This window comes from Chrysosporum bergii ANA360D (assembly GCF_029891735.1).
Taxonomy (GTDB): domain Bacteria; phylum Cyanobacteriota; class Cyanobacteriia; order Cyanobacteriales; family Nostocaceae; genus Umezakia; species Umezakia bergii.
Genome location: NZ_JANQDH010000033.1, coordinates 1 through 57,671, shown reverse-complemented (window position 1 = coordinate 57,671; position 57,671 = coordinate 1). Strand labels below are relative to the sequence as shown.

Sequence of the window (57,671 nt, the reverse complement as noted above, 5' to 3'; positions counted from 1 at the left end):
CAATCACTAAAAGTTTGAAGATAAATTATCAAGAATTTAGACGATTCCTGGAACCTTATTTATTCAAGGCAATTGAGGATAGGCTTTCTATTGTTGCCACCGCTGCTAATGCACAGATTGTTGGTTTTGTCATCTCAAAACATTTGATGGCAATACCTCTTTATATTCAGGAAATTAGTCATAAGTTTGAACCAATTCACAAGTTTCTAGAGAGGTTAGAATATAGTTATTTTGCTAAATACCAATATTGGGAAGCATGGCAAACATTGCATATTTTGTTACTAGGGGTTAAAGAGGAATACAAAAATCAAAAAATTGCTACCAATCTTCTCAAAGAGAATTTAAGGTTAGCCAGGCTAAATTATTTTTCTGTGGCGATTTCTGAAGCAACTGGAATTACATCTCAAAATGTATTTCGCAAGGTAGGCTTTCAGGAAGAAGTAACATTACCCTATGATTCATATATATTCCAAGGTAAGAAGATATTTTCATCTATTCAAGAATCACCAAGTTGTAAACTGATGTCATATAGGCTACGGTAAAAAGGAGTTGCAGTAAAGTTTTAAGGAGATAATCGGATGAAAACCGCCTTAGTCTTAGTTGATATTCAGCGTGATTATTTCCCAGGGGGAAATGGGAACTTGTGGGTATGGATATGGCGGCGCTAAATGCTGCTAGGTTGCTGAGTGCTTTTCGTAGCCAAAATTGGCCGGTTTTCCATGTTCAACATATAGCCAAAAATCCTCAAGCACCGTTTTTCGTGGTTGGTACTCGTGGTGCTGAGATACACGAATCTGTTAAACCCCAAGCAGACGAAAAGATTATTATAAAAGAGTTCGCCAATAGTTTTCGACAGACTAATCTTTTGGAAGGTTTACATAGTGCTGGGGTGGAAAAATTGGTAATTTGTGGAGCCATGAGCAATATGTGTATAGATGCAACAACTCGTGCAGCTTATGATTTGGGGTTTGACTGTATTGTTGCTCATGATGCCTGTGCGGCTAGTAATCTTGAATTTTACGGTCATTTTACATCAGCTTTAGAGGTTCACTGTTCTTTTATGGCGGCCTTGGCTTTCGGATATGCTAAAGTGATACCCACTCAGGAGGCTGTGGCGTTGACAGCGTAAATGCTGCTATACTTACACAGGTATGGGTTTATGACTTGAAAGTTTTGGGAGTGGTTAACGGGCAAATCACAGGCAAAATTCCCACTTTGCGATCGCTTTGGCAGCGAGAAGCTACAATTGGGTGTGGTGCTGCTTGGTCTAACCATGAGAGGCGGCAAGCTTTGCATGATCGCTATGCAGGCACTTTCATAGTTTCGTCGCGTCGGGGCTACTCGCTGGATCTAAAAATTAAGCGATTAGTTGAAAAATTGCGCCGAAGTGTGAGATAATAATAATTTGTGTTAATTCCCCGCAGGCTGGATTGTTTGCAAAATTATGGCTAAGAATAAAGGTGTCCGCATAACGATTACGCTCGAATGTACTGAGTGTCGTACTAACGCTGAAAAGCGATCGCCTGGTGTTTCTAGATATACCAGCACTAAAAACCGTCGGAATACAACAAACCGCTTAGAACTAAAAAAGTTCTGCCCCCACTGCAATAAACATACTGTTCACAAGGAAATTAAGTAAACATGAGCTATTTTCGTCGTCGCCTGTCTCCCATAAAGCCAGGAGAACCAATTGATTACAAAGATGTAGACCTGTTGCGGAAATTCATTACCGAACGGGGAAAAATATTACCACGTCGGATTACAGGGCTGACCTGTCAGCAGCAGCGAGAATTGACATTAGCAATAAAACGGGCGCGGATTTTGGCTTTATTGCCATTTGTCAATGCAGAAGCGTAAGCAGAAGTCATGAGTTATGAGTGATGAGCAAAGAATCAAAACTCCTAACTCAAAACTGTGAAATGTTTAGTAAAATGTTCAATAAATAAAAGCGAGAGTTGTGGAGAAGGGTACGCTGGTTGAATTTAGGGTTCAAGGCGATCGCCGTCTGGGAGTAGTAGAACGTCCGGACGGTAAAACCCGTTGGTTTGTGGTAGATGAACGTGGTCAATCTCACAGCCTCGCCCCTAGACAAATAAGTTATACAGTTAATGGGCAAACCTACAAGCTCTCGGATATTGCCGATTTTCAGGGGCAGGTTGAACCATATATAGATCCCTCTAGTTTGGAGGTGGCTTGGGAATTACTGGTGGAGGACGGAGAAACAGTCACACCAGCTGAAATGGCAAGTTTGCTGTTTTCTGCATCAGATCCCGCAGCTTGTTATGCTGCTCACTGCTTGTTATCAGAAGACAAACTTTATTTCAAGCAAAAGGGAGAAGCCTATGAACCAAGAACTGCCTCCCAGGTAGCAGAACTCAAACACCAGATAGAAGTAAAAGCACTTAAAGCTAAGGGACAAGAGGAATTTTTAGCCCGGGTAGAACAAGCCCTCCAAGGTGAAGCAGTGGAATGGCAACGCCAGGACCGCCAGCGATTAGAAGCGGTGGAAAAATACGCAGCGCTGCTGGCAGATGTGGTGCGAATGGGAGTAAATTACGACGGTTTAGCTCGTGCCTATCCTCCCCCGTCCCCGGTGTTAGAAACAATGAATATGCTGGGTCGTCCGGCAACTCCCCCAGGGGCTTTTCAGTTATTGGTAGAGTTGGGTTGGTGGGATGCCCATGAAAACTTGTTTCTGCGTCGTTCCTCCATTACGATTCAGTTTCCTAACAAGGTATTAGAAGTGGTGCAAGAGCGGTTAGATTTCCCCCCCACAGACGTAGATACAAATCGCCTGGATTTGTCTCATTTAAAAGTCTACACAATAGATGATGAAAGCACTACAGAAATAGATGATGGTTTAAGTTGGGAGTTACTACCAGATGGGCGAGAACGGTTGTGGGTGCATATTGCCGACCCCACCCGGTGGTTAGTACCAGAAGATGAGTTAGACCTGGAAGCAAGAAAACGGGGCAGTACAGTTTATTTGCCCACGGGGATGATTCCTATGTTCCCGGAGTTATTGGCAACAGGTCCCATGAGTTTGGTACAGGGAAGAATGTCTTGTGCTTTGAGCTTTGGGGTGGTGTTAGATGAATCCGGGTCGGTGGGCGATTATACTATTCATCCCAGTTTGATTAAGCCGACTTATCGCCTCACCTATGAAGATGTGGATGAAATGCTGGAATTAGGTGTGGAAGCAGAACCAGAAATTGAGGCGATCGCTAACTGGTCTCAGAAGCGCAGGTCTTGGCGGTACAATCAGGGAGCCATTAGTATCAATATGCCGGAGGCGATGATCAAGGTCAAAAACGATGAGATCAACATTGATATTTTAGATGATTCCTTATCCCGGCAGTTGGTGGCAGAAATGATGATTTTAGCTGGTGAAGTAGCTGCTAGTTACGGTCAAACTCACAAGATACCTCTGCCTTTTCGTGGTCAACCACAACCAGAATTACCTCCACCGGAGGAATTGATGTTACTACCAGCAGGATTTGTCCGGGCTTGCGCCATGCGTCGTTGTATGCCTAAGAGCGAAATGAGCATTACGCCGCTACGTCATGCGGGTTTGGGTTTAAATACCTACACTCAAGCCACTTCACCCATTCGCCGCTATAGTGACTTACTGACTCACTTTCAATTAAAAGCTCACTTACGGGGTGAGGTATTGCCTTTTTCAGCAGAACAATTGCGAGAAGTGATGATGACAGTTGCTACCACCACTCAAGAAGTGACCATGGTAGAACGGCAAACTAATAGATATTGGGCTTTAGAATATTTGCGTCGTCATCCAGACCAGGTTTGGGATGTGACGGTTTTGATGTGGCTACGGGAAGACAGCAACTTGGCACTAATTTTATTAGAAGATTTGGGTTTACAGTTGCCAATGTTTTTTAAACGTTCGGTGGCCTTAGGAGAACAATTAGTAGTCAAGGTTAGCCACGCTGACCCCCAAAGAGATTTGATTCAGTTTCAGGAAATCATGTATCAAGAAAGCCACTGATATAATCACCGACCTTTGAGATCGGCGATTATTGACGGTTTACCGCAACTTGCTAGGGATGTACCTCACTTGGGCAAAATTCGCCATAATTAACTAACTAGCCAGTGCTTCGGTTTTATTTTCAGCTGTTTTCACCTCTAGGGGTAGATAAGGTTTTTCTACACCTTGGGCTAAATATTCTGCTAGTTGACTTTCTATTTGATCGCGGACAATTTGGCGATATTCTATAAAGTGTTCATTGTGAGCGCAGGCGGCAAGATAATGTTCTACAACGTCTGGGTTACGTTTGAGGATGCTAAATAAGTGATGCCAGAATTTCCAGCGTGTTTCCCGTTTGACACCTTGCCGCCAAATGACGATCAGTAGGGCTTTGACAATTGTCCATTCTGGCATTTTAGCCGGTGCTTTCCATGTTGGTTTACCCATGATTAAAAAACAGCGATAAGTCCGGTCTAAATACTTCACTGGGTCATATAAAGTACAGAAGGCTTCAATATATTCTCTGGCAATATCTTCCAGAGGACGGGTGGGGAGAAAGTTCATTAAGGTGGTTTGGTTAATGTTACCGTCTTGGTTTTCCCGCAGTCGTCCTTCTTTTTGCAGACGATGCCACAAGGCTGTATTTGGTAGTGCTTGTAACATGGCAAAGGTAGTAGAAGGAATAGCTGCTTGTTCGGCAAATCTGACAATGCGATCGCCCGCCCCTGGCTTTTCGTTGTCAAAGCCGATAATAAACCCAGCCATGGGGCGCAGTCCGGCTTTGATGATGGCTTGCACAGCATCAGTTAGGGAACTGCGAGTATTTTGGAATTTTTTGGTTAATTGCAGACTATCCTCATCGGGGGTTTCAATGCCTAGGAACACCGCAGCAAAACCAGACTCTACCATTAATTCCATTAGTTCCTGGTCTTGTGCTAAATCTACAGAAGCTTCCGTATCAAAGCGGAAGGGGTATTGATGTTCTGCCATCCACACTTTTAACTCTTGGAGTAACAATTTGACATTGCGCTTGTTACCGATAAAGTTGTCATCCACCATAAACACCCCACGCCGCCAGCCTAATTCATAAAGGTAGTCCAACTCTGCTAATAGTTGGGACGGGGTTTTAGTGCGGGGCTTGCGTCCATAGAGAACTATAATGTCACAAAATTCGCATTGGAAGGGACACCCACGGGAAAACTGCACCGACATCATGTCGTAAGCATCAAGTTCTAATAAGTCAAAACGGGGAATGGGCGTATTTGTTACATCTGGTTTTTCTGTGGCGCGGAAAGTTCCGGAGGTTTCTCCCCTTTCAACTGCTTGAATAAACATGGGTAAGGTGATTTCCCCTTCGTCCAGGATCAGAAAATCTGCACCGGCTTTTTGCACTTCCTGGGGTACAGAGGTGGGATATGGTCCCCCCACTGCTACTAATTTACCACGTTGTTTTGCTGCTTGAATTTGTGCCAGTAGGTCTTGTTTTTGGACAATCATCGCCGATAATATGACTATATCTGCCCAGTCCCATTCTGCTTCTGTGACCGGGCGAATGTTGCGATCGACTAGCTTAAACTCCCATTGTTGGGGTAGGATTGCTGCTACTGTCACTAACCCTAAAGGCGGTAACAAAACTTTGCGATCAACTAAGTCAAGAATTTTCTCGTATGACCAAAAGGTTTTGGGAAAGATTGGGTATACCAGTAAGATTCGCATATAATCATCCTCACACTTTGATTGATTGTTATCCCAACTATGAACTAATTATTGACTTTTTATTAATTTTTTTTACTAATGGTGATGTTTTTTAACTTAGTAATTATATCATGCCGACGAACAGGCGGTGTTTTATGTTCCCGGAATAAATTCGCTATGTCGCGATCTGGTTTCATTGCCATGTCTTTAAATTTCGAGGCGTTGGTTATGGCGGTAAATAATGTTATATATAATTTTGTATAAATTATATTAGTGGGGACTGTATGATTTTTCAATCTAGTCCGTTGAAGTTCAGTATTACGGCGGCTTTGAGTGTTTTGTTATTGACTGGTTGTGGAGGCGGCAATTCAGGAGATAATGGGGGTTTAAAGGTTAAACTATTAGTGGGCAGTGCTTTGGAAGATTTTTGTAATCAAGCTGCAACTAAGTTTAATGCTACAAAACCTAAACTGGAAAATGGACAGGGTTTTCAGGTGCTGTGCGAGGCCTTGGGTAGCGGTGATGTAGTCACTCGGTTAGTTTCTCAAGCAAGTCAATTCAAGCAAGGAACTTTACCGGCTGATGCACCAGATTTTCCCACTGTGGTGTCTGTGGATGGTGAAATTTATCAAAGTCAGTTAATTTACCAAATCAGTCAACTGTTTCCCGGACAAAAATACATCCCGGAAATTATAGAGTCACCACTTATAGCTAGTACACCAATGGTGTTTATGGCACAGCAGGATATTGCCCAGGGGTTGCGAAAAGTCCCTGATTTGCACAAAACCTTAGTTAAGGTGACAAATCATCGTGACATTGACCCGGATGCGCCCCTTTTGACGGTTAACTATGTCCACACTGCGCCAACTCGCTCTAATTCTGGATTGCAAACTCTGGTAGCTCAATTTGTCAGTGTGTCGGGTAAGCGCCCAGAGGATTTAACGGTTAATGATGTGCAAAGGTTTCAAGGACAAGTTCAGCAAATCCAAAACAAAATTACCCGTTATGGTATTTCTACGGACTCATTAGCCAAAGCAATGGCGAAAAATGGGGCTTTTTGGGCTTCCGTTGCTTCAGTATATGAGTCTAGTGTGATTGCGGCTAATGCTAATTTACAACTGGGAGAACAGGGTTATGAAGCAATTTATCCCCAGAGGACTTTTAGCTCTAATATGCGGGCAATTGTTCCTAATGCTCCCTGGGTGAGTGGTGATGAAAAAGCAGCAGCAGAAAAGTTTATCGCTTACTTGCGATCGCCTGAAACTCAGAATATCGCCACTAACTTGGGTTTACGTCCGGGTATACCGGGTATTCCTCTAGGGTCAAAATTTAGCCGTCAATTTGGAGTTGATCCACAAGCACAATACGATTCTTTACGGCCTCCAAAACCAGAAGTTGTAGCCGCCATGCTCAAATCTTGGCAAGAATACGCTAAAAAACCCTCACAGGTGGTGGTGGTGGTGGATTCTTCTGGTTCAATGACAGGCACAAAGTTGGCAAATGTGCAAAAGACTATATCAAATTATATCAATAGTTTGGGACCAAAGGAAAAAATAGCTTTAATTGATTTTGACTCAGAAATTCGACCACCAGTTTTAGTGGATAGTACATCAACAGGACGCGATCGCGGTTTACAGTTTGTTAGTGGACTCAGGGCTGATGGTGCTACAGCTTTATATGATGCTATCATTACTGCCCAAAAATGGTTACAACAAAATCTCCGCCCCAATGCTATTAATGCAGTGGTAGTATTAACCGATGGAGAAGATGCCGGCTCTAAAGTTTCTCTTTTTCAGCTAGAAAAGGAATTACAGAAAACTGGTTTTAATACTGACCAAAGAATATCGTTTTTTACGGTAGGTTACGGTAATGAAGGTGAGTTTAATCCCTATGCTCTGCAAAAAATTGCTGAGTTAAATGGGGGTTATTATTCTCAGAGTGACCCAGATAATATTGCTAAATTGATGGCGAATTTACAAGTAGAGTTTTAAGTCAAAACACGCTGTAAAAAATATGAAACTGACCAATCCTTTATATTATCCTATGGCTGTGTTAGCTGGGGGAGTTTGCTTGATTGTCGGTGTCCGTTTGGTGAATTTACCTAGTATGATTATCCTACCTATGGCGGCTGGTGTGGCTGCGGTTGCTGCTAGTTATTTGCACTATAGAGAACCAGAATCATTTAACTTAAATAACCCAGAGTTAGAACAGGAATTACAAACTGTGAAAGCTTCGGCTTTAGCTTTGGTGAATCAAGCAAATAAGTTAAAATTGGCAGCACAACGATTGTTAACTGATGCTTTTCATGTAGAATTGTTGGCAGCAATAGAAATAAGTTGCGATCGCGCTGTGCAAGTTCCAGAAAAAATTGACCATCTCGCCCAGGGTTTACAAGCCAGTAATACCCAACTTTCAGTAAGTGAGCTACAACAACAATTAACTCAAGTACAAGATAAGCTGTCATCTAGTTCCGGTGTGGCGCAGCAACATTTACAGCAACTAGCAGCTAGTTTGCAACGTAATATTAAACTAGCTGAAGAAGGCCAAGATATTCGCCTAGCTCAAATTGTTAGTCTTTCTACTCAGGTTCAAGATTATGCTGGAGTATTACAGCGATTGCAAACTAAATTGTATAGTTCTGATTTAACTGATGCAGAACAAATTAATCAATTGCAATTACTCAGTGAAGAAATGGTGAGTTTACAAGAAAGTGTTTACTTCTTAGTACAGAAATAATTGGTGAGGGGATTTTATGAATAAAACAGCTAAATCTGGAAAAATAATCACTTCTGTGGCAATTATGTTATCTGCATTAGGATTAACCTATACCCCCATACCTGGATCGGAACAAACTTTAGTAGTTGTTAGCGGTACGGAATTAAAGGAACCTTTGCAAAAATTACAAGCAAAATTTGCACAAGCTAACCGGAATATTAAATTAGAATTAAAGTTTCAAGGTTCTCAAGAAATCGTTAACAATTACATTGATAACAAAAATGATTTTCAGCCAGCGGTGTTAATTCCTGCTAATGGAGAAATTTTAACAGAATTAGGCGATCGCTTCAAAGCAATCAATAATACTGAACCGTTTTATGACTCTCCTAAACCAGTAGCTAAAACAATGTTAGTGGCTATTGCTTGGCCTGAACGTGGTCAAGTGTTATTTGCTAATGGAGGCTTTCAATGGGAGAGAATAGAACAAGCAATGACAGCCGGTAGTTGGGAAAAAATAGGCGGTGCTAAGAATTGGGGTAGTTTTGATTTTGTAACTACAGATCCAACTCGTTCTAATAGTGGTCAATTAACTTTAAATCTTTGGATTCAAGCGAAAATTGGTACAAATATTACAAATATTAATAGTGCCAGTTTAAATGATCCGTCTGTGCGATCGCTATTTAGTTTGATCAAAAAATCAGTTTACCAGCCACCCCGGTCTACAGACACTCTGCTACAAGAATTTATTGCTAAGGGTCCTAATGATGCTGATGTGGCTACAGTTTATGAAAGTATTGCTCTTTATCGTTGGCAACAATCCAAAACAAACCAATCCAAATCATACAAAATCTATTATTTAGATCCCTCCATTGAAACTACTGCTACTGCTGTAATTGTTCGTCGTAATATTAATAATGCTACTGCCAATGCGGCCAGAAAATTTCTCGATTTTCTCATTCAACCAGAACAACAAGCCGTGCTGGTTGAGTATGGTTTCCGTCCGGTGAATAATGCTGTAGATATCAAAACAGTGCCTAATAGTCCCTGGAATCAGAATATACCAGGTGCAGAAATAACACCAAATATTAACACCCTACCACCATCCCCTGGTCAAATCACTAGAGAAATTCAACGCCTATGGGAAAGAGCAAATTAGTAATTTAGCAGCGAGCAGGATACTCGCACTACAAGACGATGATTTACATTAAAAACTGAGCATAGCGATGGTATTTTTCCCCTTGCTCATCTAATTCTTGTTCTTGTAACAATTTAGCTAAAGCTTGATAAGTTGCTGGAGAGGAGCGATCAATAGATAGAGATTGCAAATAAGCGGAGATAGCCTTTTCCACATCATCAATTTCTTGATAAGCTAAACCCAAATGATAGTAGGCTTGGGCATCATCAGGATGTTCTTTGAGGTACTCCTGGTAATAGTTAATTGCCGCAGTATAATCTAAATCTCCTGGGAAAACAGCGGGACGTGGGGGGTGTTCTTCGGTAGCGGCTGATGGCTGTTGTAGATAAATTTGCCACATTTGTTCATAACTTGCTTCTAAAGTTCTAGTCATCTCCTGTACATCCAACAAAGGAGACTGCTGCACTCTTTGGCGCATGGTTGAACGTAAATCTTGGAGAATATCTGGACTTTTAACCAATTCCACCGCCCTTTGCACATACTCTTCCACGCTGTGGGTGATAAATTCATCCAAACCGACGCTATGAAGAATAGTAGCACTCATGCGCTCCATTTTCCGCTTCCCTGCTAGGGTAAGTGTGGGTACTCCCATCCACAAAGCCTCACAAGTTGTAGTACATCCTGTGTAGGGGATACTATCTAAATGCAGATCAACTTGATTATAAAGATTGAGGTGGTCTTCATCGGCTGCATAACCACCGTATAAGTAGATGCGTTTCAGGTCAATACCTTGTTCTGCAAAGGGAATTTTTATTTTTTCATTAATTAGGGGGCTGAAAACGTTAGAACTAGAACATTTGATCACTAGGCGAGAATGGGGAACGGCTTTGAGAATTTCAGTCCACAGAGCAAAGGTTTCTGGTGTGAGTTTGCGTAAAGTATTAAAAGATGAAAAGGTGAAGATTCCTGTTTTTTGGTAGGGTAGTTGATGAGTGATATCAGGAGCATTTTTTAAAGGTTCATAACCCACATAGCAACGAGGTAAACGCCAAATAGTTTCGCTGGTTTTTTCCTCTGTATTATGGGGATGGAGGATTTGATCAGTTATCCAATAGTCGATGGTGGGTAGTCCTGTAGTGGCAAAATAGCCTAAGTAAGTGGCTTGAATGGGGGCTGGTTTCATACCTAACACAACTATACGGTTATTGACGGTATGTCCTGCCAAATCTACTAAAATATCTATGCGGTCTGCTTTAATTAATTCAGCTACTTCTAAATCAGAAAGACCCAGTGTACAGTGCCAAACATCGCATATATCTTTAATTTCTTCTGTCACCACATCAGGTTTACCCACTTCCCCATAACAGAAAACTTCTACACGGCTGCGATCGTGGTGTTGAATAATAGGTTTAATAAATCCACTCACTGAATGTCTACGGAAATCAGGAGAAATATAGCCAATGCGTAAACGGCGTTGGGGGGTTTTATGGTTGGGGTGGTTGGTGAGGGTGGGTAGCCATTGTTTGACTATTTGCTGCTGATACCACAGTTGACTTGAGTCTAATATTTGTTGGGGGGTAAAACTGGTGAGGGAACTGATATTAAACAAAAAGGCAGAATGTAACTGAGGATTATTCGGGTCGATTTTTAATGCCTCATTAAGCAAATTGATAGATTCTAATATTTTGCCCTGGTTATTGGCAAAATACCCTAAAATGTAGTAGTTTCTGCCATTGTTACCATCTAATTCCAGGGCTTTTTGGATACATTCTTGAGCTAAGTCAGGCTGTCCATTTTGATAGTAGACATAACTTAAGTTTTGCAGAGCGCTGATGTATTCTGGATTGAGTTTTAAGGCTTGCTTGTAGTAGTATATTGCTTCTAGATAATAATTTTCATTTTGGAAGATACAACCTAAATTATAGTAACCTAGGTGATGATCCGGGTGTATTTCTATGACAAATTGAAAGTATTTTTGAGCTTCTCTTAACTTACCTTCATCAACTAAGTCTGTCCCAGCATTGTTAATTTGTTTGCTGAGTTTTGGCAATGATTCTAATTCAGTTTTCTCCAGATTCAAAATATTTTCAATTTCTACTACACTTTCTCCCTGTTCCCAAATTAATGCTAGGTTAAATTTTGCCCCCTGATGGTTTGCATCTAGTGTTAACACTTGGGAAAATTTCTCTATAGCTGGGGTGAATTGTTGTTGTCGCCGGAAAATTACGCCTAAACGGTAGTGGGCTTTGGTGTAATTGGTATTAATGTTAATGGCTTGTTTGTAGTGGTTGGCGGCTTTTTCCCAGTCTTCCTGTTGTTCAGAAATCAGTCCTAAATTATAGTGAGATTTGCCTAAAAGAGGTTGGATGCTTAAAGCGTGTAAGTACCATTTTTCTGCTAATTTCAATTCATGTTGGGAGTTGAGGATATTGCCGAGTGAATGGCAGATTTCGGCTGCGATTTCTGACCTACCCATCGCTGTTAAGGTGGTGATGAGATGTTGTTCTACAGATTCATAAAACTGCTCTCTTAGTTGCTCTTTAAAAGAGGTACTTGGCTTAAAGATTGGTTCAATTTCCCCCAGGAGGTTATCTAATTGAATGGATGTTAAATGTTGCTCTAATTCCTGAGATAAGTTAGACTCTTCTACATAATTAAAATGCAGCAGTAATGGTTTAAGTAATGTTGCAATGATTAAGCACTGTTCAGGGGTGAGAATTTCTCGCCAGGATGTTGTTATTTCCGGCGTGATGGCATACTGGTTGATTAATAGTTGAATAACTGTATCGGTGGGTTGTAGTTCTAAATACGTTGCTAATTGACTAATTGTTAACTGTGGTTGTGATAGCAGTTTTTCTCTGGGGATAAATAAGGTAAGTTGATGATTTTCATGGTGGTGAGGAAACCATTTTTCTTGATATTGTTGCCAGAGGTTCAATACAATTAAGTCAAATGTGACCTTTTTTTCAGGAGCAGCTAGGACAGCAGCTATAATTTCCCGCGGGTCTTGGTGTAGATAAATGCTTTTGGCTTCACCTTGGTGAATTTTCTCTAGAGCTAGTTCTGAGAGGATGCGATATCGGATGACTGTTGGTACTGAGGAGGGGGTGATGAGTTGAAAATAAGCGTCAATTTCCGGTGCAGTGTTACAAGCTATGGTTTGCGGGTTTTGATGACCGGTTTGAGTAAGTAGGGATTGGCAAAGGTTGTCAGATAGTTTTCTTAAATCGTCGCTGATTCCACTGCAAAAAATAATCATAGATAGTACACCATTTCCTTGATAGATATTTACCCTTGTTTAGACTTGTTTAGACTTGTTTAGGCTTGTTTAGGCTTGTCGCTGGTTTCTATCCCCATGGTAAATAAGATTTTGGTAAGATTTTACCATGATTAATACTGTGTGATTTTAGTTGCTTGGTATTGGGATTTCTGTAACTGTTGGCACGTCTTCTATAAGTACTTGTGCTATGGTTTCTTGGTCTTCATGAGTTAAAATCATCCTAGCAGTTAACCGAGGTAACAAAGCTTGCCACTGCATGGGGGATAACTGACCTACTAAAGAAATTTGTAAACCTTCTTCTTCTTGACATAGGTTATCTGTAAAGGACTGGGTGAGATGGCTGGGAAACTTGCTGGCGTTGATAAGTAAGGTGATGTTTTCACAGTCCGGGTGTTCTTCTAAGCTGGTAATGACATTTACTAAGTCTTGATAAATAGAGGCTTCTCCCTGGCTGGGGTCGGGGAAGATGATATAGTTGGTTGGTCTGAGCCGGAGAGATTTTTGCAGATGGTCTGTTAGTATAATGGCTAATTGCTGCTCCAGGTTTTCCAACTCCAGAGATGGTAGCTGATTTACTGGCAGTTGTGCTATGGTTTGTTGATCTTCCTGGGTTAAAATAAGTCTGGCAGTTAGTTGGGGTAATAAAGCCTGCCACTGCATGGGGGATGATTCACCTACTAGGGAAATTTGTAAACTTTCTTCTTCTTCTTGACATAGGTTATCTGTAAAGGACTGGGTGAGATGGCTGGGAAACCTACTGGCGTTGATGAGTAAGGTGATGTTTTTACAGTGGGGATGCTCCTCTAAAGCGGTAATCACATTGATTAAGTCTTGATAAATTACCTGTTCTGCTTGGCTGGTGTCTGGGAAGATGATTAAGTTAATTTCCCTCAGTTTTAAACTAGATACCAACTGAGAAGTTGAGAGTTTTTCTAACCTTGCTCTCATCTGTTGGGCTGGGGTGAAATAGGGGACAACTTGACTCAGCTGATGTAAAGCTGATTGCAGTACAGAAGTTTTACCAAGACGTTCTGCTACTTGGGCTAAGTACCAAAACACTCGCCAATGATTACAGCCCAAGTTAATGGCTTTAACAAAACTGCTCAGGGCGTATTCAGTTTTTCCTTGATTGTCGCCAACTAACCCAGACCACAATTGTAAATAACCATCTTGGGGATAAAACATAGCATATTGAACTACTCCCCCTTCTCCTAAACCTAACAAAGTAGAAGAATGGGCTATTTGATCATCGGCAGCAAACAATTGCTGAATATTTTCAGCAGTTAAACTGGTAATAAATTGAGGCGCTGTATCTCCTAAAGATTCAATGAATTTTTTTGCACCGGTAAACTGGGGGGGAATATCAACCACATCTAATAATGATAGGGGTTCATCTAACAAATTGCCATCTACAGGGATACTCCACTTTCTACAGCGCTTAGGCTGTGACATCAAGCGATAATAAAGGGGATTTAGCTGTTTAGCGGCGTTTGCTGCCCCAAATATTTGTTGGGCGTATTGTTGGGCATTTTTCCCTAGTCTTAATCTTTCCTGGGGATGGTGATAAAGATACTCTAAAGCTTGGGTATACTCTAACTCACTCTGAACAACTAAACCAGTATAATTATCAATAACTAATTTTTTAATTCCCCCATAGGGAAACACCACCGGCGGAACTCCGGCATACATGACTTCTTGTAAATTTAGTTCTGCGGCTGCGTAGGTATCTTCACACACTGGATAACCATAAATATCGAATTCAGCAATGGCTGAGGCGATATCCTCCACAAAACCACGAAAATCAAATTTAGCCAAAGAATCTAATTCTAAAGCTTGTTGTTGCAGCAGTTGAACATCACCACCGCCACATAAAATAAATTTAACGTCCGGAATATCTGCTTTAGCACTCATAGCAATATAACTAGAGTGCATTTTGCTAAAAGATAACAATCCCATATAACCCACGTTAAAAGTATGGTGGGGGCGGGATTGAAGAGATTGGATATTATTCAACCTGGCAAAGTCTGCCGCATCGTAAACCATACCCACTTTTTTTTGTCTGATTTCTGGCGCTAATTGTTGCACTACAGGTAGTTCGTAGGAATGGGGATTACAGGGAATGGCAAAGTCAGCATAATTAATTAAATCCCTGGTAATTACTTGGGGGGCGCTATCCCCTGAAACATGAAACCAGATCATTAACCGTGTGGCTGGTAGTTGTGAATGCAGAAATGAAAACATCTGGGGATGATTCCAATAGTGAATCTGCACTATATCCGCTTCTGTCATTAATTGGTAACGGGCAATTTCATCAACTGGATCAATGAATTCCATTCCCCCTGATTGTGCTAATTGCACTGCTTGGGTTTCTGCGGGTTTGAGAGAAATAACTTGATGTTGTAGTTGATCATCTAACTGCCGAGAATATTTAGCGATCGCCATCATAGAGCGAGCCGCACCACCAAGACATAAAAAGTCAATAATATGTAAGATTTTCATGGTCATTAATTTTGGTTTGGTTGTGTTTGGTGTTTCTGCTTCTCCTTACGATAAATTCTTAAAGAAGAAAACACACCGGGGATAATGGGTAAATGGGCTTGAGTTTGTGTAGGATCATCAGGATATAACAAAGGTACGTTGATGACTTGGCAGTTATAAGTATCTTCCATTAATTCTTGACAAGCTTGTCTAATTCCTGGCTCTTTTCCTCCGTGATGAAACAAAATTGATGAGCTATTTTCCTGATCTAGGGGTGGTAAATAATCATGAAAAATCATTAACCCACCAGGAGCAAGTAAGGGATAGTAGTTGAGAATATCCTGTTTAACACCTTGATAAGAATGATCGCCATCCACAAAAATATAAACTGGATAGTTACCATCAGCTGCAAAAATTTCTTGCAATTGAGCTAAGGCATCATGGGAAAACATTTTGAGATGAATAATTTGCGGGGGTAATTTATCCAGTACAGTTTTTAGTTGTGGATGTAATCCCGGGTCAATTGCCCAGCCCTGTATGTTACTGTGATTACGGGCTAGGGCTTGATAGTTAAGAAATAAGGAACTACCAGCAAACGAGCCTATTTCCACAAACCGCAGGGGAGAAGCAGCAACAGGTAACAAGTGACCCAGGGCATAATATAGTTGAAACCGTTCATTTTGGGACATCTGACTTTGAATACCATGTTGAACCGGATCATCTTGATTAAATTGAGCAATCAATGAACTGTCCAACGCTGAGTTAATGGCGAATTTATCATCACAACTAAACCAAACCCCTGTACCATCTATGGGATGCAGGTCAAACCTCAGATCATTCTCTGCTTCAAATTCATGTATTGCTTGACGACAACCATCCCAGAAACCATAATCATCTACTTGAACAAATCCATGTTGAGAAATGCGCTGGTATAAATGACTAATAACAGTTTTGGTGGATTCATACCACTCTCCATCCATATGCAACAGGGCGATCATCCCCACTGCATCTCTCATTTTAGGTAAGGTATCTTGAAAATAACCCTTAACTAACTGAACCAGATTACCCACACCCAATTGATTGCAGATTTCCTTAACGCTTGCTTTTGTCGCCGCGCAAGTACCCGTCCCCCATCCTATAGAATCAGGAGACAAACCACGACATTTATCTTGTTCTGTGGGTGCTGGCATCCCATCAAAGCAGTCAAAAGCATAAACCCAACGGGGCTGTTTTGTATAGCGTTTGATTACAGCTGCCACTAAAGCAGTGGAACCACCAGCGGCCACTCCACACTCCACAAAGTTACCGGGGATATTCTCTAGGCAAACTTTTTTGATCAGGGTGAACAGGGAATACAACCGCGCCTCACTCAACATGGTGTATGGTTGAATCAATCTATATATTTGTTGAAATTCCGGGTCTTGAATTTCTCCAACTAGAGGATATTGATTTAAAAGTTGATGGAGAAAGTCCTCCGCTTGATGATGGGCGGGGAAGTAGCGTAATTCTTCGTACAACGCTTGAATAGTAGCCGGGATGCTTCCCCCTTGGAAAAAACATTTGGCTCGTAAATAATCCAACCCCATGATTGGTTGTTTTAAGGCTTTAGCTTCATTGAGGAGTTTGAAAGCTGCCGCCACTTGATTTGTTTCTAACAGATGATTAACTTGGGCGATAATAGGGTGGTCTGGGTGATGGTCAGCCAGGTTTTTACTTAACTGTTTTTTCAGGGTGATGGCTTTGGTGTGGGCGGGACTGTGGTTCAGTAATCTGTTTAAACAGACCAGGGCTGCGGTAACTTCTCCAGTTTTAGCCAGTGCAACGGCTTGTCCGTAATTCATAGCCGTAGGCATTTTAGGCGCTGAATTAATTAACTGTAAAGCTGCGGCATTTTCATGATGATTAATATGGTGAATAATTGCTGCTGGGGAATTGTGAGATGGTGAATTTAACGCCAATTGAGGAGAGGTACCACTAAAAATTCTGGATTCGGTGAAATCATCTGCTTGGCGATGGCGAACAATCACCGGAGGATGTTGCAGGGGAAAATTCATAGGTTCCACTGCCATATTAGCCAAGGGGCTATCCTTCATTGTTGTATGAGTGCCAGAATCGAACCCAAGATTAGAAACCAAGTTAATCCGGGGTAAGATGGTTAAGCCATGATTTAGCCAAAGGGTGTATTGCCAGATATAAGCCCAGCTACTAAAACCATCATAAACACCTTGAAACACTCCTGCCCAAAAATCAGCAGCTTCCCGGTGGGACAGTACATCATGCAACCAACCATGATTTTTTAACTCTGGCCATAGCTCCATGGAATCATCATACTTTTTCCAAGCTCTGCGCCAAGTTGCCCAACCCCAACAATGACCATAACGAGAGAAGTAATAACTATATTCTGTTGGATTACGTCCAAATTGGAAGTTATCACCAGAAATCATCATAATGCGTTGTTCATCATGATATTTTATTAACAATTCCTGACAGTATCGGAAAAAACTATGATGAGGCAAACAGTCATCTTCTAATATAATTGCTGTTTCTACCTGGTCAAACACCCAATCTAAACCACTACTAACTCTTTGACGACAACCTAAATTTACATCAGAGTAATTAGTTAATACCTCACACTGCCAATCAACTTGATTAATTATGTCTCTGGCTGCGGTACATTGTTCTGCTTCCCCTGGGTGATTAAGTCTCGGTCCATCGGCGATAACTAATAACTTAGGCGGTTTTGCTTGGCGAATGGCTGCAAATACCGTCGCCGTGGTTTCTGGGCGGTTAAATATGATTAAAGCCACTGGTGTGGTTAATTGCCAATTATCATTAGATGGGCTGGTGTTCATTTCTGGCGATTTTGGGCTAGTGATTTGCCTACAAGACTTACCCAAAGAAGAAATTTTATCACTGGGTAGAGAGTTACTTGCTAGTATTTCCGTTGATTTAAAAAATACAGAGGTACAGTTTTTATAAACATAGCCGGGAATCAAACCCCAAAAATCAATTCTTTGATAACCTTGTGAAGACAGTAAGCCCAGGGATAAATCATAACGGCAATCATCTGTATTATCAAAAATTATCAAGCCGTTGCTTTTGACTTTGGTTAAACTATTTTCTAAGCACTGATTACGGTTAATGCCATCAACAATAATTACATCAAAGTATTCATCTGGATATTGCCAGATAAAATCTGCATATTTTTGTTGATCTGATTCTAAATTTAATTGGACATTCTGGGGCATTTCCTGATGAATTTGATTAAACCAGCTTTCATCACTTTCAATGGAAATTACTTGTTTTACCCTTGCGCCCCACCATAAAGTTGACTGTCCTGCACCAAATTCAAATACTGAAAAATGACTTTTAACTTTATCTTCAATAAACTCTATGGCTGGATAAGTGTACCACGGAATGGGTTGATTTTCTGCATTAACAGGCTTACCTTGGGCGATAGAATTTAACCATCCCGAAACCTGTAAATAATTAAGCCCTGGAATTAAGTTGGCTGAGACTTCCGTCCAATTTGCTGATAAAATCAAACAGTGGCTTAAAGGAATAGATAATCCTTGTTTTGCGAACTGAGGATGAGATATTAATGTTTCTTTGTATAAGTCGGCCGCTTGTGAAAATTCCTGGTTGATAAAATGTTTTTGGGCTTCCTGTAGTTTGTTTTGTATATCGGTATTGTTATTCATATAAACCTTATGTGGTGATTTCTGACTATCCATATCTTTTTCTAAGACTAAAAGAATACCATTGTTGGTAAAATATTTTTTACCGGGATGCATTAGTTTTAGCTTTTCTTCCTGTACTGGATTAATTGACGATGGGAAAACCAAATCTAACTTATTAACTTTAAACTGAGTTTGTCGAACTGCATCAATATAATCTTCTGTAAAAAACCTATTGATATGGTTGGATTGATAAACGTAATATACTATTTGGTCTGCCGTTGCTTTATCAATTTTTTCATACAAATATCTAGTCATTTCTCCACGACTCATCAATAGATGTCCCCATGGTGGAATAGGAGAATTACCAAAATTATATTTATTACCCTTAGCATCTATGATTTCTGGTAAATGATGACCATCATAAGCAGACCAGATAGGCGAGAAAATGGAAAATAATTTGCCTCCCGGTTTAAGAGCCAAAAACATTTTATCCAAAGCTAATGGTAATTTGTGAATATGCTCAAAAGCAGCTATGGAAAAAATTAAATCATATTGGTGATAATATTCTTCTGGTAAATCTTCAATATTTTCTAAATAAAACCTATAGTTGCTTTGTTGTTTGTTAACAAATTTGTAGTGAGAGAGATTATTTTTGAGATTATTATCATCAATAATAACTGTTCCTTTATGAGTTAAACCCCCAGTTTCCTGGAGGGATTTCTCATAATCTGGGGTTTCAATTCCTGTCCACGATTTCACACCCAGATAATTAAAAACAAAATCAGGGGGTAAACTTCCCCCTACTTCCAGCACATCTTTATTTTCAAATCCAACTAATTCTTGACAAATGTAGCTAAAGCCAACATGATAGCTGAGGTTAAATTTAGATTGACATTCTGGTATCTTTTCGGTTGTGAGCATTTTTACCTCAAATTTACACTTCAATGTTCATGTATCTGACAACCAATCTATATATCTTTACTTTTCTTCTGCTATTTTCTGCTTAACCGCCGCCAATACAGTGCGATAACTTTCCCGTTCCGGGTATAAAGCCAGCAGTCTTTCTATTAACTCTACTGCTCCTTGATTATCCCCCAGTTGTAAGCGGATTTTGGTTAAATTCTCCAAAGCCAGGGCGTTGTTGGGTTCTCGTTGTAAAACTAATTCGTAACCGTGGGCTTGTTTTTGCAGTTGGGTGTCTATTGACTCTGTGACTGGTGGCTGAGATTGCTTTTGCAGAGATGATAAAATGCTAGTGACACTGCTAAAGATAAGAGAACCAACAAATCCAACCCCACCAACTATGGTGACAATTCGCTTACGGCGCTTGATTTGCTGAGTGCGTTGAGAATAATATTCTTTTTCCGAAATGCTCATATTGACAACTGAGGATCTACCTGTGGTTTTACATGGTTTGTGTGTGAGTGTACGTCACTCCCAAGGTACCAAAAGCAATAATATGTATCATCACTATAGTGTAATTTAACAATTCCCCCCTATGGTTGGTAGGGGGGAGACTATTAAACTAATTGGCAATTCTTTTTGTGCTGCCATATGAGACCTGGACAAAGCTAGACTTTACTTCTGACTTCAACGGAAGCATGGAAGCAGTTACCCCTCGGTAACCTGTCACGCTTTAGCCAAACGCAATAGAATAATGGCGACATTTAGATCCCTGTCCATGTCAAAACTGCAATTGTCGCAGTCTTTCCTGTAGTTGGAAGAATTGTCTATTTTCCTTAATTATTCCATGCCAGCAGCTTCTAGCACACCAATAATATCGCCGAAACGACTGCCTACCAAGGCACTATCAATGGCACGAGCGGTAGACGCAGCAACTGATTGTACGGCTGTTACTTTGGTGGAAATATTAAAAGAAGCACTTTGCAACAGATAGTTATCACCTCCACCATTAGCAGTATAGGTAAGACCTAAACTCATTCCACCGGTTAAAGTGACACCACTATCTTCTGGCATAACCATTTCTCCGGCGAAGGTAACTGTGTTACCGTTGGTGAGAATGTTGGTTACAGCAACGCTAGCACTGTTAGCGATTTGAGCTTGTGCTGGCTGACCAGCAACGAAAGAACCAGCTACTGCGCCACCTGCTAAGAGAGAAGCAATGGCTGCGGCTTTGGAGATTTTTTTGGCGTTGGTGTTCATCACGTCAATACCTAATTTTTGGGAGACAATAACAGTATATATTTGTTAACTTAACTACAGCTTTAGCTTTACTCAACCATTGCTACCTCTACACACGAAGAGTACAGATGGTACTCCACTCAGTTAGTATAGAAGTTATGCAAAATAGTACATTGCCTACCTAAGTAATGAGTGGATAGAGAGTACTATTTGGTATGTTAAGCAGTATTAGGCTGTTGTTAAATACATACCTGATATATCAGCCTACATGACAAGTAAAATTATGTCAACTTTATTTAGTAATTTTTTTTGATGATTTTCGTGGGAACTTAAGATACTTATAATAAAAAGCACATTTCTTATACTACTAAACTGGTAGTCCATTGGGTATACTTGAAGATATTTATAGTAAAAACTGTTGATTACAGGTTCTTTGGTCGATATCATCTGAAAATTTGGGTAAATTGTGAAATCATGGGTGAGAACAGCAGGGCTAACAAAAAATTTATGATTACATCCAATGCAAAAACAAGATGTTGTTCCAGAAATTGGGATTTTGATGACTTTGTGGTTAATCACAGTCTTGCCGGTCAAAAAGGCAGTTGCGGTTAATTCACAAAAATTTATTATTACCAATGAGCATCAAGAGAAAATACAGCTAGCATCAACACAGCCAAATTGGCAGACCACACACCCCGGTTTTGACCTAGAAGAACTAACTATTAGTTCTGCATCACCAGATAAAACCTTAAACAATACTGACCTGAAACCGAGTCAAAATTCTAGCCCTCAGTTCCCCGAATATGTTTCAGGTAATCAGTCAAGAATATTTCCTTTAGCACCACATGACTACAGTAATGGTCCTGTTATAGATGTAGCTAAACCAGAATTTATTCACGCGGATGCTTACCAATTTACTCCCGCACCTGTCATTAAAAACCAGCCTGTAATCGCACAGGAGAATACCAACTCAGAACCCCTGAAACAGCCGCCAAAACCAGCAGCAGAAATACTCAAGATTGGTTATTTGTCACTTGATAAAATCTTAATTAGTACTAATGCTGATGTGAGTGGCAATTCTGACTCTCAGTTCCCCGATTATTTCGTAAATCGCGGGGTAAATAATACTTATGTTATTGATCAGGTAGCTGAACCAGAATTTATTCACGCGGATGCTTACCAATTTACACCCCAACCTATCATTAAGAATCAGCCCATAGCACAGGTAATCGAAAACCAACAAAGCCAACCGCCTTTAGAACCCTTTAATCCCAACTTACCTATACCTAAAATTCCTCAAATACCTGCTTTACCAGACTCAGAAGAACCACCACAAGAACCACCACAAGAACCACCAAAAAAACCACCATCAACACCAACAGAAAATAGAACAGTTTTGACAGCTTTAATACGTGGTTTGTTACAGAGCAGCGCGTCAAGGTATCCATATGTGGTAAATACTAGTGATCAACTGGTGATTAATCCTCGTAATTTTCAACCATTAAAATCTAGCTTGTACTCTACTTTCAATTTTGATTACCGGACAACCCCACTATTAAATAATTCCCGCAGAAATTCTTTAATACAATCAGCGACTATTTCTTTATATCCCCAAGATGAACAATTTTATTGGCTTTTAGATGGTAATCAGTTGGTCATGGAGACTCAAGGAAAGCATATGAATCTTGGTTATCAGGGTTCAGTTAGTCAACAAACAACCACACAAGCAGCTCAAACTTCCACCACCTTCAAAGGAACACAAGTAGCAATTGGTTTAGCTGTTGACTTTAGAGAGTTAGTGGGAAACCAAAAATTAGATGATGTCTCTTTTATCGTGGGTGCTGCGGAAATTACTTTACCTCCTGGAACAAACTTAACTGATGATGCTCAATTAAACTTAAATATTACCCAGCCTAATGGTACTTTTAACCAAAGCATATACTTCATGGATGACCCTGACAAGGGCAATACACGCAGTATTTTAGGAGGCGGTTCCTTTTTTGAAAATTTAGATGCTACAAATGCACCGGAATTTTTCTTGGGATTTCCTACCGTTAATTTAAAACCTTTATTAAATAATGGTGTCACCCTGGAAGTTGGTAGTCGTGTTCCCAGGGAAAATGCCATTGCTTTTGGACTGACACCGGGTAATATTTTAACTAGTCAAGGGTTTTCATTTCAACCAGAAGTTTCTTCTTTACCTGGTGTGAAAAAATTACGGTTTAATGAGAGTGAGAATAATGACTTGGTAGCAGTTCTCAGCAATCCTTTTTTAACGGAACAACAGAAAGACTTACATTATCTCAATTCCTTCATGTGGAATAACTTCGGGTTCAAAGAGCCAAAAATTACAACTACCACTAAGTTGAATAATAATGATGGGGGAGAATATTGGTCTAGGTATACATTTAGTTTGTCTCGTAACCGCAATTTGATCTACTATGATCCGGAGGAAGCTAGGTTAAGTTATTTAAACGTGTTTAGCAATCCAGGTATATCTTTGACTACAGAAGAATGGAAAAATACTGATTTCAATCAAAGTGTAAATGCCAGTGTGGGTTTAATAGTGGGTGGCTTGTTTAATTTAATCAATCCAGGTGATTTGCATGAAACTCTCAATGTAGCTAAAGAAGAGTATCAGCAGTTACGTCCTTTAGGTAATCTCAAGAGCAAGTCTACCTCAGAGGAACGAAGGGAAATGAATACGCGGTTGAATAACACACTCAGTTATGCAGATAGTAATACTAACCTATCGCAAGTTTCAGGAAGTTATACTTTTGCATCCAATGTTACTCCCAATAGTTCATCATTATTCCAATTCAGAACAGGAATTTATAGAAGATTAGTCCAATTCATCGAGCAAGAAGTAACGCCTTGGAATCCTGACGAGTTTTTTGTCATAGAGTCTGTAAATTTTTCTGACCTTAATCCCATATCCTATACAGGTGTTAATATTCCCGTCGAGATAACTGACATTAACAGAACTGTTGATTTAAGCTTTCTTCAAGCAACAAATTCTAATGGAGAGGTTTTATTTAATGAATCTTTTGTGGTAGATTCCGGCAAAATATTTACTGTTGGTCCTATACCGGGATCGAGTAAGGCCTTTACTCTAGGTTCGGGGCGTATCGTATTGAGTACTTCTCAGCAAAGAGAAATTGACACCCGTTCTTATGTGGGAGATATTTATCTCCCGGCTATGGAATTTCTCATGTCTGGTACGCTGAATGATTTTAACTATGCTTTATCAGCAGGGATGTGGTTTAATCTTTTTCCTGATTCTGCACCTATGGTTAATAGTAATTTATCTAATTCCGTTGGTACTCAAGAAAGCTCTATGGGAGGAATATTGAAACTCGCCTTGAAAAAAGATTTCAACAATATCTCTCATGGTGAGAATAAGTCATCTAGCCAAAGTGTATCTAGTTCCCACTTTTTTTCTTTAGAATATAACACTAATCCTAATGCGTTGAATTTGTCAACTACTTCTTTGGGTAACGTATTTCAACTGAGAGAAACAGACTATAGCATAATGTTTTATCCTATATTAAGTTATGCCCCCTCCATACTGAACTCTGATATCAAATCCAATAGAATTGGGGATCTAGTAACTTTTCTATCTTTGATATTTTCCCATAAAAGTAGTTTAAATGTCAATGGTTCTATGTCTATTAGTAATCGGGAAACAACATACAAATTAGAAACAACTTATAACATAATTAATAACTCAAAATTTGGCACTTTAACCGTGGGTTGTTCTTATTCAAACTCTCCTAATAACCAAACTATAAATCTGAGTAATAATACTACAGGATTATCCAATATGAATAGGGAACTAAGAAATAGTAGCCTAGGATGGATACTTCGTTATCGCAGCCCTAACTCTAATTGGGTAATTAATTCGCGTTTAGAAGATGGCGAAGGTGGTTTGAATGGACAAATCAATATGCAGTTAAAGTTTTAGGTGTTGAGCTACGTGAATTGCTTTGATCCACCACATTTGTATCTCACGTGTTCACTGTTCTATTTGTAGAGGCCTATTGCAATAAGCCCCCACTACCATACTTTTCTTGCTTCTCAAACATCCTCTTAGGGAGATATGATTAGGTGGTTCAGATGACTATTATCCACAATTTCACCGTTAACTTTTAGTGTGACACCTGTTTCTAACTCGGTGATGTCAGGGCGTGTAATTGATATGTTGCCAAAGTCAATACTTGGTATTGTTCCTAAAGGAATATTAATTGTGGGTTCAGTGCTAACTCTAGGTTGACTAACGGGAATATTTGGTATTTTTTTTAACCTGGGAATATTAATTTTACTTGGGCTGGTGCTTAATGGATCAATGGTCTTCACAGTTAGTGTATTTGTATTGGTAAATCCTGGTGTGATGACGGGACTATTCACCCTTCCGTTAGTAAATGATGGTTGGGTGATAGAAATATTTGGTACTCTGACTGTGGGGGTAGGAATAGTAATATTAGGGATGGTTTGAGCTTCAACAGTTTTAGGCATTAATACCCAGGCTAGGGCAGTTAAAAGCCAGAGTTTAGTTTGACAATGGGTGTAAGGGTTCATTTCTTTAGCTCTTTTTACTTTTCTATACCGCTAATTTGTAAGACATCTCCCATGGTAGCGCAGTAATTGGGTAAACCCCATGTGGTAGGATTAGTCACATCATAACTAAAATGACGGTAATTCATGCAGAATCTATCCCAGTCCGCCATTTGAATGCGAAATATGGCAATAATTAGGTTAGCTAGTGCTAAGGATAGGGGAATGCGAAAGTAAATATTTTTACCTAAGTAGGCGCATACCTGTTCTACGGCTTGGTTTGCTGTTAATTTTTGCTGTCCTAAAACAAATTGGCGCGGTTGATGGGGTTGGGGTGGGGAGTCAATTAAATATTGGACAATGGTAGCAATGTCCCGCCCGTGGATAAAATGAAAACTGCCGTCTACTTGTAAAAAGCGAATTATGTTAATATATTTAATCACTTCTGGTATTCCTAGGGTGAGATGAGAATAAGGTTTTTGCTCATCGCCTCCTAGTACTAAAGTGGGGAAAATTTTGGTAATTTTGGGGGCTATTTCTAGTTGGGAGATTTTTTGTAAACATTCATATTTAGAACGAATATAATCTGTACCAATTTCTCCAGCTGCTGTCAGGGGTTGATTATTTTTATCTAAAACACTGGCTGTAGAAAAATAAATGACTTGTTCACAGCGCTGGGGATCAAGCATTTTGATTAATTCTACTGTTTTGAAAACATTAATATCAAAGGTGCGATCGCCCCCCCAGGCTGTAGCGGTGAGGACTGCTGTATCAATTGTTGGGAGTAAGTCAGCTAAAAGGTGAATTTTTTGCATATCACCAGTTAAGACGGTGATACCGGGGCGAATTTCCGGATCAATTTGTAGTTTTTCAGGGTTTCTGACGAATAAATATAACTCATGGTTGGTATGGTGAATTAATGCGGTTGTGATGTAGTGACCTATACAGCCACTTGCACCAGTGATAAAAATTCGTTTTTGGTTCATATTAAAACAGGTAATATAGTTAGGTTGGGCATTTGCCCAACCATGATCATGGAGAGAAGATTTAACAATACAGCTAAACTTCTAAGGCTTTGAGTTGTTTTGCTGTTTCAAAAAAGAAGGCGACGTTTTCTTCTGGGGTTTCTGGTAGGACACCATGACCAAGATTGAGGATGTGTCCCCAGTTTCCTGCTTTGCGAACCGTGTCAACAATGCGATCGCGGATAAATTCACGAGAACCAAATAATACCCCTGGGTCAAGGTTTCCTTGGACTTTGACCTGTTTACCTAATCTAGCTCTTGCTTGTGCCATATCCACTGCCCAATCTACGGTGACAATATCAGCACCAGATTTAGGCATTCTCTCTAACACACCAGCACTACCACTAACCAACAAAATCAAGGGTGTATCCGGATGAGTTTGTTTAACTTGCTGAAAAACTCTTTGCTGATAGGGCAGAGCAAAGGTATCATAATCTTGGGGGCTGAGTTGACCCGCCCAGGAATCAAACATCTGCACAACTTGAGCGCCGCAGTCAATTTGGTAACGGGTATAAACGGCAATGGCATCAGCTAGTTTACCTAAAAGCTGATGTAACATGGTGGGGTCTGAGAAGGCCATGTTTTTGATCACTGAGTAGGTTTTTGAGCCTTTACCTTCCACTGCATAGGCTGCTAATGTCCAGGGTGCGCCCACGAAGCCTAAAACGGTGGAGTGATTGCCCACTTCTTGGCGTAAGGCCTGCAATATGGTCTTGATAAATGGTAGCGATGCTTCTGGTTCTAAAGGGCGCAAGCTGTCAATTTGGGCTTGACTACGCAGTGGGGAATGAATAATTGGCCCCTTACCCTCGGCAATGTCCATGTCAATGCCTAAACCTGGCAATGGGGTAACAATGTCGGAAAATAAAATCACTCCGTCTGGCTGGAATGCTTGCCAAGGTTGCAGGGAAATTTCTATGGCTACTTCGGGAATTTCTGAGCGATCGCGGAAAGATGGATATTTTTCCCTTAAATCTCGATATGCTTTCATATATCGTCCCGCTTGTCGCATCATCCAGACAGGGGGACGATCCACTAATTCACCACGCGCAGCCCGGAGGAGATGAGGAGCAGTTAACGAAACACGCATTTAACACTTGATCCTAAGTCATTAATATTTATGCCACTGTTTAGCTTATCATTCTCAGATTACGCTTTTTCAGGAGGTTAACTTTAAGGATAGTTAATGCTTTACTTAACTTAATATAATATGCAAACTGGAAAATTTTTGATCCCCCGTCCCCAACAACCAAAGTTTTGTTTACAATTTACCTCAATGAGCATTTTAGGATGGGTTGTGGGCGGCATTAGCAGTATAGGTTTAGAAAGAAGCCTTTTAGGTGGCCTAGCTCCTGTGGATTCGTGGCCATGGGTGAAAGTCCTTGCTAATATTCTGTTTGCGGTGGTTTTTGCAACTGATCAAGCCCTGGTGTTACGTCAGTATATTGCAGGTCGCCTGTGGATGCTGGCTACTAGTATAGGTTGGTTAATAGCCTACAGTGTCGGCACAGCTTGGGTGAAATATATTTCTTCTGTTGCCAGTTCTTCTGATCAGGGTTTATCTTCTGAGTTAGCCTTAATGTGGGGGCTATTGTCAACTATTCTGTACATTCTGTCCGGAGCTTGGCTGGGACTGTGCCAATGGCTGGTGTTGCGACGCTATGCTAAACAAGTGTGGTGGTGGAATTTTCTGCCTTCTGTGTGTTTGCTGTTGATTAGTTTTTTCCTGTGGTTACTGTCTTTGATAGAAAATTTAATTCCAAATGTCCATCGCATTGCTGTATTGTATTGGGGTGGACAAGGACTTACTGCTGTGGTTCTGGGGGTTATACCAGCAATTGGCTTGTGTACCTTAAAAAAGAAGTCTCATAGCGGTAGTAAAGGTTCTAGTTCACTTTTTTTGACTAAATAGTTAAATAGTTATCTGCATTTGCCTGAGATCATCAACAATGAATCAAAATACCACCTTGCCAAGAATAGTCACCCCACCCATTGCCGAGCAACAAACAGAAGTTTTAGAATTAAACGGCGATCGCCGCATAGATAAATACTTTTGGATGCGAGATATTAATAATCCAAAGGTGATAGAATATTTGCAGGCTGAAAACACTTACACAGCAGCCATGATGCAGCACACAGAAGCGCTGCAAACCCAGATATATAATGAAATGCTGGAGCGGATTAAGGAGACAGATTTATCAGTCCCCAACCGGATAGATGATTATTATTACTATTGCCGCACTGAAAAGGGTAAATCTTATCCAATTCATTGCCGCAAAAAAGGTAATTTACAAGCTGCTGAAGAAATACTACTAGATGAGAACGAATTGGCAGCAGGTCATGATTTTTTTGAATTAGGTGTATTTGCCGTTAGCCCCAATCATCAAGTATTAGCTTATTCGTTTGATACAACAGGTTCCGAGGAATATACTTTGTGTTTTCTCCACCTGAACACAGGTCACTTATATCCGGAAACAATTACAGAAACTTATGTTTCCTTTGTGTGGGCTAATGACAATCAAACTGGATTTTACACCAAAGTTGATGATATTAATCGCCCTTACCAACTACTCAGACACACATTAGGAACTTCTGCTGAAAAAGATGTGTTAATATATGAAGAAAAAGATGAGATTTTTCATTTATATGTGGGTAAAACCCTGAGTAAATCATATATAGTGATGCAGTTAGAAAGTAGCATCACTACAGAAATTCATTATTTGGATGCCAATCATCCCCAGGGTGACTTGAAGATAGTTCAGCCACGAACCACAGGGGTAGAATATGAGCTTGACCATCACAATGATGATTTTTACATTGTTACGAATTACAATGCTACTAATTTTCAATTAGTGAAAACATCAGTATACGCCCCCGGTAGAGAAAATTGGCAAACTATCATCCCCCACAGAGAAGATGTGCTACTGTTAGGGGTAAGTTTGTTTGCTAATCACTTAGTTATTTATGAAAGAAAAGGAGGATTGCCAAGAGCCAGGGTGCAGAACTTAGGCACTGGGGAAGAAAATTACATCAGTTTTCCTGAACCAACTTATGAGTTTTATGAAGGCAATAACCTAGAGTTTAATACTAACATACTGCGTTTTCATTACACTTCTTTAGTTACACCCCATTCTGTTTTTGACTACAACATGGACAGCCATGAAAGGGAGTTGAAAAAACAAACGGAAGTGTTAGGAGGGTATGATAAAACTCAATATCGCAGTGAGTGGCTGATGGCTACCGCTGTAGATGGGACAAAAATACCCATTTCTATGGTGTACAAACAGGGAGTTAAACAAGATGGCAAAAATCCTTTGTTACTGACAGGATACGGTGCTTATGGTTCTTCTTACCCTGCATCGTTTTCATCTAGTAGGTTAACATTATTAGACCGGGGAGTAGTATTTGCCATTGCCCATATTCGCGGCGGGGAAGAAATGGGGCGACAGTGGTATGAACAAGGGAAATTCTTACAGAAAAAGAACACCTTTACAGATTTTATCGCCTGTGCAGAATATTTAATTGCTGAAAATTGGACAGCAAGCGATCGCCTAGCCATTACTGGGGGAAGTGCTGGGGGTTTATTAATGGGTGCGGTGATGAATATGCGTCCTGATTTATTTAAAGTTGTGGTGGCTGATGTTCCCTTTGTGGATGTGGTGACAACAATTCTAGATACTTCTCTACCTCTCTCAGCTATGGAATGGGAAGAATGGGGTAATCCTAATGACATGGTTTATTATGATTACATGAAATCTTACTCCCCCTATGATAACGTTGAAGCGAAGCATTACCCAGACTTATTGATTACTGCGGGTTTGAATGATGCGCGGGTTAAATATTGGGAACCGGCTAAATGGACAGCCAAACTCCGGGAACTGAAAACAGACAATAATATTCTGCTGCTGAAAATGAACATGGACGCAGGACATAGCGGCGCTTCTGGACGTTATGAAAGTTTGCGAGAGTTGGCGTTTGAATATGCTTTCATTTTGGATAGGCTAATGAATTAGCCTATGTTCCCTATTCCATCATCAGGAGTATTTGCCTAATAATCAATACAGATGCAATTGCCATGATGATAATTAAGGTTAAGTTACCACCAGGGACAAAGCGTTGATTAATACTATATAACTGCTGTTCTTGTCGCTGCTTCCAAGTCATTAATGCCGGAATGATTCCGCCTAAAACTGAAATGCTTAAAGCACCAGCAAAATCTAGGGCGCTAAAGAAAATACCAGGATTAATTGCACCTAAACTCATGGGAGGTAAGAGAATTATTGAAAAAAGCGGTAGACGAATTAAGGGTTTACCTGTTGTCCATGGGAAGATATCTGGGAAAAAATCTACCAACCCATAAACAACACCAATAAATGAAGTGGCGATCGCAAACTCTGAGAAGATAGATAATAACACCCCCAACCATTCCCCAGCACTACCCCCGCGCAAGATTTGCACTGGGTCAAATTCAGCGGTTGTTTGAACCATATCAACACTGACACTTCCTAAAATCACAGCATTCCAGGCCAAAAACATAATTAAAGGAATCAAAGAACCAATGATCATAGAACGGCGAATTTTAGGTATATCTCCTTCTAACTGAGTCACCACCACAGGGACAATGTTATGGAAAAACAGCGCCACTAACATCACTGACACAGCGGACCCCAAGGCGGTCCAGTTTTGAGTTAAGAGTTGCACACTCTTAACTTGTCCTCCTGCTAGCAGCAATAGTCCCAAAAAAGAAGTAATCACAATTACCACAAAAGCATTATTCAATTTTTCCATTAACTTTTTTCGTCCCCAGCACATCATCCCACCAAATAACAAGGTGAAACTTACTGTCCCTACCCAAGCCGGGGGAATGTTTTGTTTTGTCCATAGCTGAGAGAACCCAGAAAGTAAAATTTTTCCTCCCTCGGTCATGTAAGCTACTAGTAGGGCATAGTGTAAAAATAAATATGCTGCTCCAGCAATTCGCGCCCCTACAAAACCCAAGGTTTTTTCCACCATCCCCAACAAACCAATACTTACACGTCCTTCTACACGCATAGCATTAACACATACTTCTGCTAGTAATAAAGCGGAAATAATGGTATATAGCCACACAGTAATTAATAACAGTGTAGAAGGCACAACCCCGGATGGTAGAGTGACAGCAGGTAATGCTAGGATACCAACCCCAACTGTAGTACCGGCGATGAGGGCTGTGTTCCCTAAGACGCTACCTGGTTGATGAATCAATTGATTTTTATGGCTGACCAAATGAGAAAATAGTCTGGTTACTTTTTCTGGATGGGAGTTAAAAATGGTTGTCATATTGAAATAGTTTTGTTAATTCCCTTGACTAAAAACTACACAAACACTTGTGTAAATTGATAAATTAAATCAACTCTACCTTTACGCAACATAGCGGGATCTAATCTTTCCGTGGTGTTGCAAGTCATCAACACAACTAACTTTTGTTGGAGTTGAATACCAGAGTCATCAATTATACTTTGATACAAACTTCCATCTAATAAACCAAGTATATGTTCTGTTTTATTATTATACTGGGCTGCTTGGGAGGCGCGATTGTGTGCTAAGTTATCAGCCTCATTGATAATAATGCAAATCCGCTCTAAATAATTGGGAGGGACAAAGTTAGCGATCGCATCGTGATCTAAAATAAATACTACATAGCCTAAAGGTACAATAATTTCTTTAGCCACTGCTTGTGTCCATACTGTTTTCCCAGTACCCGGTTCACCATGTACTAAAACAGCTAATTGATTTTGAGTGAGAATTGCTTGTTGCACTGCGTCGGTAAAGTTTTGAATATCCGGGGGAAAACTGCGAATAGGATATTGACTGTTAACTTTACCTACACGACTTTGATATCCACTCAGCATCACGGCTAAGTCATAGGTGGCTTTGTTAACCAGGGGTGAGATATTCTTTGACATTAAAGTATAGTGGCGTTTGCCGCGATCGTATGGTTCTACTTGCAGCCAAATGTCGTAGCTTGACCAATAAGCATAAGTTGTATTAATAACTTCTAAACGCTCCCAACTAAGGAATTTTTCCGCAGGAAAATAAAAATCTCGTTCTAAGTAATGCTGGGTAATAATATCAGGACAATCTAATAAACCTAAAATTCGTAACACAGTAATTTCTTGCAAGCGATTAAGAACATAATCAATAGGAATACTGCTACGACTGACAAATTGGACAATAGGTGTCTCTGTACTCAAAATATCCTTGTATTGATGATCCGGTGATTGGGGGTCTGGTGTGATGTAGTTCCAAAATTTTTCTATTTCATTGCGTGTATTATCAGATACTGTATTCAATAAGTTAGCCCACCAAGCATAATTATTACGTCCTAATATCTCAGCGAAATTGCTGGCTAAGTTCAAGGTTTTTTGAGTTAATTCCTGTGTGTCATGAAATAACAGCTTCCCTAAAAATTCCCAGTCTAATTGTCTATGAAATGGTCGCCAGCCAGAGTTAAGTAAGCTTTGGGGGTTATTGTGAGGACTGGCTTCGTTGTTTCTAAAATAATCAAATTCCATATTGTTAAATTATCGAGGGATAGAACTGAGTTTAATATCCTAAATGTTAGGCTGATGCAAGGGCGCATTAAGTTAGTTTTTCCAGGAGTTGACGTTTTTTATATTACATTTGTATTCTCCGATAGTCAACTACGTTTACCCAGCCATACCTGTGGATAGATGCTAAAAAATCTATAATAGTTAAGTTAAACAGGGATGGATGGGAGTTTTATTAGCTGAAATTAAATTAGGCGATCCCAACCCAGAATATTTGGTAAATAAGGAAAAAATGGTTTTATTCACCAACTAAATATCTGCATCTCTGCTCAAGGTTGAGAGATTATGCTGTGAGTTTTTTTTCAAGTTGCCAGGGGCAGAGGTGAAGATAAGTTAAACTAGAGGTTAAGGTTTAGTAATGACTTAAGCCTGATGATTCTGTCTCCTCGACTCTAAGGACATTAGTAGTCTTAGGTATACTAGAGTGAATTATAATTTTTCCATCGAGTTATTATAAATTCGGCGAAAAATATTCTGTAATTTTGCGTATAATCAAGAAGTACTCGCTCAACCTATAGTTTTAAGGCTTCTTTTCCTTACGTTTTTCCATGGGTGAAAATCATCAATAAGGTAAAAGCAAAACTAAACTTGAGCTAATCCTGGATAAGCTCGATTCTATCCTCACAGGATGTTTCGGCGATTATTCCTCATTTAATCTTCTGGAGAACAGATGTATCTGGCACATTCATTCATGAGTGATGAAAAGCAGCAAAACTTTCAGCAGCCTTTAGTCTTGGTAGTGGAAGATCACGATGATAGTCTACTGCTGATTGGTTATGCACTTGAGTCACTGGGCTGTAGATTCATTTGTCAATCGGAGAGTTCCACTACCTTGCTGGTGGCAAAAGAGCATCAGCCAGACCTGATTATGTTAGATATTTTCTTACCAGGTTTGAGCGGAACTGATGTTGTCCATTATTTGAAACAGGAACCCCTAACTTGCGAAATTCCAGTTATCGCAGTTACCGCTTTAGCCACTAGGGAAGATAGAGAACGCCTCCTTTCGGCAGGATTTGACGATTACATCAGTAAACCTTACATGATTGAGGATTTAGAGGCGGTGATTTATCGTCTGCTGGGTGGTAGGTTCAAATCTGCCCCGACTCTTAAAAGTGCAGAATGCTAAATACAAACCAAGCCCCAGGACTAATGACTATGTTTTGGTAAGGTGACTGTGAATACACTACCCCGCCCGATTTCAGAGGACAGTGTAATTGTACCACCGTGTGCTTCCACAATTCGCCTGGATAAGTGCAGACCTAAACCACTACCAGATCGTTTGTTTCTACCCTGGCGGAACCGTTCAAAAACAAAGGCTTGATCTTCTGGTGCAATGCCATAACCCGTATCTGTCACGTGAACAACTACGCAATCTTGACCCTGAGAATCAGCGCATTTTTCCCCAAGACAAACTTCTATACCTCCTGTATCAGTAAATTTGATGGCATTGCCAATTAAGTTGTTAAATACACGTCGTAATTCTAGGGAATCCCCCATTACTACACCGGCGCTTTTCTTGTGAAAGTCTAACTGACTGGTATCTATTTTGATAACCAAGTTTTTCTCCTTGGCCAGAGGAGTGAGTTCGTTACTGACTTCTTCAATAATTTCCGGTAGATTACAGACCTCATCGTTGAAAGTCTTTTTACCTGCTTCCAAGCGATAGACTTCTAATAGGGTGTTGACCATCTGCATTAAGTTTTGATTACTGCGAATCATCACCGCGATCGCTTGTTTCATTTCCGGAGAAATTGGACAGAAGGTTTCCTGTTGAAACAAACCCAGCATCCGGTCAGCAGCCACTAAAGGAGTCCGCAAATCATGAGTTAAACGCGAGACAAAATCCTCACGCTGACGAGCCATTTTTTTTTGTTCGTCTAAACTATGTTTCAGGCGCAGTAGCGATCGCACTCTGGCTAAGAGTTCATCTGTATCAAATGGTTTACGAATAAAATCATCTGCACCAGCATCCAACCCCGCCACCACGCTGGATTCATGAAAAGCAGTAATCAGGAGAATGGGAATATAACTAATATTCGGGTTGGGATTGTTGCGAGTTCGCCGAGTGACTTCATAACCATCCATTCCAGGCATCATCACATCTAGTAAAATGAGATCAGGCGGGGATTGTTCAATTTTGACCAAGGCTGTAAAACCATCCGCTGCTAAATCAATCTCATAGCCCTCACTTTCTAGAATCGTCTGCACCAAAATGAGATTATCTGGAGTATCATCAACGGCGAGAATACGATCAATTTTCGGCTTTTCCACAACAGACATGGTTTATCAACGGTTTATAATCATAACTTATAGCTTAAGATGGGGAAAACCCATGGATGCTTTGTAAGATTTAGGCGGGGATTGGTCGGGGTTCTGAACGGAGTAAAAAATATCCTCTCCATGGAGATTTAACCCCGGTAAACTAACCATTTTCTTGGGTAAAGATAGTTGTCTTGGCATTTCAATCCTAAACATAGAACCAACTCCTAACTGACTTTCCACAACAATTTTTCCTCCCATCATTTGCACCAAAAAATCTATGATGGCTAAACCCAGCCCAGTACCAGGATATTTCCGAGTAATACTTTGATCCACTTGTCGAAAAGGTTCAAAAATATGTTGAAAATCCCTGGCGGCTATGCCAATTCCTGTATCCCGAACGGAGATAGCCAATTGGCTGGGAGAAATTTCTGTAACTTTAATCTCAATACAACCAGACTCAGTGAATTTAATGGCATTGGATAATAAATTAATTAAAATCTGCCGGACACGCCCTGAATCATTGAATATCAGAGGATGCTGCATATTAAGATCAACTTGCAAGGACAACTTTTTTGCTTCTGCTAAATAACGCATTTCGCCAACAACCATATTGATAGTTTTGGTTAAATCAAATAATTCTGGCTTTAACTGTAATCGCCCTCCTTCTAACTTAGAAAAATCAAGAACTTCATTTAATAACATCAGTAACTGTTTGCCATTGTTCAATATGCGCTCCACCATGTCTTTTTGCCCATGGGACAGCTTACCGAACTTTGGGCGCAGTAAGATTTGAGCAAAGCCAATAATGGCGTTCATGGGAGTTCGTAGTTCATGAGACATAGTAGCTAAAAATTGAGATTTTAGCCGTGATGCTTCCAATAGCTTCAAATTTTGTAACTGAATTTGTCTCTGTTGTTTTTCTAGTTCTTGATTCTTACGCAGCAGCTGCTCATTAGTTTCTCTGAGTTGCTGATTGACTAATGCTGTCTGCATTTCAGCACGGTGTATGCTGACAGCATAGCGTAAAACCCTAGCTAAAGTTTCTGAACATAACTTAGACTTAGAAAGATAATCTGTAGCACCAGCTTTCATTAACTCGACAGCGATATGTTCATCTTGTTGGGGGATAAGGACTACTAAAGGAACTTTGACCTCCGCAGAACTTAGTTTTTGAATTAGTGCCAAACCGTCTTGATCTTGTAAACGATAACCGAGGAAAACACAATCATAAATATTGGTTCTTAAAGCAGCCAGTGCGTCAGATCCATCAGTAACTTCAAACAGTTGTACACAAACACCTGCCGTAGTCAAAGCCCGACGTACTGCCATGCGATCTAATTCATCATCGTCTACAACCAAAATTCTCAGCATTTCTTTCATTGGTTTTTATTTTCGCTGTCAAATACAGGCTGATGTATAGCATTTATATTTTCCAACTCACCCACTAAATAATTGTGATTTTAGATATAGTTTTCACCACATTTTGCCTTATACATGATAGGTTTTACTTTTTATACTGTGGTCATACTCAAATCCTTAAGGATCACATATTACCCTGTAGGGATGTGATAACTTGTGAAGTTTAGTATAATACCGTTTGAGAAAACTTACTAAAATCTACTAACTTAGAAATGCGTAAAGGTAAAACCGAGGGTGCAATGGTAGCACTCACCATCCCTTAACCTGTATAGGCATTAGGGAATACTCTTACTCAGATGTGTAACGAACCATTGTCTAGATTAATTTTTGCCTCCATTCTGTCTTGATAGCAGCCTCATTGACTTTCCTTAACTGCTTCAGGAGAGGAAATCGACATAAAGTCACATCAAGTACTTTGTTAATCCTCAAAATAATTGTAAATTAGCGAGCTAACGCGCGTCCTCAGTCATTAGTGAGAGTTACGTACCAAAATCGTGTACCGTAAGCCTAACCAGTTTTACTCATTTGTGGGCTGGAGGCAAATTGAGCTAAAAATACAGCTGATGCCAAGAATAACCACAAAAATAATCATTTTTAGTTTTCCTACACATATTTTTTGCCGGCGGCTACCATAATCACTGTGTTATCTGACTAATGGTCAAGTTAGAGGGTGAGAAAACTGACCAAAAATTTCATCTGAGACACCAGGGAAATACCATGAGCATTATTTGCTATGGTCTGCTATATTATAGTAAACGTGTATTATATTGCCTAGTGTCTGAGACGGAGCAGAAAAACTAGAACTCGTTTCAATCTTCTATGTTTGTTGACGGAATGACGATATACCTTTAGCTAGATTTTTAACCAAATCTATCAGCTAATCAACCGCACATTTACTATTTCTCTGGAGAGATGCCAAATTGTCCAAAGATCATCTATCTTTGGTTTGGGAAAATCATATCAACTATTTAACAAGTCCATACTCTAACAATGCAATTATCAAAAGCGAGTATAACAATGAGTGAAATAAGCATTATTTTAATTGAAGATCATGATCTAACCAGAATGGGACTGAGAGCGGCCCTACAATCTCACAGCGCTTTGAGAGTAATTGGGGAAGCAGCCAATGGTACTCAAGGACTGAAACTTTTAGAAACAGCTAAACCAGATGTAGCAGTGGTAGATATTGGCTTACCAGATATGGATGGTATTGAACTTACCCGCAAGTTTAGACGTTACCAAGTGGAAACTGGGCAAACTGCTACTAAAATCCTGATTTTGACTATGGATAACACAGAAGATGCTGTACTAGCAGCTTTTGCCGCAGGTGCTGACTCTTACTACATGAAAGAAACCAGCATTAATAAATTAACCGAGGCAATACAAGCAACCTATCACGGTAACTCTTGGATTGATCCAGCCATTGCCAACGTAGTCCTCAAAAAAATGCGCCAGGGTATCCCTGGAGAAAGCCAACCTGCGGATAAACATAAAACAGTGAAAATTGAAGCACTGGCTACAGAGTATGAACAGGTATTAGAAACCTATCCACTGACTCAAAGAGAACTGGAAATTTTAGAGTTGATTGTGGCTGGATGCAGCAATGGACAAATTGCAGAGAAACTGTACATTACAGTGGGTACTGTGAAAACTCATGTTCGCAATATTTTAAATAAACTCTGTGCTGATGACCGTACCCAAGCGGCAGTGCGGGCTTTGCGTTCTGGGTTGGTGGGATAGTATTTGCCAAGGGATGAGAAGCTAGCAGGTTGCTGTAAAGGGTCAAAAATCAACTTTGTACTTAATGGTGGTTGAGTATGTCAACTAGACAATCAGCAATTCTGCGGGCTGCCCCTGGTTTACCCATGCGCCGGATTCCGTTTTCAGCAATCATGTGTAAAGTATCAGGATTTTGCCATAGGGACTGCAACGCTTGGGGAACTTGTGCGGGATTGTCTACTAATAATAAGGACTGTCCTAACAGTCGGCTTTGAGCTTCGGCAAAAGCTGGGTTATATTGGGGACCATGACCGGGAATGGCAATGGCAGGTTTTCCTAAACCAATAAATTGTTCTGTTGCGGTCCCTGCCATAGCAATGGCAAAATCTCCCCAATGTAAACACTCATTATAGGCTTGTTGTGTGAGCAAAATATAATTATTTCTGCGCTTAAAGATCAAAGTTTGCGGATCAGTAATGGGGATGGGGGGCTGATTGGGGTTGGCTTCCCAACCTTGGGATTTTACAGTTTGAGATAAAATATTTTCATCTAAACCAGGGGCGATCGCAGCTAAAAATATTACATTGCCAGAAGAGTGTAAAGTGGGATGTACTTCTAATAAACTAGTTATCAAGGCAGACACAGCCGCCATAATGATTTCCCAGTTGGCGTAAGCTTCTGGGACACGGGAACCAGGTAACAGAGTTATCACTAATGGTCTGGGTATTTCTTGCCCTTGGGACTGTGGGGTATAAAATTCTGGTAATAAAAACTTGGGTTCTAAACCATCCATCATGGGATTACCCAAATCAAAAGCAGGAATTGGCCACTTTTTTAATATTTGTGTGGTCAAGGTATCTCTAGGGAAAACAGCCCGACAACGGCGACGGCTCATTAACCAACGTTCCCAAGGATGATAAATTGAACCAGAAAAGTTTTCCCAACGCGCCCCTGGGGATTTTCTGGGTAATAGTCCCACTTCATCCCGGACGTAATATTCTGATTTAGCTGTACCCACAAAGGCATAGTTAGCATTACTGAAAGCCGCGAATAATAAAGGAACAATATCCCCTACGGCTAAAATGGCTTGTTTGTTACCTAATTTTTTTTGGTTACTTACCCAGCGCCGAAGGGCTTGAATTTGATTGAGGGTCAGTTGTAACAAACCCCCGCGCACATCCCTGACTAATTGCCGTCCATCCATATAAATAAACCCCCCAGAAGGCATGGTGCGTACTGAACCGATACAGGGAATATTTAACTGTTGGTAAGCGCGCCCTTCACCCACTAAGGGTAATGCAAAAATATCTGGGGGGTTTTCTTGTTGCTGGAGTTGTTGTAATATCCTCACTGCAATCAGATCCTCACCATGACCATTGCTTAAAACTAACAACTGCCAAGGAGGGGTTATTTCAGGGGAGGAGGCGGCGGTGTTACTCATACAAATACTGGTATTGGGGAGGAAAAATCAGAAACAAAATCAAAACATTAACTGTCTACGTCAACTAGATAGATTAAGTTTAACTAGAAACCAAATATTATTATGCGCCTTCCTTCTACTGCAATTCTTACTTTAGCTACTTTGGCAACTAGCAATCTTACACAACCAGCAACGGCTACATCCACCACTAGTTATCAGGAGCAACCAGGGGGAAATTTTATAGTCCCAGTTGTTGAAGAAACACCTACCAGAATGGAGGCTATAGCAGCCCCAGAAATTATGGCTTTGGAACAATTTTCTCCCCGTTCTGTAGTGGGGCAAGCAAGTATACCAATAAAAACCATATCTTCTAGCACTGATAATAATTTGGTGGTCACTGCTACGAAGGTGCAAATAGTGGGAGCTAGTCAGGAATTACAGCAGATTGTCCGCCGGGTGATGAAAACTCAAACCGGTAGGGAAACCAGTAAAAATCAGCTACAAAGGGATATAGCCGCTATTTTAGACACGGGTTTATTTGCCAGTGCTAGGGTGGATAGCAGCAGCAGTGGCAATGGGTTAGATGTAGTGTATTATGTAGAACCAGTGATAGTGCGATCGCTGCAACTTGTTGGAGCCAAAGTACTCACCTATCAAGTAGCTCAAGACCAGTTCCAATCACAAATCGGTCAACCCATCAGCCCAGATCAACTCAAACAAGCTGTAGAAAAAATTAATCAGTGGTATGCTGATAATGGTTATCAACTAGGCAGCGTGCTATCCATCAAACCCAACCGCCAAGGTATTCTGAGAGTGAATGTGGCTGAGGGGTTAGTGGGTGAGATTAAATTTCGCTTCATCAATGAAGATGGTCAAACCATTGATGGCCAAGGACAAGCAGTGAAAGGACGCACCCAGCCAGAGTTTCTCCGTCAGCAATTACAACTCAAATCCGGGCAAATTCTTGAGGAAAAAACTCTGCGCCAAGATGTGCAGAAGTTATATCAAACGGGCTTATTTGAAAGTGTTAATGTTGCCTTAGAAGGAGATGCTAACCAAATTAATTTAGTTTACGAAGTAAAGGAATTGGGAGCGCGTGCCATTAATGTAGGTGGTAGCTACAATGCTGATTTGGGATTGTTAGGAACATTAAGCTATCAAGATCAAAATATTGGTGGTGTGAATGATCGGTTAGCAGTAAATGTGGGTGTAAGTCATAATGATTTGCAGTTTGATGGTAAATTTACTAGTCCTTATCGTCCTAGTCAACCCGATGGCATAGGCTACACAATCAATGCTTTTCGCCGTCGGGAACTCTCCGCAACCTTTGATGACAAAATTACCCTACCTAATGGCGACAAGGTGCGGGAGGGTCAAATTGGCGCAGGAATCAGCTTACAGCAACCCCTAGATAATTGGAATACTACTTTAGGATTTAACTACACTCGCACTACAATTCGTGATGGTCAAGGTAATATTAACCCAACAGACCGACTGGGCAATTCCCTTTCTGCTAGTGGTACTGGTGTTGATGAGCTAGCTACAGTATCCTTGACGGCTTCCCAAGATAAACGAGATAATGTTTTTAATCCTACCCAGGGTTCTGTACTTAGTTTGAGTGCTGAACAATCTGTACCCCTTGGTCAAGGTCATATTGCCATGAACCGCCTGAAGGCTAACTACAGCTATTATGTCCCTGTGGAGTTATTTAATACTAATAATCAACAACCCCAAGTTTTTGCGATGAATTTTCAAGCAGGGACAGTAATTGGTGATTTAGCACCTTATGAAAGTTTTAACTTGGGAGGTCCTGACTCAGTGCGGGGTTATGATAACGGAGCAGTGGGTAGTGGTCGCAGTTATGTCTTAGCCAGCGCGGAATACCGCTTCCCCATTGTGCCAGTGTTGGGGGGTGTAGTATTTGCCGACTTTGCCTCAGACTTAGGCTCTGGTAGTACTGTCACAGGAGATCCGGCGGGGGTACGGGGTAAACCTGGTCAGGGTTTTGGTTATGGTGCTGGGGTACGTATAGAGTCACCTGTGGGCTTAATTCGGGCAGATTATGGCATTAATGACCAAGGAGAAAGCAAAGTACATTTAGGCATAGGGCAGAGGTTTTAACCCACACCCCACCTTTGCGCTTTTGCGCGAGGCTCTTAGAATAAATAAGTGGTAAAAACCGGCAATTTAATTGCTTCAATCAACTTAGCACTTCCTATGTTAGCAGGCACAACTTTGCAGGATGGCAAATATACCCTAATCCAGGAAATAGGGCGTGGTGGCTTTGGTATTACCTTTAAAGCCACTCATAACTACTTGGGTCAGGAAGTGGTTATGAAAACTATTAATGAAAAACTCCGCCAACATCCTGATTTTGCCAAGTTTGAGCGCCAATTCCAAGATGAAGCCAGAAGATTGGCTAGTTGTATCCACCCTCATATTGTCCGCATCAGTGATTTTTTTGTGGAAGACCAACTGCCTTACATGGTGATGGAATATATTCCTGGGGAAACTTTAGGAGAAGCATTTGTATTGCCAGGGATACCTTTACCAGAAGTAACTGCAATTCATTATATTCGTCAAGTTGGGTCAGCATTACAAGTAGTACATCACAATGGTTTGCTGCACCGGGATATTAAGCCGGATAATATTATCCTGCGTCAAGGAACTCAGGAAGTAGTACTAATTGATTTTGGCATCGCCCGTGAATTTAATCATGGTGTTAAGCAAACTCACACGGGTATTGTTTCTGAAGGTTATGCTCCGGTGGAACAATATTTGACCCAAGCACAGCGCACACCCGCTACAGATGTTTATGGTTTGGCGGCGACTTTGTATGCTTTATTGACAGGACAAGTTCCTTTACCTGCATTACTACGCGATCGCGAAGAAATGGCTGCTCCTCGGGAACTGCAACCCCACCTGAGTGCAGCAGTTAATCAAGCCATTCTCCGTGGTATGGCTATGGAACCTCAATTTCGCCCAGCAACAGTGGGTGAATGGTTGCAGTTGTTACCTGAAATTAAAGTAAATACACATAATGCAGTTCCTACTCAAGCAGTACCAACTATAGTTTTACCTGTGGAAAAGCCGGGAAAAAAATTACCACGAAAGCCAAGTAGCCCCAAACCACATCAAACCGCTCAAATATTCATAGCCCTGGGTGTGGCGGTATTTGCTGGTACAGCAGGTTTTGGCATTACCAGCTTATTTTCTCATTTTCAGCCACAGTCGTCTTCGGATCCCTTATTTGAACAGCCCACATTGAAGCCGGAAATAAACAAACCAGCAGCCTCGCCTTCTGAATCTAAAAAACAACAGAATAACAACAGTCAAACCCCGCCTACTTCTTCGCCGGGTAACTCTGCACCAGTGAGAACTCCTAGAAGAAAACGCCGGCCTGATATTCCCTTGGCTGAAGACCAAACTCCCAGTACTACTAGCAACAAAAAAACGGAAACTCAGCCAAAAGTCACTACTGACCCGCCTGTACAACCCAGTGTTGCTCCCACACCATCTTTAGTAGAAAGGCTGCGAGAAATCCGTGAAACTCGTCAGGCTTCACCCACCACCACACCACCAAGTCCAGCACCAGGGGAAATAAAACCATCCCAGCCTCCTGCTGTGGTGGTTCCTACTGGGGAAAATCAGCCAAATTAACTATTACCGATCAGTTGACACTCCCCAGGGAGTATCAATATCATTGACAAAACAAAACCCACTTCAACTCATTGGTGTTTGGTGGGCTTGTTTTTATTCAGTGGATCCGAGCAGAGTCGAACTGCTGTCCAAATTGGGTATTTGTACCCCGCTCATTCACAGGTTTAGCCTATCTGACCCTCAAGGCGGGAATCGTTCATTGTCCCGAACGTAGGATGCTCTGATTAACTCTTAGCTAACAAGTCAACCAGAGAATACTTGTTAGAGCATCCGTTGGGGTTAGGTCTCTAGTCCTTAACGGAGTCAAACTAGAAACGCTCGAACCTGTAAGAGGTTATTAGGCAACTGCTACAGGAGCAGGCTTACGAGCAAATTTTACGATATTGTTCGCATTTACTTTTGTTTTGAGCCTTTGATTTGCGAGAGGAGACTCACTCTCGACCTGAGTCACAGAGTAGCGTTCGCCAACCTGTCGAAACCGTTACGGACCCATGGGGCTTATATCTCGATTATAATACGCTTTGGGGGAAATGTGTTGAGAGCTAGAAAATATTTTTTTTTAACCAGTTTTTCAGCTAGTTGGGGGCTGGGCCAATGCCATACCCCAGTATCAGGATAAAAATCTCTATTGATTTTCGTTGGCAGCGACTTGAGGCAGTCCCATACTGTAGTTAGTAACCCGACTAGAAAGATTGTAGCTGATTTCGCCTTTTTGCAGGAGCGATCGCAGATAATGCTCTAAGTCTGATCCTATGCGACGTAGGTTGTAGTCCGTTAAGTCAGCGCCACTAGATGCTTCTACCAGTTGATCGAACTGGCGATAAACTTTTTGTAAGGCGTCTTCGTTCCAATTAAATTCGTTGTCTGGGTCAATATCTAAGGTTAACACCTGATGACTAGGAACCATTTCCCCATCCTGGTCAATTTCCGCGGCGAAGATGCGAATATGCCGAGTTGTTGACTTGAGCAGCATTGAGTTATCCATAATTCTAAAGGCTGTCGGGTTGAGTTGAATTACATTAAATTCATTGTAGAACTTATGCCGTGGCTTAAATGCCTGCTCACCTGATTGAGTCCATCGCCCGACCCCTCTTAATTTGTTCATGAACATGATAAAATTTTCCGGTTAGATAAAAGGTACATCTAGTAATTTCACGGATTTTAGCTGAAACTAGCTCTAGTCATGAGAAAAATCATTGATTGGTCACTACATTTACGTAAAAACACTAAAAAAAACAGTCAAAACTCAAACTATTAATCATATAAAATAAAGTTGCTGTAAAAACCTTTTAAAAAGGTTGAACAAGTTATTACAGAAACTTTATTGTATAAGGTATTAAAAACTGAATAATAGTTATGGTTTACCTCTAACCAGATTTGGATCAACAAGAAACCAGTTAAGGTTTTCAGTCCAACTAGAAAAAACTAAGGAGAGACAATATAGAATACAACTGTTGTTACAAGATTTTTCATTCCAGACCGTGGATACAAAAAATATCAAGGATTTGGGCTGGGGAGACAGTTCCTCACCCTCTCGACCACTAAGTAACCTAATCCTGAGAAATATGAACTCTAAAGCATTACCACGCCAAAAAAATAATATCGAAGCAGGTGTTTATGAATGCGAAATACATCTCAAATTCCGGTTGATAGAAGAAAAAAGTCTGCTGGGCGATCGCGAGCAGCTACTACAAGTTTTACTGGACGCTTTGACGGAAGGCTCTGATGAGTTTTTAGAGATGCTCCAAGCATCTGTCAAGGCGCAGGAAGTATCTGAGTTCAAGGCTTCCCCCCCCATGCGTCGCCAGTTAATGCGTTTACGTAATGCTAGTGACAACAGTCAATAGTTAAAAATCTAACAATATCAAGCTGTTATTCACTAACGGCAAAATCAGCAGTTAAGTATGAAATAATCAACTTTTTTCAAGTTAGTTCATATACCCATATGTGCTAACAAACAGTTACTTTCTATATAGATCAATGCAGTAGCATCTCTCAGGTTGATTCTGTTGTTTGAAAGGCAAAAAAGCATTTAGGTAGATTGGTACTGTAGTTATAATGGTGTGTCTACTCTTTCAGTATTTGATATAGTTTTTTTGCTCTGTTAATTTCCACCCTTGAATTGTTTTAATACAACCAGTAGCTACGGTAATTAGTTATCAGGTTAATGGTGTTGCGATTAAAACAGTATTCAAATTAAAACACTATTGATTTTCAAAGAGCAATCACGGCACTAAGTATATACTTAGGTAATAAAACAATAGTTGGTTTTACTGTCAAAACAGAAAACAAAATAAACACCAAAATATCAATTAACCAATTAATCAATTAATCAACATCAATCCGGTGTGTTGTCCTCCTGAACAATACACCATCTTGATATCAACCTAAAAACAAGTAAGTAGGCTCTACTTAGTCAAACCGTGTTCCAACGCAAAACGAACTAACTCAGTGCGGCTATTGGTTCCAGTTTTACTAAACAAACGGCTCACGTATTTTTCCACATTACGGACACTGGTTTCTAAACGTCGGGCGATTTCTTTGTTCATTAGTCCCTCTGCTACCAGATTTAAAACACTTTGCTCTCTGGGGGTCAAGTCAATTTTAAATGGGGCCGGAGAAGGGGATATGGCACTTCTTTGAGTTAATAAGGCTTTGATTTGAGCAATTTGATTGGCTAACTCAGCAATGTCAATGGTTTCGCCTTCTTCTGTACTTGGCGTAACCTTAGCCATCCGACGAGATAGTAAATTTTCCACTATAGCCACTAATTCATCTGGGTCAAAAGGCTTGGATAGATAAGCGTCAACACCGGCTTGGTAACCCTGGATGCGATCGCCTGTCATCCCTTTAGCAGTTAAAAATACAACTGGGAGGGTTTGAAACCGGGGGTCTTCCCGCAGTTGTTTAAGGAACTGATAGCCATCCACACGGGGCATCATGATATCAGAAATAACTAAATCGGGTGTGCTTTGCTGCATTAAATCCCACCCCTCAGTGGCGTTACTGGCAACTTGAACGCCGAAACCGCTTTCTTGTAAGTAATCTCTTACGGCTTCCCGCAATCCTGGTTCATCATCTACCAGTAACAGTTGTGCTGACATTGAATTTTCCCTGTATTAACCTTTTTCCAATTTAGCGAAAGTTGGCAGTTATTGATCAACTCAGTTGGTGTTACAGCCGGGGGATGTTTTGGGCATTTTCGGGCAATGTAGCATCTCTTTGCCCAATAAAACGCGCTCTGGCAGTAAACAAACCAATGGGAGTATTTAATAAATCCACCAGGGTGGCTTTACCAGCCATCCCTTGTACAATATACCTTGGTAGTTCCTTAACTAACCACCGCGTCAAGCGATAACTGCAATATTTGGCTGTGATCTCTGGCATTAATTCTACACCATATAATTCATGTAGATAGCGGTTAGAGCGTCCGTAGCGTCGCCATTGACTTTGTAATTCCTTGAGGGTAGCCCGGTGGCGATGTTGAATAATGGCATTGGGTGCAAATTCTAACCGCCCGATATTTGACCGCAGAATGCGCCAGCAAATGTCTGCATCACCACCAGTAGTTAAAAAAGGTCTAAATAAACCTACTGTTTCTAAAGCAATGCGGCGAATGGCTAAATTAGCCGTTTGACCGTAGGGACAAAAAGAATTAGTCAGAGTATGCTTCTGGGATAAGGTTTCTTCACGCTGTGCGTGTTTTTCTAAGATGCTATTACCTGGTAATGAGACAATCTCACCTGCAACAATGACCACACCCGCATCAGCAAAAGGCTGGATCAAGGAGTGTAGCCATTGGGGTTGGGGATGACAATCAACATCTGTAAAAGCGAGAATTTCCCCCACCGCAGCACGAATTCCAGTATTGCGGGCTGCGTAAGAGCTTTGAATTTTATTTTCCCCCAAAACACGAATTAAAGGGCAATTTTTAGCCGATGCTTTCAGCAGAGTTAGGGTGCGATCGCTGCTGTTATTATCCACCAGTAAATACTCTACTCGGTCTTGGGGGTAAGTTTGAGCTTGCAGACACTGGATTAATGCAGGTAGATCCGCCTCACCGTTATAAATAGGAACAACCACTGATACCATGGGCAATAAGGTATTACTAGTGGTTGAATCAACTGGCCGATTCATACAATAAGAGTTTTTTAGTGAGTTTTTTTTAGAAAGGTGGAATTACTGATTGAGTATTCCCAGTTCTATATCCTCTCAGCTAAAATTTTAAATCCATACCGCCAGAACTCATTGGTTGGTTAATACGTCCTGGGGGTTGAGCAAAGTTTTGAGTTGATAGTGCAGTGATAGCCCTGGCATATTGTGGATCTTTTTCTGTACCCAGTAAATTGGGATTATTGGCCAGTTGACGCTGTTGTGCTGCTGTTAAATCTAACTTAATATCTGGTATGATGCCTTTTTTATTGATATCTGTACCATCGGGGGTGTAGTAGTGGGCAATGGTCACTGCCAAACCGGAACCATCGGCTAATTCATGAACAGACTGCACCATGGCTTTACCAAAGGTTTTACTACCAATAACCACGGCTCGGTTATTATCTTTCATTGCGCCGGTGAGGATTTCGCTAGCACTAGCTGAATTACCATCTACTAATATGGCCAAGGGTCGTTGAGTCAAAGCCGTGCGATTGGCTTTAGTTAACTCACTCCCGCCGGTACGCTTAACAGTGCGGACAATGCCACCGTTATCTAACCACATCCGGGCAATTTCAATGCTGGAATTTAACAAACCACCGGGATTTCCCCGCAAATCTAACACAAAAGCATCCACATTTTCACTGTTTAAATCTTGAATCGCTCGGCGCATTTGCTCGGAAGCATGGCCACTAAACTCCCGCAAGCGGATATAACCAACCCGACGGTTACCTTCTCGCTTGAGAGTGTAACGCACTGTCGGCACTTCAATGATTGCTCGTGTTAGCTGCAAACTAAAGGGACTTTGCCCTGTTCTTCCTAGTTTAATTGTTATGGAAGTACCAATTTTACCGCGAATTAACTCAGAAGCATCTTCTAATGACATTTGCTGGGTTGATTTACCGTCAATTGCCAAAATCTCATCACCTGATTTAACACCAGCTGCGAGGGCTGGAGAATTTTCGATGGTTTCCAATACCGTGAGGCGTTGAGTTTTGTCATTGATTTCCATGCGAATGCCAATACCGGATACTTCCCCAGCGGTTTGGCTACTTAAAGCTTGATATTCCTGGGGGTCCATAAACCGGGTGTAGGGATCACCCAGTTTTTGCAAGGCTTCGCGAATTGCTTCATAAGCCTGTTCCTGAGAAGAATATTTTTTACCTAATAAGGTATGCCTCATGGCTAGCCAATCTTGTTGATTAAAGCTGCCATCAACATATTCACTATTTACCAACTGCCATACTTGGTCAACTAAGGCTTTTGGGCTATCCTCTAAGGCAGCAAGAACGCAGCGAGTCCAAACCGGAGCAAATACAGAGACGGTGGCAGTGGTGGCAATAGCTCCACCAATCAATACCGCTTGTAGGGGGGAGTAGTGTTTCACAGATTGATTCATGTATACCAGTGGAGTATAGTTGTTTTTTTGACAGCGTGGCAATCAAGTATTAGGGAATTTCTCGGTTTTTATACTTATAATTTATTTATGTTAGCCCATTATTTTCTCCTGATCGTTTTCTGAGCTTAGGGAATTTTGCCCAAATGGAGTACATCCTTAGTACTGAGTACAGAGGGTGGTCAAAGTATACTCAAAGTATAGTCAAAGTATAGTCGAGGGATACTCACATTACAAGACGATCTTTTACATTTGTATCTCATGTGTTTAAGAAATGCTATATCATTTTTACATCTCATATTAACTTGACAAGACAGTAATTTACTAAATTAATTATAATTATTTTTCAAGAGATGAAAACCAGATTTTATTAGCTATGTTATGAAGCATAAATTTACCAAAAAACCGAAAAAACCATCACTTTCTTGGTTGTTAAAATTAGGTAAAATGTGGCAATCAATACCAAAAATAGCTGGTGGTTTATGCTTTATGTGCGGTGTTTGGCTGATTTTCACCACTATCACTCTAGTTTGGGCATCACATCAGCCTGTAGATGCTTTTTTTGTCCTGGGGGGTAGTATTAGCCGAGAAATTCATGTAGCCCAAACAATACAAAAATATCCACAAGTTCCAGTTCTAATTTCCGGCGGTTCTCAACCACCTTGTCTATGGCTAATCTTTCAAAGGGAAGCAGCAGATTTACAACGGGTGTGGACAGAAAATTGTGCAATTTCAACTTTTGAGAATTTTTATTACGGGATTCCCATTTTGCGGCAATGGGGAGTACATAAAGTTAAACTAGTTACTTCAGAAAGTCACCTACCTAGAGCTAAATGGCTAGGACAGATTCTTTTGGGCGCTCATGGTATTTGGGTGGAGCCAGATATTATTGTTGAGGAGGGTATTCCGGGTAATCATGAGTCTGGCTGGAAAACTGGATTAGATGTAACTAGAAGCTTATTTTGGGGGGTTTTGAGTCAAGTTATCCAGCCGAAATGCTCAAATGTCACCAGAATTGCTGATTTAGATATGCAGGTATGGCAAAACCGCGGTTTTCATTGTGAATACAAGGGTGGTGTTAGTTCTAATTAATGACCGTGAGTAGCACCGGCTTCCAGCCGGTATGTCCATCCCCTTGCAGGGAATTGGGGGAAGCCAGGGAATAAATTCCCTGTCTAATAGCTGAAGTCGGTTAAAACTGTGAGTAGCACCGGCTTCCAGCCGGTATGTCCGTCCCCTTGCGGGGAAATGGAGGAAGCCAGGGAATAAATTCCCTGTCTAATAGCTGAAGTCGGTTAAAACCGACTAATTTTAGAACCTACGTGCATAGGGTGAGTAGCACCGGCTTCCAGCCGGTATGTCCGTCCCCTTGCGGGGAAATGGAGGAAGCCAGGGAATAAATTCCCTGTCTAATAGCTGAAGTCGGTTAAAACTGTGAGTAGCACCGGCTTCCAGCCGGTATGTCCATCCCCTTGCGGGGAAATGGGGGAAGCCAGGGAATAAATTCCCTGTCTAATAGCTGAAGTCGGTTAAAACCGACTAATTTTAGAACCTACGTGCATAGGGTGAGTAGCACCGGCTTCCAGCCGGTATGTCCATCCCCTTGCGGGGAAATGGAGGAAGCCAGGGAATAAATTCCCTGTCTAATAGCTGAAGTCGGTTAAAACCGACTAATTTTAGAACCTACGTGCATAGGGTGAGTAGCACCGGCTTCCAGCCGGTATGTCCATCCCCTTGCAGGGGAATTGGGGTGTTGAACCCAGATTGTGGATTGTTTGAATACGAGATAGAAGATTTTGGGTCTGAGTTTCCATCCCCTTGCGGGGGAATTGGGGTGTTGAACCAAACTGTAATTTTTTTGATAGAATTAAAAATTCTATCGAAAAGTTTCCATCCCCTTGCGGGGGAATTGGGGTGTTGAACATTCATTGTACCTACTATTCAACTAAATGAAAGGTTTCCATCCCCTTGCGGGGGAATTGGGGTGTTGAACTAATTATGACATTATATTGTCAGCATACGCTCACTATAAGGTTTCCATCCCCTTGCGGGGGAATTGGGGTGTTGAACCTATTTGTAGTTATCAAAAGACTTCAAATTCAATAACCATTACAAGGGTTTCCATCCCCTTGCGGGGGAATTGGGGTGTTGAACTTGTTAGACCTAATCAAGTAGTCTTAGCATTCAATAACTAAGGTTTCCATCCCCTTGCGGGGGAATTGGGGTGTTGAACGATGAAATGTATGAAATTGATTGGTCAGAGTGCGAAGTAGAGTTTCCATCCCCTTGCGGGGGAATTGGGGTGTTGAACCCTACCTATAGGAAACTATTGCTGTATTTGGTTTTCAAGGTTCGGTTGCACGAGACTACGGAATTTGAGATGTATTATCTTGCTTGCGTAGCTGTGGCTGGGGTGCTGAAGTTTTGGTTTTCAGCTTATGGAACCAATATAACAGGGTTTTACCAACAAGTCAAGGGTTTTTTAATATCTTTACTTTTATTTACATTCTTTGACTGGCTGTGGCTAGCTGTGGCTCCATGCAACGGTTTTGAGGCTGGCTTTACATTTCTTAATATGGGTGAAACAGTGACTGGGGTTAGAGTTCAGGAGTTTTGAAGTGTTTAGTGCAGTTTACATTTTGTCATGTTGTTAGCCCGTGAGGACTAGTTAACTTAAATCATCTAACTCACCCTAGTTAACAAAAATGTCACCAGAATTGCTGATTTAGATATGCCAGTATGTCCATCCCCTTGCGGGGAATTGGGGGTGTTGAACTTTCCGTATACCCCCATAGAAACACTCTAGAAGAGTGTGCTACTACTATAAACATCTAACTCACCTTGGTTAACAAAAAAGTATGGGGAGATGTTGGATGGTTTGAATTGTGGATAGAGGAACTTCAGCAAAATAATTTTGTTGGAATTGTTCTTCACTAATGGCGGCTAAAAATCTTTCCACAGCTGCATTACTCATTTGTGGTGGTTGGTGATTGCTATTCCAATTAATGTAAAAATTATCGTCTTTGGTGGTGACTGTGAAACCTACTGTGAAACCTAAAGATTGTAAGGCTTCTATTCCCAGGGATAAAGTTTGGAGGCGGATACTGAGTTTTTGTAATAGTTGGAACAAAGTAACCGATTGATTTGTCCGACTTAGATATTTGGCAATACCAACTAAGGTCAGCCAAATTTCCTCTGGTGGTTGATGGTTGGGTTTAGACCAGGCGATCGCTAGTTTTTGGTTATAATCCAGACATTGCTTTAAACATTTACGTACATCTTCCCAGTTAGTGGGGCAATGTTCCATTAAAAGTATTGAGTCTTGAGTTTTAAGTGGTGAATATTCTTGACGACGGTAATCTAAAATCCTATCAATAAAAATACTGTTGCTGGCTTCTGTATTGGTATCTGTGGAGTTTTGCGCGGGACGGACGGCAATTAGTCGGATTTCATGGCGTTTTTTCACAGGGTTATAGTCTAACTCGGCTATACAATCACACCGACCCGGCGGTAATTCATGTTGATAATGTCCCCACCACACACCAGGAAAGTTTTTTTCCCTAGACTCATCCCGAATGTCAAAGTCAGTTTTAATATACTGTACTTTTTTTCCTTTCCAATCCTGCTGGTTACGTTGTTGAGAATTTTCAAACCAGCAATTTTGAATTAACAGTTTTGGTACAGGGTTTCCCATACCACAGGGTTCCAGTAGTTTTAGTTCTAAAAATAACTCTTTACCTAAATCAGCAACAGTAACTGTCAAATCTGCTTGTACTGTAGGGGTGAGGGTTTTCCCCCCCAAAGACTGCCGCAACTGCTGATTAATAGCATCTGTAAATAAGGCAATATTTTCTGGTAATAAGCTTAAACCCGCAGCAAAGGGATGTCCGCCAAAACTATGTAATAGATGTGCTTGGTTTTTCACTAGTTGGTATAAGTCTACAGAGTTAACCGAACGGGCCGAACCCCTGGCTAGGGAAATGTCTTCTGTACTTAATAAAACTGTCGGGCGGCCTGTTTCTTGGGCTACTTGTCCAGCAACTAAACCCAATACTCCCGTGGGCCATTGCCTATCTGCTAAGACAATAACGTTAGTGGTGGATAAGTCCAACTGCGAAAGTTTTTCTATTACTTGCCCTTGTATGTCTTTTTGTAAAGATTTGCGGCGAGTGTTGGCCAATTCTGTAGTTTCTGCTAGTTGATCACAATGTTTCACATCCCGGCTAGTTAATAACTCCACACAGAAACTAGCATCACCTTGGATGCGACTAACAGCATTGATCCGTGGACCGAGACCAAAAGAAATATCTGTGGGGCGATCGCCATTTTTCTGGGATAATTGTAATAATCGCCCTATCCCTGGCCGTCGTCGCTTTGCGGGTGGTTGTTGATAATCTGCTTGCAGTCGTTGAATACCCAACTGCGCTAAATATCGACAATCTCCACTCAGTTGCACTAAGTCAGCAATTAACCCCACTGCCACTAAATCTAATAAATCTGTTAATGGGTTTTTAGGAATGTCAGGCAGAGTTAAATAAAGGGCTTCCACTAACTTATAAGCAACACCCACCCCAGATAGATGAAATAATTGATGTTCACTTGGCAAATAGCGGGGGTTGATAATTGCTGTCACTGGTGGGCGTTGTTCAGGTAGGGTGTGATGGTCTGTAACTATTACATCTATACCCAACTGTTGGGCGTAAATAATTTCACTTATATTAGTGCTGCCCGTGTCACAAGTGACAATTAACTTACAACCTTGTTTTTGTAAGTTATCAATACCTGGATAATTCAGCCCGTGGGACTCTTTGAGGCGATTGGGTATGTAGTAAATTAATTGAGTATTTTGACTAAAAAACTCCCCTAAACCATCCCATAAAACAGCAGTAGCGGTGATGCCATCAGCATCAAAGTCTCCCCAGATGGCGATTTTATCATGGTTATGGCGTGCCTGTTCCAGCCTTGCCACTGCCAGGCGCATTTCTTGGTCAAACTCAAAGGGACTAGCTGGCTGGTAACTTGTATAATTGACAAAGGCTGCTAACTGCTGGCTGGTTTTAATTCCCCGTTTCCATAATAACTGTGCTGCATACAATCCCTTTGATTCTGGTGTATGCTGCTTCACAATTTGGATAAACCAGTCTGGTGGTTGTTCAGGTGTTGTAATAATCCACTGCATTGAATTAAGTCAAAAAATATCAAACAATCTACCTAGTATGAGGTAATTTACTTTATTCCAGTTCAGAGAGATACTTCTTGAATGTTGGCAAAATCAGGTAAATAATTCTTGTGATATTTTTCCCTAGCTTGGGTGCGATGGCAACGGGGGGCAAAATGACAATCATTGCATATTTTACTATTTTCCCGCACCTGGGGGAAGAATTGATTAGTTTGGTAATCTTCCAACCAGTTAGTTAGTTGATTTAATAGTTGATCCAGTCTCTTACCTATTTGCTGGTGTTGGGTAGTATTGTAATTAAACTTAATATTGTTAATATTCGGCGGTTGACCTTCTGATTGAACAAACCAGTAAGTCATGGAAATATTTTCTGGTAAATAGGCGCTAGTTTCAGCTAAAACATATAAGTAAAGTCTTGTTTGCCAATTTTCTTGTAATTGGTGGTCTTTTGGGGGTGTAGGATAAGTTTTCCAGTCGAGAATTTGGGCTTTTTCCCGGTCTGTAATTAATAAATCATAAACAACAGTCAGTAAATAGTTTTGCAGTTGCAGTGTGCGGTAATGTTCACTGGCGCGGAAACTTTGGTTTTGAGTAGGGGTTAAAATTTCTGGTGCTACATTAGTAAAGTTTAACATCCACTTTTGCAGTTGAATATGCCCTTCCAGTAAACTATCAATTGGTAAACCCATCTCTCGCTGCTGCATCAGCAGGTGAAAGCGACTACCTAAAGTTTGGTTTTCTTGCTGTTCAGGGTTTGAGGGGGAGTTGAGTTCTTCTAAATAGGTGTGTTGGAATTTACGCGGACAAGTCTCTAGTAATTTGAGATGTCCTTGTGATAGGTGTAAGTTTAGAGTTGTTTCTGTGAGCATTTTTTTTATTTCAGGTACTCAAGCTGTCATAACACGTGATCAAAGGTAGAAGGATGAATTGTAACTTTTTGTAACTTTTTGCACCTTCTTACCTTTTTACTTACCTGATGTTTATTTAATGTTAGCCCTTGCGTCCTTCACTGCGGCAATGAAAAATAATCCAGTGAGGGGAATGCTCAATCCCAGGATAATTGTAGTTACTTGAACACCTAAATCAGGTTGTCCAGAACTCAGTTCAAACACTGAACCAACGCCGGCGATGGCTGTTATGCAAGCACCAGCCAGAAATAAACCGCTTTTTGGAGTTAAATACACTATTATTACCTTATACTAATGGTTTCACGGCTTGATAAGAAAAGCCATTTTTAGATAACTCCTGGGACAAAGCCAAGGAATTTTCTACACGATCTACAAATACCACGCCTTTGAGGTGATCCATTTCGTGTTGAATGCAGCGCGCCAGTAAGTCATTAGCTTTCAGAGTTTGGGGACGGCCGTATTCATCTTTATAGGCAATTTCTACCGCTTCGGGACGCTTGACATCTAAGTAAACGTTGGGAATACTTAAACACCCTTCTTGGGCAACGCACAGTTCCCGACTTACTTGTTTAATCGTCGGGTTAATCAAGATCAGAGGCGGGTTAGCCGGGTTATCTGGTTCGCAATCAATGACAATGAGTTGTTTATGAATTCCCACTTGAGGAGCAGCCAAACCAATACCATCGCTACTGTACATAGTTTGCAACATTTCCCGTGCTATTTTACGGATGTCATCATCTAGTTTGGCAATGCGCTTGGCATCTTGACGCAGCACGCGATCGCCCAGATAGTGAAGTTGTAAAGGCGGATTTTTTAACTTTTTTTTCTCGACGGTAATTTGAGAAGGCATGATGATCAGTGACTAAGTTGTGAAAATTCCCAATATTTCAATTCTATCAATCTCCCACCGTCATCTGTGGATATGCCAAAACTACTGACTTGTTGGCTGTGGGCTAATTTCCTCGCGTTACAGAACCAGAACCACATAACAAAACCATAAACTAGTGGGTTTCAACCCACTTCAGCTTAAGATCAGGGAATTTCTTCCCTGACTCAATGATATCAGCCTGTAGTTTAAATAACATCAAGTCATTTAAATTGCGGGTTTTACTGCGTTCAATATATTCTATCGCCTCAGTTTTTTCCCCAAGGCTAGGCACACTTGCACCATGCCAACATAAAGCCTATTCCATTCTTCTGCTTGTTTACGTTTGCTTTCATCTCCAGAAATAATTTTTCCCCGTAAAGATTCTACTGTTGGGATGGCATCAGCAAAAGTTTTGTAAGCTAAATCAAATTTCTTTTCATTTTGGTATAAAGTACCGAGATTGAACAAAGTTCCTGCCCATTGTTGAGGAAAAGCACTGGGGGTATAAACTTCCAGTGCGGCAGAATAAGCAGCGATGGCTTTTTCCACATTCTCGGCTTTTTCTCCTAATATTCTCTCACGGTAAGCATTCCCCAGATTATTTTGCGTCATTGCCCATTGCTGAGGAAAAGCGCTACGGGTTCTAACTTCCAGTGCGGCAGAAAAAGCAGCGATGGCATTTTCCACATTCTCTGCTTTTTCTCCTAATATTCTGTTACGGTAAGCATTCCCCAGATTATTTTGCGTTCCTGCCCATTGTTGAGGAAAAGCGCTGGGGGTATAAACTTCCAGTGCGGTAGAAAAAGCAGCGATGGCATTTTCCACATTTTCTGCTTTTTCTCCTAATATTCTCTCATAGTAAGCAATTCCCAGATTATATTGCGTCATTGCCCAATCTTGAGGAAAAGCACTGGGGGTATAAACTTCCAGTGCGGCAGAATAAGCAGCGATGGCATTTTCCACATTTTCTGCTTTTTCTTCTAATATTCTCTCACCGTAAGCAATCCCCAGATTATATTGCGTTCCTGCCCAATCTTGAGGAAAAGCGCTGGGGGTATAAACTTCCAGTGCGGCAGAAAAAGCAGCGATGGCATTTTCCACATTCTCGGCTTTTTCTTCTAATATTCTCTCACCGTAAGCAATCCCCAGATTATATTGCGTTCCTGCCCAATCTTCAGGAAAAGCTCTGCGGGTATAAACTTCCAGTGCGGCAGAATAAGCAGCGATGGCATTTTCCACATTCTCGGCTTTTTCTCCTAATATTCTGTTACGGTAAGCATTCCCCAGATTATTTTGCGTCATTGCCCATTGTTGAGGAAAAGCACTGGGGGTATAAACTTTAAGTGCGGCAGAATAAGCAGCGATGGCTTTTTCCACATTTTCTGCTTTTTCTCCTAATATTCTGTTAC

The 57,671-nt window shown here is 40.9% G+C and carries 40 protein-coding genes, 1 other RNA gene and 2 pseudogenes (1 of these 43 running past the window's edge); 19 read left to right on the top strand and 24 right to left on the bottom strand.

Annotated features, from left to right (window positions below):
* The 6 genes and pseudogenes from NWP17_RS04995 to NWP17_RS04970 all read left to right on the top strand — a co-directional run.
* On the top strand, positions 1–542 hold the 3' portion of the coding sequence (locus NWP17_RS04995) for a GNAT family protein (protein ID WP_280653810.1). It extends 97 nt beyond the left edge of the window; the window shows 542 of its 639 coding nt (coding positions 98–639); the start codon falls outside the window, past its left edge; it ends in the stop codon at positions 540–542.
* Between the two features lie 113 nt (positions 543–655).
* The gene (locus NWP17_RS04990) at positions 656–1,129 is read left to right on the top strand and encodes a cysteine hydrolase family protein (protein WP_280653809.1); all 474 of its coding nucleotides are present in this window, start codon (positions 656–658) and stop codon (positions 1,127–1,129) included.
* Positions 1,130–1,152: 23 nt separating this feature from the next.
* Positions 1,153–1,398 (top strand): annotated as a pseudogene (locus NWP17_RS04985) (RDD family protein); the annotation flags it as partial.
* A gap of 46 nt (positions 1,399–1,444) precedes the next feature.
* The gene (gene rpmG, locus NWP17_RS04980; protein ID WP_280653808.1) at positions 1,445–1,639 is read left to right on the top strand and encodes a 50S ribosomal protein L33; all 195 of its coding nucleotides are present in this window, start codon (positions 1,445–1,447) and stop codon (positions 1,637–1,639) included.
* Positions 1,640–1,641: 2 nt separating this feature from the next.
* Positions 1,642–1,857: a 30S ribosomal protein S18 gene (gene rpsR / locus NWP17_RS04975; protein WP_280653807.1), complete on the top strand. Its 216-nt coding sequence runs from the start codon at positions 1,642–1,644 to the stop codon at positions 1,855–1,857.
* 100 nt (positions 1,858–1,957) lie between these two features.
* A complete protein-coding gene (locus NWP17_RS04970; protein WP_280653806.1) occupies positions 1,958–4,006 on the top strand; it encodes a ribonuclease catalytic domain-containing protein in 2,049 nt (682 codons plus the stop codon).
* Between the two features lie 93 nt (positions 4,007–4,099).
* On the opposite strand, the gene NWP17_RS04965 is transcribed toward NWP17_RS04970, so the two are convergent.
* Positions 4,100–5,701, bottom strand: a complete 1,602-nt coding sequence (locus NWP17_RS04965) for a B12-binding domain-containing radical SAM protein (protein WP_280653805.1) — start codon at positions 5,699–5,701, stop codon at positions 4,100–4,102.
* Positions 5,702–5,964: 263 nt separating this feature from the next.
* Here NWP17_RS04965 and NWP17_RS04960 point away from each other — a divergent pair, with 263 nt between their 5' ends.
* From NWP17_RS04960 to NWP17_RS04950, 3 genes are read left to right on the top strand one after another with little or no spacing between them, the layout of a single operon-like run.
* Entirely contained in the window at positions 5,965–7,671 is a 1,707-nt protein-coding gene (locus tag NWP17_RS04960) for a VWA domain-containing protein (RefSeq protein WP_280653804.1), read from the top strand.
* A 22-nt stretch (positions 7,672–7,693) separates the two neighbouring features.
* Positions 7,694–8,416 carry a hypothetical protein gene (locus tag NWP17_RS04955; protein WP_280653803.1) on the top strand — a complete coding sequence of 241 codons (723 nt, stop codon included), beginning with the start codon at positions 7,694–7,696 and terminating at the stop codon, positions 8,414–8,416.
* Between the two features lie 16 nt (positions 8,417–8,432).
* The gene (locus NWP17_RS04950) at positions 8,433–9,551 is read left to right on the top strand and encodes a substrate-binding domain-containing protein (RefSeq protein ID WP_280653802.1); all 1,119 of its coding nucleotides are present in this window, start codon (positions 8,433–8,435) and stop codon (positions 9,549–9,551) included.
* Between the two features lie 43 nt (positions 9,552–9,594).
* Here NWP17_RS04950 and NWP17_RS04945 read toward each other — a convergent pair whose 3' ends face one another.
* The 5 genes from NWP17_RS04945 to NWP17_RS04925 all read right to left on the bottom strand — a co-directional run bounded on the left by NWP17_RS04945 (position 9,595) and on the right by NWP17_RS04925 (position 21,131).
* Positions 9,595–12,789 (bottom strand): O-linked N-acetylglucosamine transferase family protein, encoded by a 3,195-nt coding sequence (locus NWP17_RS04945; RefSeq protein ID WP_280653801.1) that lies wholly within the window; start codon positions 12,787–12,789, stop codon positions 9,595–9,597.
* A 147-nt stretch (positions 12,790–12,936) separates the two neighbouring features.
* Entirely contained in the window at positions 12,937–15,315 is a 2,379-nt protein-coding gene (locus NWP17_RS04940) for a glycosyltransferase family 4 protein (protein WP_280653800.1), read from the bottom strand.
* Positions 15,315–19,889 (bottom strand): TylF/MycF/NovP-related O-methyltransferase, encoded by a 4,575-nt coding sequence (locus tag NWP17_RS04935; RefSeq protein ID WP_280653799.1) that lies wholly within the window; start codon positions 19,887–19,889, stop codon positions 15,315–15,317. The genes NWP17_RS04940 and NWP17_RS04935 overlap by 1 nt, the downstream gene beginning before the upstream one ends.
* A 57-nt stretch (positions 19,890–19,946) precedes the next feature.
* Positions 19,947–20,345, bottom strand: coding sequence for a tetratricopeptide repeat protein (locus NWP17_RS04930; protein WP_280653798.1), 399 nt, complete (start codon positions 20,343–20,345; stop codon positions 19,947–19,949).
* 366 nt (positions 20,346–20,711) lie between these two features.
* Positions 20,712–21,131 carry a TEK-like protein gene (locus NWP17_RS04925; protein WP_280653797.1) on the bottom strand — a complete coding sequence of 140 codons (420 nt, stop codon included), beginning with the start codon at positions 21,129–21,131 and terminating at the stop codon, positions 20,712–20,714.
* A 499-nt stretch (positions 21,132–21,630) separates the two neighbouring features.
* Between NWP17_RS04925 and NWP17_RS04920 the strand changes: the two genes are divergently transcribed.
* Positions 21,631–25,074, top strand: a complete 3,444-nt coding sequence (locus NWP17_RS04920) for a hypothetical protein (RefSeq protein ID WP_280653796.1) — start codon at positions 21,631–21,633, stop codon at positions 25,072–25,074.
* Positions 25,075–25,199: 125 nt separating this feature from the next.
* Here the strand turns inward: NWP17_RS04920 and NWP17_RS04915 are convergent, their stop codons facing one another.
* From NWP17_RS04915 to hemE, 3 genes are all read right to left on the bottom strand, one after another.
* Positions 25,200–25,688 (bottom strand): hypothetical protein, encoded by a 489-nt coding sequence (locus NWP17_RS04915; RefSeq protein WP_280653795.1) that lies wholly within the window; start codon positions 25,686–25,688, stop codon positions 25,200–25,202.
* 14 nt (positions 25,689–25,702) lie between these two features.
* Positions 25,703–26,650 carry an NAD-dependent epimerase/dehydratase family protein gene (locus NWP17_RS04910; protein ID WP_280653794.1) on the bottom strand — a complete coding sequence of 316 codons (948 nt, stop codon included), beginning with the start codon at positions 26,648–26,650 and terminating at the stop codon, positions 25,703–25,705.
* 73 nt (positions 26,651–26,723) lie between these two features.
* A complete protein-coding gene (gene hemE, locus NWP17_RS04905; protein WP_280653793.1) occupies positions 26,724–27,779 on the bottom strand; it encodes a uroporphyrinogen decarboxylase in 1,056 nt (351 codons plus the stop codon).
* Positions 27,780–27,899: 120 nt separating this feature from the next.
* Between hemE and NWP17_RS04900 the strand changes: the two genes are divergently transcribed.
* Together NWP17_RS04900 and NWP17_RS04895 are read left to right on the top strand one after the other, a co-directional pair.
* Positions 27,900–28,601 carry a hypothetical protein gene (locus tag NWP17_RS04900; protein WP_280653792.1) on the top strand — a complete coding sequence of 234 codons (702 nt, stop codon included), beginning with the start codon at positions 27,900–27,902 and terminating at the stop codon, positions 28,599–28,601.
* Between the two features lie 37 nt (positions 28,602–28,638).
* The gene (locus NWP17_RS04895) at positions 28,639–30,702 is read left to right on the top strand and encodes a S9 family peptidase (protein ID WP_280653791.1); all 2,064 of its coding nucleotides are present in this window, start codon (positions 28,639–28,641) and stop codon (positions 30,700–30,702) included.
* 10 nt (positions 30,703–30,712) lie between these two features.
* On the opposite strand, the gene NWP17_RS04890 is transcribed toward NWP17_RS04895, so the two are convergent.
* Both NWP17_RS04890 and NWP17_RS04885 read right to left on the bottom strand, forming a co-directional pair.
* The gene (locus NWP17_RS04890) at positions 30,713–32,008 is read right to left on the bottom strand and encodes an amino acid permease (protein ID WP_280653790.1); all 1,296 of its coding nucleotides are present in this window, start codon (positions 32,006–32,008) and stop codon (positions 30,713–30,715) included.
* Between the two features lie 35 nt (positions 32,009–32,043).
* On the bottom strand, positions 32,044–33,243 hold the full coding sequence (locus tag NWP17_RS04885; RefSeq protein WP_280653789.1) for an AAA family ATPase: 1,200 nt from the start codon (positions 33,241–33,243) through the stop codon (positions 32,044–32,046).
* A 706-nt stretch (positions 33,244–33,949) separates the two neighbouring features.
* Between NWP17_RS04885 and NWP17_RS04880 the strand changes: the two genes are divergently transcribed.
* On the top strand, positions 33,950–34,405 hold the full coding sequence (locus NWP17_RS04880; protein WP_280653788.1) for a response regulator: 456 nt from the start codon (positions 33,950–33,952) through the stop codon (positions 34,403–34,405).
* 20 nt (positions 34,406–34,425) lie between these two features.
* Here NWP17_RS04880 and NWP17_RS04875 read toward each other — a convergent pair whose 3' ends face one another.
* Both NWP17_RS04875 and NWP17_RS04870 read right to left on the bottom strand, forming a co-directional pair.
* A complete protein-coding gene (locus NWP17_RS04875; RefSeq protein WP_280653787.1) occupies positions 34,426–35,559 on the bottom strand; it encodes a hybrid sensor histidine kinase/response regulator in 1,134 nt (377 codons plus the stop codon).
* 27 nt (positions 35,560–35,586) lie between these two features.
* Positions 35,587–36,921: an ATP-binding response regulator gene (locus NWP17_RS04870; RefSeq protein WP_280653786.1), complete on the bottom strand. Its 1,335-nt coding sequence runs from the start codon at positions 36,919–36,921 to the stop codon at positions 35,587–35,589.
* Between the two features lie 1,056 nt (positions 36,922–37,977).
* Here NWP17_RS04870 and NWP17_RS04865 point away from each other — a divergent pair.
* Positions 37,978–38,700 (top strand): response regulator, encoded by a 723-nt coding sequence (locus NWP17_RS04865; RefSeq protein WP_280653785.1) that lies wholly within the window; start codon positions 37,978–37,980, stop codon positions 38,698–38,700.
* 61 nt (positions 38,701–38,761) lie between these two features.
* On the opposite strand, the gene NWP17_RS04860 is transcribed toward NWP17_RS04865, so the two are convergent.
* On the bottom strand, positions 38,762–40,120 hold the full coding sequence (locus NWP17_RS04860; protein ID WP_280653784.1) for a lipid-A-disaccharide synthase-related protein: 1,359 nt from the start codon (positions 40,118–40,120) through the stop codon (positions 38,762–38,764).
* A gap of 102 nt (positions 40,121–40,222) precedes the next feature.
* Here NWP17_RS04860 and NWP17_RS04855 point away from each other — a divergent pair, with 102 nt between their 5' ends.
* Together NWP17_RS04855 and NWP17_RS04850 are read left to right on the top strand one after the other, a co-directional pair.
* Complete coding sequence (locus NWP17_RS04855) at positions 40,223–42,220, top strand: outer membrane protein assembly factor (RefSeq protein WP_280653783.1); 1,998 nt, start codon at positions 40,223–40,225, stop codon at positions 42,218–42,220.
* A gap of 96 nt (positions 42,221–42,316) precedes the next feature.
* On the top strand, positions 42,317–43,759 hold the full coding sequence (locus NWP17_RS04850) for a serine/threonine protein kinase (protein ID WP_280653831.1): 1,443 nt from the start codon (positions 42,317–42,319) through the stop codon (positions 43,757–43,759).
* A gap of 98 nt (positions 43,760–43,857) precedes the next feature.
* Here the strand turns inward: NWP17_RS04850 and ssrA are convergent.
* Positions 43,858–44,250, bottom strand: a transfer-messenger RNA (tmRNA) gene (ssrA, locus tag NWP17_RS04845).
* A 134-nt stretch (positions 44,251–44,384) separates the two neighbouring features.
* Positions 44,385–44,744 (bottom strand): NAD(P)H-quinone oxidoreductase subunit M, encoded by a 360-nt coding sequence (gene ndhM / locus NWP17_RS04840; RefSeq protein WP_280653830.1) that lies wholly within the window; start codon positions 44,742–44,744, stop codon positions 44,385–44,387.
* Positions 44,745–45,324: 580 nt separating this feature from the next.
* On the opposite strand from ndhM, the gene NWP17_RS04835 reads away from it, so the two are divergent.
* Positions 45,325–45,606 (top strand): Npun_R1517 family heterocyst differentiation transcriptional regulator, encoded by a 282-nt coding sequence (locus tag NWP17_RS04835; RefSeq protein WP_280653782.1) that lies wholly within the window; start codon positions 45,325–45,327, stop codon positions 45,604–45,606.
* 561 nt (positions 45,607–46,167) lie between these two features.
* On the opposite strand, the gene NWP17_RS04830 is transcribed toward NWP17_RS04835, so the two are convergent.
* From NWP17_RS04830 to ctpB, 3 genes are all read right to left on the bottom strand, one after another.
* The gene (locus NWP17_RS04830; RefSeq protein WP_280653781.1) at positions 46,168–46,863 is read right to left on the bottom strand and encodes a response regulator transcription factor; all 696 of its coding nucleotides are present in this window, start codon (positions 46,861–46,863) and stop codon (positions 46,168–46,170) included.
* Between the two features lie 70 nt (positions 46,864–46,933).
* Entirely contained in the window at positions 46,934–47,896 is a 963-nt protein-coding gene (locus NWP17_RS04825; protein ID WP_280653780.1) for a glycosyltransferase family 2 protein, read from the bottom strand.
* A gap of 79 nt (positions 47,897–47,975) precedes the next feature.
* Complete coding sequence (gene ctpB, locus NWP17_RS04820) at positions 47,976–49,310, bottom strand: carboxyl-terminal processing protease CtpB (protein WP_280653779.1); 1,335 nt, start codon at positions 49,308–49,310, stop codon at positions 47,976–47,978.
* Between the two features lie 378 nt (positions 49,311–49,688).
* Here ctpB and NWP17_RS04815 point away from each other — a divergent pair, with 378 nt between their 5' ends.
* On the top strand, positions 49,689–50,399 hold the full coding sequence (locus tag NWP17_RS04815; RefSeq protein WP_280653778.1) for a YdcF family protein: 711 nt from the start codon (positions 49,689–49,691) through the stop codon (positions 50,397–50,399).
* Positions 50,400–51,531: 1,132 nt separating this feature from the next.
* Positions 51,532–51,924 (top strand): hypothetical protein, encoded by a 393-nt coding sequence (locus NWP17_RS17575; protein WP_425332644.1) that lies wholly within the window; start codon positions 51,532–51,534, stop codon positions 51,922–51,924.
* A gap of 228 nt (positions 51,925–52,152) precedes the next feature.
* Here the strand turns inward: NWP17_RS17575 and recJ are convergent, their stop codons facing one another.
* From recJ to NWP17_RS04790, 5 genes and pseudogenes are all read right to left on the bottom strand, one after another.
* Positions 52,153–54,486 carry a single-stranded-DNA-specific exonuclease RecJ gene (gene recJ / locus NWP17_RS04810; protein WP_280653777.1) on the bottom strand — a complete coding sequence of 778 codons (2,334 nt, stop codon included), beginning with the start codon at positions 54,484–54,486 and terminating at the stop codon, positions 52,153–52,155.
* Between the two features lie 62 nt (positions 54,487–54,548).
* Positions 54,549–55,355, bottom strand: coding sequence for a PD-(D/E)XK nuclease family protein (locus tag NWP17_RS04805; RefSeq protein ID WP_280653776.1), 807 nt, complete (start codon positions 55,353–55,355; stop codon positions 54,549–54,551).
* Between the two features lie 111 nt (positions 55,356–55,466).
* The gene (locus NWP17_RS04800) at positions 55,467–55,670 is read right to left on the bottom strand and encodes a hypothetical protein (RefSeq protein WP_280653775.1); all 204 of its coding nucleotides are present in this window, start codon (positions 55,668–55,670) and stop codon (positions 55,467–55,469) included.
* A 10-nt stretch (positions 55,671–55,680) separates the two neighbouring features.
* Positions 55,681–56,244 (bottom strand): peptide deformylase, encoded by a 564-nt coding sequence (gene def, locus NWP17_RS04795; RefSeq protein WP_280653774.1) that lies wholly within the window; start codon positions 56,242–56,244, stop codon positions 55,681–55,683.
* A gap of 276 nt (positions 56,245–56,520) precedes the next feature.
* A pseudogene (locus tag NWP17_RS04790) lies at positions 56,521–57,671 on the bottom strand (tetratricopeptide repeat protein); the annotation flags it as partial.

Excerpts from the sequence above, each read along its gene's own strand:
- NWP17_RS04830 (WP_280653781.1), bottom strand. The coding sequence starts at position 46,863 with ATGTCAGCACAACTGTTACTGGTAGATGATGAACCAGGATTGCGGGAA.
- ctpB (WP_280653779.1), bottom strand. The coding sequence starts at position 49,310 with ATGAATCAATCTGTGAAACACTACTCCCCCCTACAAGCGGTATTGATT.
- NWP17_RS04935 (WP_280653799.1), bottom strand. The coding sequence starts at position 19,889 with ATGCTCACAACCGAAAAGATACCAGAATGTCAATCTAAATTTAACCTC.
- NWP17_RS04900 (WP_280653792.1), top strand. The coding sequence starts at position 27,900 with ATGCAAACTGGAAAATTTTTGATCCCCCGTCCCCAACAACCAAAGTTT.
- NWP17_RS04825 (WP_280653780.1), bottom strand. The coding sequence starts at position 47,896 with ATGAATCGGCCAGTTGATTCAACCACTAGTAATACCTTATTGCCCATG.
- NWP17_RS04865 (WP_280653785.1), top strand. The coding sequence starts at position 37,978 with ATGAGTGAAATAAGCATTATTTTAATTGAAGATCATGATCTAACCAGA.
- NWP17_RS04950 (WP_280653802.1), top strand. The coding sequence starts at position 8,433 with ATGAATAAAACAGCTAAATCTGGAAAAATAATCACTTCTGTGGCAATT.
- NWP17_RS04805 (WP_280653776.1), bottom strand. The coding sequence starts at position 55,355 with ATGCTCACAGAAACAACTCTAAACTTACACCTATCACAAGGACATCTC.
- NWP17_RS04885 (WP_280653789.1), bottom strand. The coding sequence starts at position 33,243 with ATGGAATTTGATTATTTTAGAAACAACGAAGCCAGTCCTCACAATAAC.
- recJ (WP_280653777.1), bottom strand. The coding sequence starts at position 54,486 with ATGCAGTGGATTATTACAACACCTGAACAACCACCAGACTGGTTTATC.
- NWP17_RS04915 (WP_280653795.1), bottom strand. The coding sequence starts at position 25,688 with ATGAACCCTTACACCCATTGTCAAACTAAACTCTGGCTTTTAACTGCC.
- NWP17_RS04850 (WP_280653831.1), top strand. The coding sequence starts at position 42,317 with ATGTTAGCAGGCACAACTTTGCAGGATGGCAAATATACCCTAATCCAG.
- NWP17_RS04815 (WP_280653778.1), top strand. The coding sequence starts at position 49,689 with ATGAAGCATAAATTTACCAAAAAACCGAAAAAACCATCACTTTCTTGG.
- NWP17_RS04965 (WP_280653805.1), bottom strand. The coding sequence starts at position 5,701 with ATGCGAATCTTACTGGTATACCCAATCTTTCCCAAAACCTTTTGGTCA.
- rpsR (WP_280653807.1), top strand. The coding sequence starts at position 1,642 with ATGAGCTATTTTCGTCGTCGCCTGTCTCCCATAAAGCCAGGAGAACCA.
- NWP17_RS04930 (WP_280653798.1), bottom strand. The coding sequence starts at position 20,345 with ATGAGCATTTCGGAAAAAGAATATTATTCTCAACGCACTCAGCAAATC.
- NWP17_RS04940 (WP_280653800.1), bottom strand. The coding sequence starts at position 15,315 with ATGACCATGAAAATCTTACATATTATTGACTTTTTATGTCTTGGTGGT.
- NWP17_RS04960 (WP_280653804.1), top strand. The coding sequence starts at position 5,965 with ATGATTTTTCAATCTAGTCCGTTGAAGTTCAGTATTACGGCGGCTTTG.
- NWP17_RS04855 (WP_280653783.1), top strand. The coding sequence starts at position 40,223 with ATGCGCCTTCCTTCTACTGCAATTCTTACTTTAGCTACTTTGGCAACT.
- NWP17_RS04875 (WP_280653787.1), bottom strand. The coding sequence starts at position 35,559 with ATGTCTGTTGTGGAAAAGCCGAAAATTGATCGTATTCTCGCCGTTGAT.
- NWP17_RS04955 (WP_280653803.1), top strand. The coding sequence starts at position 7,694 with ATGAAACTGACCAATCCTTTATATTATCCTATGGCTGTGTTAGCTGGG.
- NWP17_RS04920 (WP_280653796.1), top strand. The coding sequence starts at position 21,631 with ATGCAAAAACAAGATGTTGTTCCAGAAATTGGGATTTTGATGACTTTG.
- NWP17_RS04870 (WP_280653786.1), bottom strand. The coding sequence starts at position 36,921 with ATGAAAGAAATGCTGAGAATTTTGGTTGTAGACGATGATGAATTAGAT.
- NWP17_RS04835 (WP_280653782.1), top strand. The coding sequence starts at position 45,325 with ATGAACTCTAAAGCATTACCACGCCAAAAAAATAATATCGAAGCAGGT.
- NWP17_RS04880 (WP_280653788.1), top strand. The coding sequence starts at position 33,950 with ATGTATCTGGCACATTCATTCATGAGTGATGAAAAGCAGCAAAACTTT.
- NWP17_RS04925 (WP_280653797.1), bottom strand. The coding sequence starts at position 21,131 with ATGAACACCAACGCCAAAAAAATCTCCAAAGCCGCAGCCATTGCTTCT.
- ndhM (WP_280653830.1), bottom strand. The coding sequence starts at position 44,744 with ATGGATAACTCAATGCTGCTCAAGTCAACAACTCGGCATATTCGCATC.
- hemE (WP_280653793.1), bottom strand. The coding sequence starts at position 27,779 with ATGCGTGTTTCGTTAACTGCTCCTCATCTCCTCCGGGCTGCGCGTGGT.
- NWP17_RS04895 (WP_280653791.1), top strand. The coding sequence starts at position 28,639 with ATGAATCAAAATACCACCTTGCCAAGAATAGTCACCCCACCCATTGCC.
- def (WP_280653774.1), bottom strand. The coding sequence starts at position 56,244 with ATGCCTTCTCAAATTACCGTCGAGAAAAAAAAGTTAAAAAATCCGCCT.
- NWP17_RS04990 (WP_280653809.1), top strand. The coding sequence starts at position 656 with ATGGCGGCGCTAAATGCTGCTAGGTTGCTGAGTGCTTTTCGTAGCCAA.
- NWP17_RS04860 (WP_280653784.1), bottom strand. The coding sequence starts at position 40,120 with ATGAGTAACACCGCCGCCTCCTCCCCTGAAATAACCCCTCCTTGGCAG.
- rpmG (WP_280653808.1), top strand. The coding sequence starts at position 1,445 with ATGGCTAAGAATAAAGGTGTCCGCATAACGATTACGCTCGAATGTACT.
- NWP17_RS04945 (WP_280653801.1), bottom strand. The coding sequence starts at position 12,789 with ATGATTATTTTTTGCAGTGGAATCAGCGACGATTTAAGAAAACTATCT.
- NWP17_RS04910 (WP_280653794.1), bottom strand. The coding sequence starts at position 26,650 with ATGAACCAAAAACGAATTTTTATCACTGGTGCAAGTGGCTGTATAGGT.
- NWP17_RS04890 (WP_280653790.1), bottom strand. The coding sequence starts at position 32,008 with ATGACAACCATTTTTAACTCCCATCCAGAAAAAGTAACCAGACTATTT.